The sequence below is a fragment of the Psychrobacillus sp. PGGUH221 genome, from assembly GCF_042055255.1.
GTDB lineage: Bacteria > Bacillota > Bacilli > Bacillales_A > Planococcaceae > Psychrobacillus.
The window spans coordinates 115,344-173,014 of the sequence record NZ_JAQMHQ010000007.1 but is presented as its reverse complement, the minus strand read 5'-3'; the positions used below and the strand labels follow the sequence as shown (position 1 = coordinate 173,014).

The following is a 57,671-nucleotide window of genomic DNA, read 5'->3' as shown; positions in this document are numbered from 1 at the left end:
TAGCAGTAATTTAGTTAAAATCATTTTTTTTACAAATTAATTACATAATTACGCACAATATTCCAGAACATTTTTCTCAACTTAGACTACCGTACTCGCAACATTTCTATTCATACGTACAATATATATAAAAGCTAATTAGAAAATAGCATCTCATGCCAAGTTAAAGCTTTTTTATAAGAAATGTTGTCATGTTTATAGGTCGGTTTGTCGCGTTCATAGCGAGTATTGTCTCGTTCAACCATTTATTGGATTTAGCGTGGTGGTGTGAGACTCCTGCGGGAATAGCGTTAGCCGAAGACCCCGCTGTTGTGCGGAAGGCAATCTAAGTTCGCCGCATCCTGCTCCTGCGCAAAGCTCGTCGCAAAAGAACTTTTGCGGCAACGATTGCATGACCAACATCGTGTTGGCCTAGGAGGCTAAGGCATCGCCCGCGGAAAGCGAAACGCCAGAGCGCTAAATCCTAGCGTAATCCCTTACTCGCAACAATGTTGCTCATTTGCGAACTATAATGACAATCCGTACAACAGTATTCCTGTTGCAACCGACACATTTAATGACTCAGCTTGTCCAAAAAGGGGCACAATAATGTTCTGATCCGTTTTTTGCAGTAGCTCTTCACTAATGCCACTTCCTTCATTTCCAACGATTAAGGCAAATGCATTACTTATTTCTACTTTGTTAAAAGGTGTTGAGTTTTCAAATGCTGTACCGAAAACGGGAATCTGACGTTTTTTTAATTGATCTACCCAATAATGCAAGTCTCCTTTTAAAATCGGTATATGAAAATGAGAGCCTTGTGCTGATCTTAGCGTCTTTGGATTATATGCATCCGCAGATCCTTTACCTAAAATTACTGCATCGATTCCAGCAGCATCGGCTGTACGGATCATTGTACCAATATTCCCAGGGTCTTGAACTGCATCAATTAACAAAAGGCGCTTCCAATTGGCATGCTCTTCCTCTATCACAGTTTGCTGCTTACAATGAGCAAATATACCTTGTGTATGTTCTGTTTCTGCAAGTTCTTTTTTAATAACATCATTAATTTCTACTATTTCTATATTGTCTACGTCCCAAGTCACAGGAATTTCGCTTGTGTCACTAATCATTATAGTTAATACTTTTTCTTTTTGTTTAATCGCTTCTTCTACTAAGTGATATCCCTCTATTAGAAACTCGCTTGTTTTTTCGCGCTCTTTTCGAACACTTAATAATTTTTTCCAATGTTTCACTAGCGAATTTTGCGTGGATTCAATTCGTTTCATCTATATGTAACCGCCTTTTTTATTTAATAGTAACAAATTCATGTATAGCAAGCGAGTGTTTGGGGAAGATAATTGCAAGGAGTGATGAAAAATGGATTTTCAAATTCGAGAAGCAATATCAGCTAATATGAAAGGGCAATCTCCAACTGACATTCGCGGGGTTGTTGAGGATGCAATTCAAAGAGGAGAAGAACATTTACTTCCTGGGCTTGGAGTGTTCTTTGAAAAATGGTGGAACATTGCGGATGATACAAAGAAAAACGCTGTACTAAATGAACTTTCAACTGCATTCAAATAAAAAGAACCCGTGAAGAAAATATGATTCTTCACGGGTTCTTTTTATACCTCCTCTTCTTCAACGGTATGTTTTCGAACATTTACATAAAAAATAAGATATTGCGTCATAGAAAGAACAATTATATTCAAAATGATCAATAGCTGAGATGCAGGTAAAAATAGATGGATAACTGCGGATAAAGGCAATGACCATGAAAAGAATGTGTATACTTTCTGAGTTGCTTTAGTTGTAATCATTTGCCATGCTTCATCATCTTCCATATATTCCGGTGGTTTTGTACCCCAAATAGTTATTTTGTTTCTTGGATGTTCTTTGTTATATTTAGATATTTTTGTACCGAATAGTAGAACCATCCCAATGTAAACAGGAAGCAACAAAAATAATATAAAACCTTCTAATGCACCTAACTCTACAGAGTAGGTGAACGAGCTATTAGCCTTAGCAAAATTTGATATTGCTCCAGTAATTACAATTGCAAATAATAGAAATAACAAAGCAAAGCCCATTTGCCAAAGTGGATATTGCACCCGAAAATCCTTCTTCATTTCCATTTCTCCCCTTCTAACCAAAATAATTCATCCACTTTACAGTCGAGAATATGTGCAAGCTTTAAAGAAAGTGTTATAGATGGGGAGAATTCCCCTTTTTCAATAAACCCAATTGTTTGTCTTGTTACTCCGGCTTTTTCACCCAATTCCCCTTGAGTGTAGCTAAATCTTGCCCTAAGCTCTTTCACACGATTTTTAAGCATTTAAATAACCCTTTCTTCAAAAAGTTAACTTTTATATACATAATGTAACGTATACTTAACATAATGTCAATTAAAATTAACAAAAAGTTAATTAAACCTCACTTTTAGCTATTGTATATATTTTCTTGAGTAAAATTGCGAAAATATTCACAAAGGTGAATTTGTCCTTCTATTAAGCTACTTTTAGACTAATATACAATATATTAAGTCCTTTTTTCTTCCAAAAAAGGTATTTTTATAACTTGCTATTTTCCTTTTTCTATTTGATAATTATACTATTAGAATTATCTGAAAAATTCTAATTTATATTTAATTCTAAGTGAAGAGGAGAAAAAAATGAGCACATCCATCGAAAGTATAGTACTTGCTTTAAAAGAATTTTTAGGAGACGACCAAGTTTCAACCAATCAAACAATTAGAGAACTTCATGGTAGAGACGAATCCTATCATGATATAAGCCTTCCAGATATTGTGGTATTTCCAAAAACAACTTTAGAAGTAAGTAATATCATGAAAGTTGCAAATAATTTAAAGGTACCTGTTGTCCCATTTGGTCGTGGTTCTAGTCTGGAAGGACACATCATTCCTTACGATAAGGGAATTACCATTGACTTTTCGTTGATGGATAAAATTATAGAAGTTCGTGAAAAGGATTTGCTTGTAAAAGTACAACCTGGTGTAACAAGAACTCAGTTGAATAAGGAGTTAAAAAAATACGGACTGTTCTTCTCTGTTGATCCGGGAGCAGATGCAACTTTAGGTGGAATGGCTGCAACAAATGCAAGTGGTACAACTACCGTAAAATATGGAGTTATGCGTGATCAAGTCCGCGATTTAGAAGTAGTACTTGCGGATGGAACTATTATACATACTGGTAACTTAGCTGCAAAATCATCTTCTGGATACCATTTGAACGGGCTTTTTGTTGGTTCGGAAGGGACACTGGGTTGTTTCACAGAACTGACTTTAAAAATATATGGTATTCCTGAATTCACAACAGCTGCTAGAGCAGTCTTCCCTACAGTCCAAAATGCTGTAGAGGCAGTTACATCTATTTTACAAGCTGGAATTCCAATCGCTCGAGTGGAATTAGTCGATGAAGAATCTATTCGTCAAGTAAACCATTTTAGCGATACAAATTATGCAGAAAGACCAACACTGTTTTTAGAATTCGACGGCAACGAAGCAGGATTAAAACAAGATGTTGAGTTTACAAAAGAAATAATGGAAGATCATGAATACGAAGAAATTCAATTTGAAACAGACAATACTGCTCGCACGAAACTATGGGATGCAAGACATAATCTGGCCTATGCTTATATACACGGAAACGTTGGGAAAAAGATGATGGTTACGGACGTTTGTGTTCCGATATCTGAACTAGCAGGTGCAGTAATTTTTGCAAGAAAAGAATTAGAAGCAATCGGACTTACTGGTGGAGTTGTAGGACATGTTGGAGATGGTAATTTCCATGCTCTATTAATGATTGACATGAATAATCCAGAAGAAGTTGCTAAAGCTGATGCATTTAATGAAAAAATCGTTCACTATGCGCTAGAAAGAGATGGTACTTGTACAGGAGAACATGGAGTTGGAGTAGGTAAACAAAAATATCAGGCTGCTGAACATGGAGAAGCACTTCATGTAATGGAGAAGATTAAACTAGCACTTGATCCAAATAATATTTTAAATCCTAATAAAATAGTAAAAATAGAAAGCTTAGGTGAATAAATTGAAAGTTTTAGAATCCATCAGTAACTTTGCAGGAAAATATTTTGCTTTTTTAGTAATAATAGTAGCGGTTATCGCATTCTTAATTCCGGATACTTTTTTACCGTTTGGAAAGTATATTACGATTTTGCTAGGAACAGTAATGTTTGGGATGGGGCTTACGTTGAAAGCTGTTGACTTTAAGTTAATTGCAACACACCCAAAACCAGTTTTATTAGGTGTGGCTGCACAATTTATTATAATGCCTTTTACAGCACTTGCTATTGCTTATCTATTACAGCTTCCTGGTGAACTTGCAGCAGGACTTGTCCTGCTTGGCTCTGTACCTGGAGGAACAGCTTCTAACGTTATGGTTTATTTAGCAAAAGGAAATGTTCCATTATCCATAACGATGACATCTTTTTCAACATTACTTGCACCTTTACTTACGCCAATATTATTGCTTTTATTAGCTGGTCAATGGATGCCAGTTGATCCTATGTCGATGTTTAAGTCAATTGTACAAGTAATTATTCTTCCAATCGCTCTTGGATTAATTGTTAAAAAACTACTACCTACATTTGTAGAAAAAAGTTTAAACGTCGTTCCTCTAATTTCTGTTTTAGCGATTATTACGATCGTTTCTGCGGTAGTAGCTGGAAACGTCGACAATATTGCTTCTGCTGGATTTTTGGTATTCTTAGGAGTATTTCTTCACAATGGGGCTGGTCTCCTTTTAGGTTATTATGCAGGGAAAATGACTGGTCTTTCCAAATTAGATTGTCGTGCTATCTCTATTGAAGTTGGGATGCAAAATTCAGGATTAGGTGTTGCATTAGCTACAGCTCACTTAGGCCCTCTTGCTGCTTTACCAAGTGCACTAGGTGCAGTTTGGCACAATATTTCAGGTCCTATCCTCGCGACATATTGGTCTAAACGTCCAGTTGAGAGAAGTGAATAAATAAGCTCTACTACAACGAAAACTACCGTGTCTGAAGTATAATTGACAAAATAATGACTGACTCATTTGCCGATAACACGACGATGGGTCAGTCTTTTTTAATGGGATTATATACATAAAAAACTGTAACAAAGTTTGTGGAAGTCACGACTAATTATAGAATGCAACCTTAATGAAAGGATGTGACCACTATACAAAAAATTTTCCTATTAATATTTATCCTAATAGCACTCGTTGCTTGCGGAACTGCAAAACAAGATAATGAACAGATATTTTTAAAAGATAACAAGGACATTATGGGCGATTTCATATTCCAACTTAAATCTGAAAAAGATACTTATACACAAAACGAACCCCTTCAAATTTACGCTGAACTGGAGTATGTTGGAGAGAGTGATGAAATTACGATTTATCACGCTAGTTCCCCTTTCATATTAGAGTTGAAAGAGTTAAATACTAATTTTGATTTTGGGTATGCGATGGATACACCACTTCTCAGCTCAACACTAAAAAAAAGGGAACCTTTTCGTATACCATATAGTTTTTCTGGTGGTTACAATGAATTCAGTCCAGATGATTACGTTCAATTTGTTAAGAAGCTAATGGATGGAGAATTTCCGATAGGAAGATATGTTATTAGTGGTAAAACAGATTTCTATATAGAAACAGATGAGGCAAAACAAACTTATAATATGGAACAATCAATTGAATTTGAAGTTGTGGAAAATTAAGATTTAACAGAACTAAAAAATCGTTAATCTCGCCTTGAAAAGTAATACCTGTTATCAATCAATATCGGATTGATGTGGATAGTACGGTTGCTTCATCCTTACCGCTTTTTTTAGAAGAGGGGGGTCGTGAGTTTACTGAGTAGGATTAGTTTACTTAATGTAAATAATAAAGAGTGATCCAGCGTCTCCTGAATCACTCTTCCTATGTAGTGATGAAGCCGTCCATCTTGACAGACAACATCACTGTATGGTGTTACAAATACAACCAATCTTATCAAACTGCTAGACAAACCCTGTCAAGTCAACTTGATTTCTATTAAATGTTTACTATGCCATTACAGAAGCAAGTACTGCTTTTTGAGCATGTAAACGGTTTTCGGCTTGTTGAAAAATATATGAGTTTGGACCATCTATGACAGATGTTGCAACTTCTTCTTCACGATGAGCAGGTAGGCAATGCAAAAACATATAGTCCGATTTAGCATTTGCTACTAATTCATCATTAATTTGAAAATCTTTAAAGTCCGCAAGTCTTTTTGCTGTTTCCTCTTCCTGCCCCATAGATGTCCAAACGTCTGTATAAACTACATCTGCATTCACAACTGCCTCTAATGGATCATTTGTCACAAAAAGTGACCCTCCATTTTCCAGTGCAATTGCTGTTGCTTCTTGAATTATTTCAGCATTCGCTTCATAACCCACCGGAGTTGCCACTGCAATATGCATTCCCATATAAGCTGCTGCAATTACCAAGGAATGAGCTACATTATTTCCATCACCTATATAAGCAAGCTTCAGACCTTCCATATTGTCTTTTACCTCATGTATCGTTAATATATCTGCAAGTGCTTGGCAAGGATGATACATATCAGTTAAAGCATTAATAACAGGTATACTTGCATGTTCTGCAAGTTCTTTCACCATTTCATGTGAATTCGCTCGAATCATAATCCCGTCTAAATATCCAGATAATACATGGCCAGTGTCATATACCGATTCACCTCGTCCGATCTGTAGATCACGTGCATTCATAAACATGCCATTTCCGCCTAATTGCTTCATCCCAACTTCAAAAGAGATTCTAGTACGAGTCGAATGTTTTTCAAAAATCATTCCTAAAGTTTTCCCTTCTAATAAGGGGGGACACTTTCCAGCCTTAGTCAATGCTTTCAATTCTACTGCTAGCTGTATTAGTTCTCTCACTTCCTCTTTTGAGTAATCCAAAAGTGTTAGCAGGTCTTTGCCTTTTAAACTATCAACCACTTTTAGATTAACCCATTCTAGTAATTTCATTTATAAAAACTCCTTTTTACGTATATTTATGTAACCTTTATTATAAATGTGAATAATTATAAAGTCAAATGAATTTTAATACAAATTTTATAATAATAAAAAAAGTCTAGAAAGGCTTTTTTCTGCCTTCTAGACTCTTTCATTACTCAAATGTTATTTGGTTTACAGTGTTTCGATCTAACTTTTTAATGACTTCTATTAGTAGATTTACTGTATTTTCATAGTCATCTCGATGTAAAATTCCAGCATGTGAATGTATATAACGAGTGGCAATTCCAATAGATAGAGAAGGAACTCCATTTAAAGAAATATGCATAGACCCAGCATCTGTACCGCCACCTGGAATCATCTCAAATTGATATGGAATATTATTTTCTTCTGCTGTATCAATTACTAGGTCACGTAGACCTTTATGTGAAACCATTGAAGCGTCAAATAATATAACTTGAGGCCCTGCTCCCATTTTGCTTGTTGATTCTTTAGCAGTAATTCCTGGTGTATCCCCTGCAATACCTACATCCACTGCAAAACCTATATCCGGTTTAACTTTTACTGTAGAAGTTTTTGCCCCACGCAGACCAATTTCCTCTTGAACGTTTCCAACTCCATATACAATATTCGGATGTTTTTCATTTTTTAATCCTTTTAATACATCAATTGCAATGGCACAACCAATGCGATTATCCCAAGCTTTAGCCAAAAGTAATTTATCGTTATTCATAACAGTGAACTCAAAATACGGAACAACCATATCCCCTGGTAATACTCCCCATTCCATTGCTTCTTCTTTGGAAGATGCACCTATATCGATAAACATATCTTTTACGTCAACCGCTTTTTTACGAGCATCAGGAGTTAATATATGCGGTGGCTTTGACCCGATAACACCAGTAATTGTGTCTCCTTTACGAGTAACAATTGTAACACGCTGTGCAAGCATGACTTGAGACCACCAGCCACCTACAGTTTGAAAACTTAAAAATCCTTTATCATCTATTTTAGAAATCATGAAACCGACTTCGTCTAAATGACCTGCAACCATAATTTTTGGTCCGTTTGCATCGCCGACTTTTTCGGCAATTAGACTTCCTAGATTATCATATTCAATTTTGTCAGCATGAGGAGCAATATACTTCTCCATTACCTTACGTGCTTCTCGCTCATTTCCGGGAATAGCTTTAGCATCTGTCAATTCCTTTAACATAGTTAATGTTTCATCCAGCTGTGCCATTATTTCGACCTCCTAAATATCTATCTAATATATTATATTCTAAAATATATGCATTTTCAAAATTTAACTAGTTAGTCTGCTCCAGCTCCTCCTCCTCCACCATCACTCCCTCCTTCACTTCCACCACTAGAAGCTCCTCCCCACGAAGTTCCATCTGATGAAGCTACTTTAGTCCACTTCCATGACTGAGTAACATAGTCAAGTGGATCCGTTGAAGTTAAAAGCAAAGCAGCAAGAGGAGATGATATCTCCTGCAAAGAAACTTTCTTTTCATTTTTTCTACCAAGTAGATAAGCCCTGACAACCCATTTTTCTTGTTCTTTATCACTTAAATTATCTGGTATACCTAGTTTAATGCTACTTTTAAAGGAACGTATCGCATCCTTTGCACGAACAGCATTCATAGATAATATATTTCTAGGAAGTACTATAAATAAAACTGTGAACATTAATAACAAATTCACTAGAATATCAACTAATTGATCATTAACAAGGGAAGTTGTTGAGAAATACATAATAATGATATATAAGCCAAAAAATAAATTTGAACGTTTTTTTAACCAAATTATAAGCAGAAATAGAAATGTTATGGCTAATATAAATCCAATTCCCCAGCTACTACGTAAATCTGCATAATAAGAAAAAGCTGTCATTGTAGCTAAAACTATTGTAGATATACTTAATATTATTAAGGGAAGCTTACTATTAAAAGTTCCAGCTTCCTCTAAATCACTTTCAACTAAACGATGCCATTTCATTTGCTTCTTCTTAAAGTCTTTTACTCTCCCATGAAAATAACTGGAAGTCTTGTTATTTCTAGCTGCACCTGCAGCATCGTGTAAATGAAATGCCCATTTACTAGAGCCACTTCTAGTTGTAAAAAGCCAATTAATCATCTGTTTCTCAAAATCAGAAGAAGCCAATGATCCTTTAACTAATCGAAAATCAAGTGTTTCCTTTGGCGCATGAGAATCCTCTTTAAAACGAAGTGCTGCTTTTGTTTGCCTAACTGTGGCAGCCCCTTTTTCTACCAATGAAAATAGTCCCGCCAAAAAAGCTTTAGGATGTGGCTTACCTACTCGATCTACAAAGTATAAATATAAAAGATCTGTATTCATAACATCCTCAGTTGATCCTTTTCGCCAGAAGTGCCTTTGTGGTAATAAAAAAAGAAGAATAACGATAATAAGTATACCAATTGTAGCTTTTGGAATAATTACATGTAGTTTGTCTATATAAGAAATACGTTTTTCCAATTCTTTCTGTATTCGCTTTTCATTGGCTATTGCTTGTTGTAAAGGAATAGCAGCCTTCGTTTTTTCCATATTATTCATCATAGAAGATGGGAAGAAAAAGCTTGTTTTAGTTTCGGTGTATGCTTCCGAAACAGAAGTGTTAAATCGGATTCCATACTGTGACTTTTCATTTTTCTTTGCATTCCTATCAAAAAGCACACCATCAAAATTAGTGGGATCTGTTGTACTAGGAAGGATGAAGTCAATTGTCACATTATTAATATTCTGATCATGAGCATCCACATCTTCAAAATAAGTTACTTTCGCTTCACTATAAGAATCATATGCTTTTATACTATTTTTTAATGTATATACATATAAAAATGAAACTTGTTGATTCTCTTTATTTACTTTAGTACGATAAACTCCATTCTCTTTTGATACATTTAATTGTTTGAGCGTAGCATCATCTATAAATCCAGGCTCTGGTTTTAATTGAGATAATTCATAAGCATAGAAGTTTATTACATTATTATCGTGTATTTTAGGGAAGGATCGGCTGAGATTATTAAACTCCCCGTCAAAATTATACGTAAATACTTCATTAACTAAGAGATCTCCATTTGGTTGAATCCATGATTTAATATGAACCGATTCGATTGAATAGGATTTAGCCTCTGCAATGACACTAAATGAAAACATCATAATGAATAAAATAATTGTGCTAATCATCTTTTTCATCGGCAACACCTCCTAAAAATACTAATAACTCTAGTAATTTTTACGGTTTGCTTTTGATTTGGTTTCATTAAAATTACTTAATATCCACTTTTCTGGCGTTCATAATTTGTTTCATTTTTTTGTATGTATGCTTTTAATACCTCTTCACTGCTAAAGCCAAGTTCTTCTGCCATTACTCCATACAGTACCCACATTTTTTCGTAATACATTCTTGTAGGATTTTTCAAAAACGATAACACCGCCTCATTTGTTAAGAGAAAAAGCTCAGTTAAATCGGCGTCTATTTTTTCGATAGGCCAGCTTTTTAAATCATTAAATCCTTTTTCAATTCCAAGGGAAAGTAAGAAATGGATGGAGTCCACATACTCTTCTAGTATTACGCTTTGTGCAGATGGACCTTTCTCACTCCAAAATTTAAAACATCTTGTTTCATTTGCTAGTTCTGCTAATTCTACAAGCAAAGCGAGCCCTTTTTTCGCAAAAACATCTTCTTTCACTTGTTTATTTGACTGAATATATTGATCTAAAGCTTGCTGCATTGTAAAAAGTTTATCTAAATTCATGTTTTCCTCCAAAAATTTTATATTATTTTGAAACCAAACTACCCCTTCTATCGTATAGCAGTTACTATGTATTTTACAAGGAGGACATTTCAAATGGTCCATATACTACGATTGCTTATAATTGCCCTTATTATATATGTTTTTTATAAAATTCTACGTTACTTGTTTGATCCTAAAAGAAAACTTGATGAGGCCTACGAGAAGGAACAATACTATTTTTATGATGATATTAAAAATGTTAGGAAAAACTTTTTTATTACTTATAAAGGTGCAATTTTTGAGGGAGAAAAATATTTAGGTACTACTGACCAAGCTTTTGAAGTCGTTTCTATATTTGTTTGGACAAAAGATTCATCCAAGTTGCAAGGATTTACTAAAGAAGATTTTCGGTTTTTACATAACGAAATCAAAATGAGTTATCCAGCTGCTAAAATTAATTGGAAAAGCCCGATAGAACAACTAATGAAAGAGGAATAAGAAAGCTAAAAGTGCAGACAACAGAAAAATTACATTGCATCCATTTGACGTGGCGCACCTACACTTCCTTCCTTACGCTGAGGGCACTGAAAAGGTCTATAGAATTTGACTTTACTAAATAATGTCGTCCGATAAATAAGAAAATCGTTGAAACGGCTCCCTTTCCGCGGGCGTTGCCTTAGCCTCCTCGCTGCGCTGTGGGGTCTTCGGCTAACGCTATTCCCGCAGGAGTGTCGCCTTTTTCAACGATTTTTTATAAATACTAATTGAAAAAATTTATGAGATAAAAACATAAAAACTTGCTCTATTAATGGCATGATGGTTTTCTAATTGAAAAGCGGATAATAGTTGATTGGAGTGGAAGGTGGCGACTCCAGCCGGAATAGCATGAGCTGAAGACCCTGGACTGAGCGTAGTGAGGGAAGCGGCTGAAGCCATGCCGGCGGAACGCGTCCGCCTGGAACGAAATTAACAGGTCCAAAATAATAAATCGAGTATGTGAACAACTTGTCGTTCACATACTGTTATGAAATCTCTTGGAGGACTTTTTTAGTGCCTTCGCTACGCTCCTGCAAGGTCTGGACTGTGAAATTTGTTTTCATCCAATATCAAACGATATTAGATGAAAGTGTACCTTTGTAGAGCAGGAGGCTTGCCGCTCACCCGAAGTAAGCATCGGAATACATTTAAGTTAAAATAGGACTGTCTTTTTGCAAGAGCCAAAAAATCAAGAATACATATAGTATTAATAACATTAAAAAGCCAACGCGAAAATTAATATGCTTTGTTTTATGTCTAAAAAATTGCATTCCAATGTATGCGCCAATTCCACCACCAAAGATAGCGAGCGTCCACAATGTATTCTCCGAAATTCTTTGTTTATGTTTTTTTGCTTGAGACTTGTCATATCCCATAACGAAAAATGCAAAAATGGACATTACTAAAATAAATATTAGGATAATCTCTGTCATTGGATACTCCTTGTACAAAAAAAGCTGATAGAATCTCTATCAGCCTTTTTATCTATAAATTATTTATTGATTGCTTTTTTTGCTGCATCTGCAAGTTGTGTAAATGCTGCTGCATCAGTTACAGCTAAGTCAGCTAACATTTTACGGTTTACTTCGATTTCAGCTAATTTTAATCCGTGCATTAAACGGCTATAAGAAAGTCCGTTCATACGTGCTGCCGCATTGATACGTGTAATCCATAGTTTACGGAAATCACGTTTTTTGTTACGACGGTCACGGTATGCATACATTAATGATTTCATAACCTGTTGGTTTGCTACTTTATATAATGTATGTTTTGAACCGTAATAACCTTTAGCTAATTTTAATACTCTTTTACGACGCTTGCGCGTCACTGTTCCGCCTTTTACGCGTGGCATAGTTCATTACCTCCTGCTATTCTTTCGAATGATTGAATTTCTCTTATTATTTCATGTAAGTAAGTAAAGTTTTGATACGTTTGTAATCGCCTGAAGAAGCTACTTTAGTTTTACGTAATTTACGTTTAGCTTTAGTAGATTTGTTAGCGAATAAGTGGCTTCCAAAAGCACGGTCATGTTTTAATTTACCTGTACCCGTTTTTTTGAAACGTTTCGCAGCTCCACGGTGAGTTTTCATTTTCGGCATGTCGAATTCCTCCTAAACAATTGTACTCTATTACTGTTTTTCGTTCTTTGGTGCAAGCACTAAGAACATGCTACGGCCATCCATTTTCGGTTTTGACTCGATTGTGGATACTTCCGTACAAGCTTCAGCAAAACGATCTAATACTCGTTGACCAATCTCTTTATGAGTAATGGCACGACCTTTAAAACGAATAGATGCTTTCACTTTATCTCCTTTTTCAAGGAACTTGATCGCATTTTTCAATTTCGTTTGGAAATCATGTTCATCTATTGTTGGGCTCAAACGAACCTCTTTCATTACGATGATTTTTTGATTTTTACGAACTTCACGATCTTTCTTTTGCTGCTCAAATTTGAATTTACCATAGTCCATGATACGAGCGACCGGCGGCTTGGCTTGAGGAGCCACAAGGACAAGATCCAAATTTACACGACCTGCAATTTCAAGTGCTTCGTTACGTGTTTTTAAACCTAATTGATCACCATTCTGATCAATTACTCGTAGTTCGCGAGCTCGAATGCCATCGTTCACATACATGTCTTTGCTAATAACAATCCACCTCCAGATAGTGTCGCGAATACATGGTTTGGGCATAAATTCCGTAGAACCGAATTACTTACGCCGTTTTCGATCAAATAAAAAAACGAGCAGACATAAGATGTATGTCTGCCCGCCGATATAAGAACATGTAGCAACCTACATATTACAGTCGATCGTGTGCTTACCAGTCAACGACTTGCTGTGTCGAACAGGTGAGAAGCGGGCAGCCTCTTCTTATACCACAAACTTGTATTCAATAACCTTATTAACTATACCATGGTGTACTAGGCATGTCAACATAAAATATTAGTGAGAAACTTCTTGTTGAATTCGAGCAAGGAATTCATCAAATGGAATACTTTCTGATTGTTGCTCTCCATACTTACGTACATTTACATTACCTGCTTCCAATTCTTTATCTCCAAGAACAAGCATGTACGGAATTTTTTGCATTTGTGCTTCACGAATTTTATAACCTAATTTTTCTTCTCGGTCATCCATTTCAACTCGGAATCCAGCAGCAACTAGTTTTTCCTCCACTTGTTTTGCATAATCGAAATGGACTTCATTGGATACTGGAATGATTTCAACTTGAACTGGTGCTAACCATGTTGGGAATGCACCTTTATATTCTTCAATCAAAAATGCAACGAAACGTTCCATTGTAGAAACGACACCACGATGAATAACGACTGGTCGATGTGGCTTACCATCTTCTCCAACGTATGATAAATCAAATCGTTCTGGCAATAAGAAGTCAAGTTGTACCGTTGATAATGTTTCTTCTTTACCAATAGCTGTTTTTACTTGCACATCAAGTTTAGGTCCGTAGAATGCAGCTTCGCCTTCTGCTTCGAAGTAATCTACGCCTAGCTCATCCATTGCCTCTTTTAACATACTTTGTGCTTTTTCCCACATTACATCATCATCAAAATATTTTTCTTTATCTTCTGGATCACGATAAGAAAGACGGAATGAGTAATCTGTTAAATCGAAATCCTTATAGACAGAGATGATTAACTCAACTACCTTTTGGAATTCTGCCTTGATTTGGTCAGGGCGAACAAATAAGTGAGCATCATTCAATGTCATCCCACGTACACGTTGTAAACCTGATACAGCACCAGACATTTCATAACGGTGCATAGTTCCAAGCTCAGCAATTCGTAATGGAAGATTTCTATAAGAGTGCATACCATTTTTAAATATCATCATATGGTGTGGACAATTCATTGGACGCAACACTAATGTCTCATTGTCCATTTCCATTGGTGGGAACATAGAATCTTGATAGTGCTCCCAATGTCCAGATGTTTCATAAAGATCTTTGGAACCCAATACAGGAGTATACACATGTTTATATCCAAGTTTAAGCTCTTTATCTACAATATAGCGCTCAATCACACGACGAATTGTAGCACCATTAGGCAACCATAGTGGTAAACCTTGTCCAACTTTTTGGGAAGTCATAAACAAATCTAATTCTTTCCCTATTTTACGATGGTCACGTTCTTTTGCTTCTTCTAGCATTTGTAGGTGATGAGCAAGCTCTTCTTTTTTGAAGAATGCAGTACCATAAATACGTTGAAGCATTTTATTGTCGCTATTTCCACGCCAGTAGGCTCCAGCAATGCTTAACAATTTAAATTCTTTTAATTTTCCTGTAGAAGGTACATGTACTCCTCTGCAAAGATCAAAAAAATCGCCTTGCTCATAAATGGATACTTGTTCATTTTCAGGAATCGCTTCTAAAAGTTCTAATTTATATTCATCATCAATTTCTTTGAATTTGTCGTATGCATCTTGACGAGATACATCATGTCGAACGATTTCAATATTTTCATTGATGATTTTTTTCATTTCTTTTTCGATTAGCACTAAATCTTCTGCAGTTATTGGTTCTGGCGAATCAATATCATAATAGAATCCATTTTCGATAACTGGACCTATTCCAAGTTTCACATCTTTAAACAAACGTTTCACTGCCTGAGCAAGTAAATGAGCTGTACTATGTCGTAAGATTTCTAGTGCTTCATCTGATTCAGGTGTAATAATCGCGATTTCTCCATCTTCTGTTATAGGAGTTTTTAAATCCACTAACTTTCCACTTAACTTTCCTGCAAGTGCTTTTTTACGTAAGCCTGGGCTAATGGATTGAGCGATTTCTTCTGTTGTTGTAGAAACTGGAAATTCTTTTACTGCTCCATCAGGAAATTTTAACTTAATAACTTCTGCCATTTTGAACACTCCTTTTATTTAGGTAAAAGCATATGCATTTATTACCGGAAAACAACAAAAAACCCCGTCCCTATAAAGGGACGAGGTACTATCGTGGTTCCACCCTTCTTCTGTCTATTAAATCTGTAAATAGACGAAGCTCTGCATCGGCTAACGGGCCGGTCACCGGTAATTGCTGTGTAAATTCACAACTACTGCTCGGAGGTGGTAAATCGATTGCCGATACTTAAGAAGCTTGCAGCCTTGGCTTCTCTCTCTATAAAGTCGTACAAACTGATTGTTGTCCTCTTCTACGCATTTCTTTATTCTTATGTGAATGATTATACGCCACTCAAAAATCATTTGCAAGTAGCTATTTTTCTTCTCGCCAATTCTTTCCCTGAAGTGGAATAGGATTCGTAAGCGCTCGGATTCTTTCCATAATTCGTCCAGCTTTGACGACCTCTTTTTCCCCTCGCTGCGTGAAGGATAAATGATGTTCCAATTCGTCATAATTAAAATTGGATGTCATAAAAGTTGGGAGCTGCTCGGACATTCGGTAATGTAGGATTGTCCCTAATATTTCATCCCTTGTCCAACTAGTCATTGTCTCTGCTCCAATATCATCTAGCATTAAAACAGGCGCACGTTTTACGAATTCAATTTTTTCTGCAAGAGAATTATCTTGAATCGCTTGCTTCATTTCACGGAAAAACTCTGGAACGTAAACAACTACCGAATGGATATGTCTGGCTGCCAATTCATTTGCAAGTGCTCCAAGTAAATAAGATTTACCTACACCGAATTGTCCATGAATATATAGTCCCTTTTTCGGTAATGTAGAAGTTTGCTCCCATTCATTTAAAAAGTCTTTAGCAGCTCGAACTGCTACTACTCTACTACCATCCTCTAAGTCAACACCTGCCAAGTTAGACTCCATTACCTCTTTCGGCATATGAATACTATTAATCATGGATGTTACTTTTTTTCGTTCATCCTCAATTACTCCTCGCTTGCATCGAACATATTCTAGATCAATCAGATTCCGATCCAATACAAGCCTTGGTTCATAGCCTTTCATGTAATTCGTACACAATTCAAGAGATTGGCATGCACCACAATCATGAGATTGTGACTTATATTCATATAACTTACTTAAGCTTCGGTCTACCATTTGCTTCGAAATATGAGCAGCATTTTCTTCAAGGAAAAGTTGAACGCCTGGATCCTCAAGCACCTCTTGTTTCATTTCATCGAGCCTCGAAGTAAATTCTGGTGTAATAACCCTTTTTAATGTTTCATTAATTCGTTCCATAATGTCACCTACCTTTTCGTTACGCCTAATTCAGCTAATAGCTTTTTTCGCTCTTCATCAATGTTTTGAATATTGTTTGTTGCATTTCCCGATTGCTTTGTTTCGCCATCTTTTTTATAAAACCAATCTGGTACCTTTTCTTCTCTGGTCGGTTTTTTCGAATAGGATTTTTGTTTAGAACCTTCATTCTTCCATTTTAAATATTGTTCATGTTCATTTCTAGCTAACTCCATTGCCTCTTTTGCCGTTTTGACATCTTTTCTCATCCAATGAGATGCTATTTTTTCCGCGTAGTTTTTAGTTAATTTCATATCTGTTCTAAGTAATACATATTGCAATAAAACATTTACTACTCCTACAGGCATATTGTAATGAGACACTAAATGGTTCGCTAATTGAACATCCGCAAGAATAGGTTCCTTCCCATTTGCAATATCTTTTAACACAGTAACTGGTGAAGTTGTTTCTAAATAATGAATAAGTTCTTCCTCTTTAGTTAATGGCTTACTATTTTCACTTACACTTTTTTTAGCCTTAGCTATATTTTGAATAACAGGTGCTTTCTTTGAAACGGTCAACTTATAATAGTCTGCACACGCTTTTTTCAATCTTGCATCTGATAAATGCAAATCGTCATCTAATGCTAGAATCACCACTTTTTGCATTTCAATTGGACCGAGATTATATAAAAAAGCTAACTTAGCTATTACCTGTTTTGCTTCAATAGTTAAGGCTGATTTCGGAACAAGTTGCTCTGATAAACCGTCTTGAAGCAAAGTAAAGTCAAACTCTTCAAAGTAAAAAGGCAATGCAGAATTCCTACTCTTTGATTCAAATGCATCATTATAAGGGACAGGTTGGACTGTTTTTGTAGACGGTTTAAATACATCCATAAAGGTACGTGAAACGTCTTTGAAGCCATCATTCCAATTAGGAGTTTGAATGAAGCGACTTCTTAGTCGCTTATATGCTTTTTCCCCTATTTTGTTTAATAGAAACATAGACAACAAAGGATCCTTTAGAAACGATTCTGCATCTAATGGAGCAGCAAGTTCATAATAAAAAATTCGTGTATCATTTTCAGTCTTTTGCCATGAGCGAAGTAATCCAATAGCTTCTAAAGCGATTCTTGCCTGAAATATTTTACCTATTGATACCCCAAGTAAGTTCATAAGCTGATAATGCTGCCATTGTTCCTCACTTTTAAGCTCTCCATCAGCCCACAAAGTAAGATACAGGCTTATTCCTTCTGCACCAATTAATGGTTGATACAATAACGTTAATAATTGACGATCATAATCAGAGAAAGAATATGGCAAGCGAATCATATACATGTCTGCTGGCTGTAGCTCCTTATATAACATCGACATTCCTACCTACTCTCTCTTGTTGTTTCCTATAATGACGGATTTTTCTTTAGAATTTCTTTGAGTTCATCTATAAAAACATTTAAATCTTTAAACTGACGATAAACCGAAGCAAATCGAACATAAGCAACTTCGTCAACCTCTGAGAGTTTGTCCATTACTTTTTCTCCAACTTCTTCTGATTTTACTTCAGAATTTCCTGTTCTTCTTAATTCTTTTTCAATCGAAAACACAATTTCTTCTAACTGATCTAATGCTACTGGTCTTTTTTCACAAGCACGAATTAATCCACGCAATACTTTTTCGCGACTAAACTCTTCACGCGAACCATCTTTTTTCACTACAATTAGTGGAGTTTCTTCTACTTTTTCAAATGTAGTAAAACGGAATCCACAGTCTTCACATTCTCTTCTTCGTCTAATGGCTTTATTGTCATCTACAGGACGAGAATCGACAACTTTCGTGCCATTAAACTGACAAGCTGGACATCTCATATTGATCTCTCCTAATTAGTTACGAAAATTTATGTATCTATTATAACAATATTCTTCCCTAAAATCGAAAAAGCAGAGGAATCTCTTCCTCTGCTAACTCATTTAGCCTAAAGTCTATTATGCTTGAACTGTCAAACGTGGCTTAGGTACATTTACTGGACCCATTCCACGGGGCATTTCAATCGTTTCGCGTATTCCAGCATTAAGAGCATCTGCAATATAGTTAGCTGCAATCGATGGATCTAAATCACCACATGTATACACATCAATGCTCGCATAACCATGCTCTGGAAAGCTGTGAATAGTTAGATGTGATTCGGAAATAATAACGACTCCACTTACACCTTGTGGCGCAAATTTGTGAAATGCAACTTCTCTGATTTCCGCACCAGACTTAAGTGCTGCATCAACAAATGTTTGCTCAATAAATGGCATATCGTTAAGTTTGTCGAAATCGCACTCCCATAGTTCTGCAATAATGTGACGTCCCATTGTTTCCAATGTCCGTTTCCCCCTTTGATAAAATTTAGTTTTAAAAATTTTCAAAGTTGACTACCACGGGGGAAAGTTAGTCCTAAGAGGTCCTAACCCTTTAAGTAGTCGGTGCACGTGAAGTACACGATTCTCATTATAGGATGTTTTATTCAAATAAGCAAGAAAAAAAAATCCTCTTTCAAAAAACTTTGAAAGAGGTAAGAGATTAAAGAGATGAAGCAACTTTTTTTGTTAAATCAACAACACGCGCCGAATAGCCCCACTCGTTATCATACCAAGCAAGTACTTTTACTTTACGATTTCCAATTACCATTGTTGTTAAACCATCAATAGTTGTTGAATTTGTTGTTGTATTAAAATCAATTGAAACTAAAGGTTCCATTGTTACTCCTAGAATACCTTTCATTGATCCTTCAGATGCTTTTACAAATGCAGCATTTACTTCCTCTGCAGTAACATCTTTCTGTAAATCTACTACTAAATCTACTAAAGAAACGTTTGGCGTTGGTACACGCAAAGCCATTCCATGCATTTTACCTTCTAATTCTGGAAGCACTATAGTAAGCGCTTTTGCTGCTCCAGTAGAAGTAGGAATGATGGATTGTGCACAAGCACGTGCACGACGTAAATCTTTATGAGGATTATCTAAATTGTTTTGATCATTTGTATAAGAATGTACAGTAGTCATTAAACCATTTTCGATTCCAAATGTATCATTTAATACTTTCGCTACTGGTGCCAAACAATTTGTTGTACAACTAGCATTCGAAATAATATTATGTTTAGCTACATCTAATTTGTCATCATTTACACCGATAACAATCGTCACATCTTCATTTTTGGCAGGTGCTGTAATAATAACTTTTTTTGCTCCAGCTTCTAAGTGAGCGGCTGCTTTTTCCCCGTCATTAAATTTTCCAGTTGATTCAATCACGATATCAACATTTAATTTACCCCAAGGTAAGTTAGCTGGATCACGATCATTTACGATTTGAACTCGCTTACCATTAACTATTAGTGCATCTTTATCAATACTTATTTCTCCCTCAAAAGTTCCATGAGTAGAATCATATTTAATTAAATGCGCTAAAGTTTCTAATGGGTATCTCACATTAATTGCGACAACATTAATGTCTTCTTGTACAATTGCTTGGCGGAACACCATTCTACCAATACGTCCAAATCCGTTTATTGCGATTGAAGCTGTCATAAAAAAATCCTCCTGTAACTATGTGATACTTTTTATTTTATAACCATGAATTAGTATAACACATTTTCACAATTGTGTAGCCTTGCAAAAGAAACCCGCAATATTTTTTATTTTCCGACTACTAGTCTTTCCAAATTGACAATATTTTGAGTAATTGCTCTTTAGTATATTCGATTGTTCCATTGTTATAGATGACAGCATCTGCACCTTGCTCTTTAATCGATAGTGGTAACTGTGATTGAATTCTTGCTTTAGCTTCTTCTAAAGAGTAATTATTACGAGCCATTAGTCTATTCAACTGCGTTTCTTCTGTTACAGTTACAACTAAAATTTTATCTACATAGGACTGCAGCTTACTTTCAAACAATAAGGGAATATCCATGACAATTGTGTCAAAACCTGCTTCCAGTAAAACATTTTTTTGTCGAAGCATTTCTTCACGGATAGCCGGATGCATAATATCATTTAATTGCTTTCTTTTTTGTGGTGATGAAAAAATGATAGTACCTAATTTTTCTCGATTCAGCGTTCCATCTTCTGATAAAACTTCTTCTCCAAATGCTACTTTGATCGTTTCTAGCGTCTTCGTTCCCTTTTCAACTACAACCCTAGCAACTAAGTCAGCATCAACAATAGGATAACCTAATTCTTTCAACATGTTGGAAACAGTACTTTTTCCACTAGCAATACTACCAGTCAGCCCAATAATCATTTGCTTCCTCCCTTATTTCTGACATTTTCCACAATAAGTAGAAGTTCTTCCGCCAATCGTTTTCTGTAGAGTTTTTGCATGACAAATTGGACAAGTCTTTTTCGCATACATTTGCAACCGATTCTGCATTTTACCTGACTCTCCATTAATCTGACGATAGTCAGAAATGCTGCTGCCCCCATTTTCAATGCTATCTAAAAGAACGATGACGATTTCATTAAATAATTGTATCTTACGCTCTTTACTAATTCTTTTTACTTTACGCCCAGGATGAATTCGCATACGAAATAATGCTTCTGTAGCGTATATATTTCCACACCCAGAAACAACATGACCATCCATAATAAATTCTTTTATCGGTTTATTTTCATACTTTGGCAATATGCTCATTTCTAAGTAATGATCTAAAGCGTTTTGATCAAAAGGCTCAGGTGCCATTAATAATAAAGGAGGATAATCTTCAACGCTATTTAAAAATCGAAGTTCTCCAAAGCGACGAATATCTGCATATACAAGCATTTCACCCTCACTAAAATGCAAGATGACATGTATATGCCGTTTGAATTTATCCTCCAAAATTTCATGTAAGCCCTTTACATAAAACCAAGCCCCAGACATACCAAGATGAGAAACGAGTAAATATGGAGTCCCATCTTTTTGTAGATGAAAATAAATATATTTTGAACGTCTATCAATTCGCTCTATCTTCATATGAGGCAGAGCTTCTCGAAAGGATTCTACATCTAACCCTTTCAAAATAGCTTCTTTTCCATTTGCTTTAGAATCAATAATAGTTTTTGAAATTTCTACCGATTCAATTGTTTTGCCAGTAACAATTGGCTTAAGTGAACGTACAAGTCCTTCTACTTCTGGTAATTCTGGCATTTCAAAACTCCTTACTTCGTATCGTACCAAGATGAGCCATAAGCATATTCTACTTTTAATGGAACAATCAACTTGATAGCTCCCTCCATTACTTCAGGTACAATTTTTTCAAGTATAGCAATTTCTTCTTTAGGTGCTTCAAAAATAAGTTCATCGTGTACTTGCAATAACATTTTCGTTTGCAGATTTTCATCCTTTAGGCGTTTAGCCATATCAATCATTGCTTTTTTAATAATATCTGCCGCACTTCCTTGGATCGGTGTATTCATAGCAGTTCTCTCTGCAAAACTGCGAAGGTTGAAATTAGAACTTGTGATATCCGGTAAGTATCTTCTTCGTTTTAGAATTGTCGTTACATAACCAGTTTGTTTTGCTTCGCGTACAATATCATCCATATAATCTTTTACCCCTGGGAAGCTGTTTAAGTATTGGTCTATAAAAGTAGCAGCTTCTTTTCGAGTAATATTTAAGCTTTGTGATAAACCATAATCGCTGATGCCATATACAATTCCAAAATTAACCGCTTTAGCAGCACGACGCATATCTGATGTGACTTCATCTATTCCTACATGGAAAACATCCATCGCAGTTTTTGTGTGGATATCCAGATCATGATTAAATGCATCCACTAATTTTTCATCTTCACACATATGAGCAAGTACTCGAAGTTCTATTTGGGAATAATCTGCTGCGAACATAATCCAATCTGGTTGGGAAGGAACAAATGCTTTTCTAATCTTTCTTCCTTCTTCTAATCGTATAGGGATATTCTGTAGATTTGGATTTATCGAGCTTAAACGTCCTGTAGAAGTTAATGCTTGTTGGTATCGTGTATGAATTTTCTGATCTTCCCCGTGTATCTCTTTTGTCAATCCCTCAATATAGGTAGACTGAAGCTTCCCTAATTGACGGTAGTTTAGAATATGGGAGATAATCTCGTGTTCACCTTCTAGCTTTTCAAGTACATCAGCTGCAGTTGAATATCCTGTTTTAGTTTTCTTTAAAGGTGTTAACCCTATTTTTTCAAATAAGATAACGCCTAATTGTTTCGGGGAATTAATATTAAACTCTTGTCCAGCTAAAGTATAAATTTCTTTTTCGATAGCTCGCAGTTTTTGATTCAAATCAATTCCCATTTCTTTTAAAACATGAACATCAACTTTTACACCATCCGATTCCATGGTTCCTAATATCGATGCTAACGGCAATTCAATATCTTTATACAAAGCATATTGCTCATTTTCTTCTAACTTCTTTTCTAATATAGGCTTTAGCTTCCATACAGCCTGAGCCTTTCTAATTGCATGTTCTGCAAGCTTGTCCAATGGAGGAGTAGCTTTCTTTGCTCCTTTTCCATATACATTTTCATCTGTGAGCACATCATAATTGCCAAATTCTTTAGCCATTGTTGATACATCATCAGAAGAAATAGAGGGATTAACAATATACGCGGCAAGAACTAAATCAAAATCTGCTCCAAGTAAACTTACATTATGTTTGCGGCTAACAGCTTGTGTCGCTTTTGAATCTACTAAATATTTTATCCTCGATTCATCCTCCAACCATTTACAAAAAACAGCCGATTCAAACGCGACAGATCCAGTAACAAAATACGATTGTTCTCCATCATAAAGAGCAATGCCTAGCAACTCACTTGTATGGTATTGCTCATTAAACATTTCTAGATGAATGGCCATTTTATCTTTTAGAATAGAAGCATTTATTTCATCTAAAATCTCAAAAGTCACTTCCGAAGCCGTTTGTTCTTCCGTAACATGCTCTGATTTTTCTAATAGTGTTTTAAATGATAACTCCTTCCATATAGAAGTAACCTCATCCATATTCGCACCGCTGTATGTTAAATCATCTACCGATACTTCGATAGGGGCGTTTGTTTCAATAGTAGCAAGAACTTTGCTCATTTTTGCTTGTTCTTCGTTTGCCATTAGTTTTTCTTTCAGCTTCGCACCGCTTACAGTATCTAATGCTTGATATAAATTTTCAACAGAACCATGCTCTTTTAATAATTTAATTGCGGTCTTTTCACCTACACCAGGTACACCAGGTATATTATCCGATGCATCCCCCATCAGACCTTTCATATCGATGATTTGCAGAGGAGTTAAACCATATTTATCTTCAACATGCGCCGGTGTATATTTTTCAATATCCGTAATACCCTTTCGAGTAATATAGACCGTTGTATTTTCTGTAGCAAGTTGAGTTAAATCTTTATCTCCTGAAACAACAATTACTTGTTGTCCCTTCTCTTCCGCTTGCTTACAAAGAGTACCAATGATATCATCTGCTTCGTACATTTCAAGCTCATATCTTTTAATTCCATATGCATCAATTAGCTTACGAACATATGGGAATTGCTCGGAAAGTTCTGGTGGAGTTTTTTGTCTTCCACCTTTATATTCTCCAAAAGTGGAGTGTCTGAAAGTTGTTTTCCCAGCGTCAAATGCAACGAGCATATGAGTCGGATTTTCTTCTTCCATAATTTTTTGTAGCATTAATGTAAAACCATAAACTGCATTTGTATGAATTCCATGTTCATTCGATAATAAAGGTAGTGCAAAAAACGCTCGGTATGCGAGACTATTTCCATCTAATAAAAGAACTTTTTCGGATGACATTAAGTTCACTCCTTCAAATATGTAATAAGTGAGCAGCCTGAAGCTGCCAGCGAATCAAAATCACCTTGGCTTATTCGATTCTAGAATTATGCTTTGAGCTTGCTTAAACTACTGACATCCGCAAGATACTTTAGGCAAAGAGGATGTTTGTCGCTAGGCTCTGACGTAGGACATGGCGGTATTTGCCAGGGTACTCCGATATTCAGCAGGTGTTTTGCTCAAATAAGATAAATAAAACCGTCATTCCCTATATCTTACCACGTGAGTAAGGGGAATGACGATTCATACTACTCTAAATATCCAGAGAGAATTTTAGCATAAGGAGAATCAGATGGAATGATAATCATCGTATCTTCTCCAATTGTTTTTTTGTAGGATTCTAATGTTCTATAAAGCGAATAGAACTCAGGATCTTTTGAGAATGATTGGTTGTATATTTTCGCTGCTTCTGCTTCACCTTCAGCTTGAATAATTGCCGCTTCTTTTTTTGCAGTTGCTAGCATCACTCTTACTTCACGATCTGTTTCCGCTTCAATACGTCGTTTATCAGCGTCCCCAGTTGATAAAAACTTTTGTGCGATACTTTGTCTCTCCGAAATCATTTCATTATATACGGATTGCTCATTTTCTTGTGGTAGATCAGTACGTTTAATACGGACATCGACTACTTCAATACCATATTTATCTTTTTTAAGTAATTCATTCACCTGTGTAGTAATTCGGTCATTTAAGCTGCCTCGAGATGAATTTTCATCATTGATGATTTCACTATACTCTAATTGTCCAAGCTCTGAACGTACTACGGAGTATATAAACTCTTCCATACGAGAACCTGCATTTACTAAGCTACCTGCGCTTGTTATCATTTCTTTTGCATTGACTACTCGCCATACAGCGTAATTATCTATTATGATTCTGCGCTTATCTTTTGTGTTGATCTCTGCCTCTGAAAGTTTATAGTTCATTTGATATCTAGGGATAGTTGTTACACTTTGGATAAATGGTATTTTCATATGCAATCCTGGCGTATCTTTTACGTCTTTTATTTCACCAAATTGACGAATTACTTTATATTCGCCTTCCTTCACAACATAAATATTTGCAAGAGCAATGACAAAAACGACAAACATGATGAAAATAGCGATAAAAGATTTCATATGCTTTTTAAAATCTATCGGTGTCTTTTCTTTCTTTGGCGCTTTTTCTTTCTTTGGTTTATTTTCCATCGCTTTAAATTTTGCTTCTAAATTTGCAAATGGATTATTATTGTCTGCCATTATTGTCCGCTCCCTTCTTCTGTTTTTGTTTCCGTATCAGTTGCTGGTGGAGGGGTTGTTTGTTTAGTTGACTCTAACGATTGAAGTGGTAAGTACTTCATCGTACCGCCTTCATCGTTCATAATATAAATTTTTGCATTTGGTAGAACCGCTTCTAATGTCTCCATTACAAGTCGTTGCTTCGTAATCTCTTTGTTGTTTTGGTATTCTGCATATAACTTATCGAATAATGCCACATCTCCGAGTGCTTGCTCGATACGAGCAGTTTTATAACCATTTGCATTGGAGATAATTGCATCCTTTTCCCCGACAGCTTCACTCATTTGTTGGTTTTCATATTTTTCCGCTTGGTTCACCTTTGTGTTTTTTGTTTCTTCGGCATCTGTTACAGCAGTAAACGCTGAACGAACTTCGGCATTTGGAAGCTCCACATCTTGTAGCTTCACTGTTAATACGGTGATACCTATATCATACTTATCGATTAATGAACCAAGTAATTCTATCGTATCCGCCTCAATTTGTGCTTTTCCTGAAGTTAAAGCATCATCAATTTTAGAGTTACCAATAACGGAACGAATGGAGGCCGAAGTTGCGTCATGTAAAAGATCTTGTGGACTTTCTGAGTTGAATAAATAAGCTTTTGGATCTGTGATTTTCCATTGAACGACTAAATCAGTTAGCACGATATTGTCATCCCCTGTAATCATTTTAGTATCTTTATCAAAAGATGTTACCTCTCCATCCGGTGTCTGCTTATAACCAAATTGAAGACTAAAAGTTTCTTTTGATAACTTTTCAACTTTTTGAATAGGCCAAGGCATCTTAAATTTTAGACCTGATTCTGTAATAGGGTCGCTTGCTTCACCAAATGTTATAACGATTGCTTGTTCCGATTCATCTACGGTATACCAAGACGTAAAGATAGCAGATAATAAAATGATTCCAATGAATGAAACTAGGATAATAGAAATTAATCTCTTTGTGCTCATATCTTTTCCCCTTTCTATGTATAACTCATTTACGGAACAACAGTGTAATAGGTTTCAAAAATAAATAAACAAAAGGGTAGTTCTCCCTATACGTTACGTCCCTACACAATTCTCAAAATATGCGAGTGGCATGAATAAGGTCACAACCCTCGCATTCTAAATTATTTAGTAGCTATGTTAATACTTATTTAGACAGTAAAAAAGCTAGCACTAGGCTAGCTTTTTTAGGTAAATCATTTGGAAAAGGGGTCTATTTAAATGTAGCAGACGATTGTAAATACATTGTGAATATACTGTAAATTTTCATTCACCAATTATTATTTTTATACTTTTTATAATAATTAAATTGTCGAGCAATTAGAAATAGTTTTCGTGTTAAATGGGTATCTTTCTTATAAAATAATGGATTCCCCCATTTCCCTTCTCTTAAAAGTTGCTCTACTTCTTGTTTAATTTCTTTATTCTCTACAAATTTTCTCAGAACTATTTTAGGTACAACTGTAAATAAATAATGCTCATTTAATAATGTTAGAGGCTTTTCCTTTTTATAGATGACGTCATCAACAAAATAGCGAGCCATATTATGTCCCAGAGCTGTAGTATAATAGCTGGAACGGCCTTGTCTAATATTCACTTCAAATACCTTAAACTTACCATCTCGCTCATCATATTTTAGATCAAAGTTTGCAAACCCAACATAACCAACAGCTTCTAAGAAGTATTGCAATTTATTCATTATTTCCTCGTTATATCTTGTAATAAGAGCTGTATAGTTACCAATTGCAGTAACTGTATGTTCTTGTAAAACAACCTGTGCAAATGTACTTAATTGAGCTTTCCCATTCGAACTAATATAAATAACGGAATCCCACATATAAGTATCATCTCCAGGAATATAATCCTGAATAATAAGATCCTCTTCATATCCACTAGCATTAACTTGGTTAATTACAGTGTTAAGCTCTTCTCTATTTTCAACTCTATATACCTTTTGTTGTCCCTCGAATTTGTTCTTGTAATATTGAACTCCATTACTTGGTTTGATAATTAAAGGGAATAATACTTCTTCTGTGAAAGCTTCCTTTTTCAAACATGAATAATAATATGTTTTTGGAGTATCAATACCATGTTCTTCACAAAGCTTATAAAAGTTGGACTTAACAAGTAGATTATTCATCAGTTCTTCTGACATGTAGTTAAAGACATACATCTTTTTCAATGCATCTGCATGTTCAATAATCAATCGCACATAGAAATCGTTCGTTCCAATGAGAAGCAATTGTTTTCCAAGTGTATTATACTTTTCAGCAACTTGAGTTAAAACTGTGACAAACGCTGATTTGTCCCAAAGATTAGAGTGAATTTCAGTATGTTCAATAATATTACTCCACTTTGTAAATGACATTTCTTCCTTACCAACTAAAATTGGCTTTATATTGTATTCTTCATGAAAGGAAATCGCCATGTTATATGCATTTATGTCTGTGCCGATAATAATTGGAATAAAGGGTTGATTGTTCATAAAAACCTCCGTTAACTTTTAGCAATAGGAATATATACAGTAAATGTTGTACCTTTTCCTACTTCACTTTCTACTTTTATTAATCCATGGTGTGCTTCCACGAGATGTTTAACTATTGCTAGCCCTAGACCTGTCCCCCCCGAATTTCTACTTCGAGCTCGATCCACACGGTAAAAACGTTCAAAGATTCTATTTATCTCTGACTTGCTTATACCTATGCCTTCATCTTGTATTTGAAAGATCCCATACTGTTCATTTTTGAATATATTTACACGAACCGTAGTATTCTCTGGAGAATACGTTATCCCATTGGCAAGTAAATTCATCATTATTTGTATGAGACGATTCATATCCCCTAAAACATGGACAGAATTATCTACTGTCGTTTCTAGTTTCATATCTTTTTCTTCTACTAAGTGTGCGGTCATTTCAAGACCACGCTCTAAAATATCTGTTAGCCTGACTTTCTTTAAGGATATTTCATACCCAACTTGCTCTACTTTAGATAAATCCAGTAAATCGTTAATTAACATTTGTAATCGATTACTTTCTTTATGGATAATTTCTAGAAAAGAAAGTAATGTTTCTTCGTTTTTGTAAGCTCCAAACAATAGAGTTTCTGAGAATCCTTTTATAGATGTAACAGGTGTCTTTAATTCATGTGAAACATTGGCAACAAAATCTTTGCGGATTTGTTCCAATTTAATAAGCTCAGTAATATCGTGCATAACAACGACTATTCCAAGCCATCTACCGTGTTCTCCTATAACTGGTGCACCATATGCATCCATGTAATAAGTATGAAGATCACGCTTGATTTGAATTTGTTCACGACTCGAAGACTCTGTCAGAAAAAGCTTATCTATAAACTCTTCTATTTTTTCAGGCAAGCCAATTTTACGAAAAAGCTTTCCATCTACATTATCTAAGGAAATTTGTAATTGTTGTAGAAATGAGCGATTAACTATCGTAATTAATCCATTTCGATCAATCATAATTAATGCACTGCCCATATTTTCTATTAACGTTTTTAAACGCTCTTTTTCTGTTTCCCGCATAACAGAAATATCATGTAAATTACGTGCGAGAATATTGAGAGAATTACTTAATTTCGACATACCTGAAAAGTCATCTTCGAATGCTCTAATCCGATAGTTTCCTCGGGCAAGTTCCATAGCTGTCTCTGTCAAATGTTCAATCGGTTGAGCATATTTTCTAAATATACTAGCTCCAAGAAATAATGCAATAAGAAACGCTGCTAGTAAAGTAAAGAACAAAAATAACCAAAGCGATTGCTCCTCAACTAAGTTCTCCCCTTTGAGCTCAGAAGAAATTAACTGATTAATTTTCACTTGTTCATCTTTTGAAAGTTCTGTCGTTTCTAAAAAAGTTGAAACAGACTCTATTTTTGAGTCCACTATCTTATTTGCAGAATGGTCCACGAAAATAGGAAAAAGCTGACCAAGAACGATGCCTAGTCCAGCTAAGATTACCCCAATTAATATAGAATAAGTTCTCAAAATTCGTGATTGATAGGTTTTCATTTAGTCTTTGGCTCCTCAAATTTATACCCAAGACCTCTTATTGTTTTAATATAAATCGGCTTTCTACTATTTTCTTCAATTTTGTCTCTTAAGTGACTAATATGAACATCTACAATTCGAGTATCCCCAGCAAAATCATAATTCCATACTGCACTTAAAAGTTGATCTCGAGTTAAGACTCTATTTTTGTTTTCAATTAAATATACAAGTAGCTCAAATTCTTTCGGTGTGAATTCAATTGGTTCATTGCTTAATAAAACCTCAAATCGCTCAGGAAATACTTGTAGAGGACCAAAAACATATGATTCCTCAGTATGTTTAGGTTCTGTATTAGCTGCATCGCTAGCCATACCTGAGCGTCGAATCATCGCTTTTACTCGTGCGGTAACTTCTCTTGGACTAAAAGGTTTTGTCATATAGTCGTCAGCACCTAATTCTAAACCAAGAACTTTATCAAATTCTTCATCTTTTGCTGTTAGCATGATTATAGGTGTTTGTATTTTACTGATGCGAAGCTCTTTACAGATTTCCATACCATCCTTATATGGTAGCATCCAGTCTAACACAATAACATCAGGATGTTCATTCAATGCAAGATTTAAGCCCTCTAAGCCATCCATCGCTGTAATTACTTCAAAACCAGCTTCTTCTAAATTATATTTTAATAATGTTACGATTGAACTTTCATCATCAACGACTAATACTCTTTTCATTTTTTCGCCTCCAAGTTGATTTGAAACCCCCATTCCAAATCAATTGACCAAGAGTTGTGGAGAAACATGGAAAATCCCTTCCACTACTATTTGTTCTTCCTCATTTTGAGCAATTACTTGAATTACTATTTCGTTTGTATTCATATGTACTTCTTTAACCTCGAAAGTAAAATCAATAACAGAATAATGATAGGTTGGTATAGGAAATGCTAATGATTGTCTTTTTAAATAAGAACCTGGTCCAGGTAAGTATTTGGAAATTGCAGAAGTAATTACTCCTGTGAGCATAATTGGCGGAACAATTGGTTTCTCATAGACCGATTGAGATGCAAAATCATGCTGTATATATAATGGATTACTATCATTTGTTAACCCTAAATATAAAAGCAAATCCTTATCGTCCATCTTCTCAGTTATAGTTAATTTCTCACCAATAGTGATCTCTTCTATTCTTCTACCTATTTTGCGCGTTTTCCCTAATAACAATACGTCTCCCCCAATCCGTATACTACCTCTATCTTAACAATAAGTATAAGATAAGCGCAAGCGCCTCTATGTATTAGAAATAAAGGACCTAATAACTAGGATATCCTATACTAAAATAATAAGAAAACCGTCGTGATTTTTAAAAATAAGACCAGTTACAATCGTTTCTGGAGCGCTTTGGACAGGACTGTCGCAATTACATTACCGAATAATTTTAGGAGAGGAGGGTCGTGACTACTGTCACGACCCTCCTCTCCTTTTTTGGTAATTTGGGGGCTGTCGTCTGTCCGTCGCCCTCCTGCAACTTTTAGGAACTGGATTATGATTGTTTGGAAAATGAGAGAATAGACACTGTCCTATTCATTTTGTTAGCTCCCGAAGATTCAATTTCGGTCGCTATATTTCATTCTATTAGATTTGTGCTTACTATTTTTCTTAAATCAGCAAATAACATGACATCCGTTGTTGTAATAATACTTTACTATAGGGTTATTAAATTTGCCTAAGTTAGATTAATGCCTGAGATTCCTTAAGTTATTTCCTATCGATCACGAAAATCAATTATCAGTCCATCTCTTCAGGAAAATTTCGAAACTGATGAGAAGCAAAGGGCTATATGCAAGTCCTTTATTATTGCATAAAAAAATCGAGTAGGTTTCCCCACTCGATTTCTTTGTTACAAAATTAAGCTAATATGTTCATTACTGCTTTAACTGATTCAGCTGATTTGTTTAATAAAGCTTTCTCATCTTCAGTTAATTCAAGTTCAATAATTTTTTCAATACCACTAGCACCTAATACCGTTGGAACTCCAAGATAAATTCCGTCTATACCATACTCGCCTTCTAAATACGCGATAGATGGTAAAACACGTTTTTGATCTTTCAGAATCGCTTCGGCCATTTCGACTAATGATGCAGCTGGAGCATAGTAAGCAGAACCATTACCAAGAAGGTTAACGATTTCAGCCCCTCCTTTACGAGTACGATCCACGATTTCTTCTAAACGAGCAGCATCGATTAGTGTTTCTAATGGAATACCACCTGCATAAGAATATCTAACTAAAGGAACCATATCATCGCCATGTCCACCTAGTACGAAACCAGTTACATCTTTAACAGAAAGATTTAATTCTTCTGCTACAAATGTACGGAAACGAGCCGTATCCAGCACGCCAGATTGCCCGATTACACGTTCTTTTGGAAGACCTGATTCTTTATATACAGTATATGTCATAGCATCTACTGGGTTTGTTAATACAATGATCGTTGTATTAGGTGAATATTTAACAATCTCACCTGTTACAGCTTTCATTACTTTTTGGTTTGTTTGAACTAAATCATCACGGCTCATACCGGGTTTACGTGCAATACCAGCTGTAATAATTACTAAGTCAGAGTCTTTTGTATCCTCATAGTTTGAAGTACCAACAATTTTAGCATCAAAACCTTGAACAGGAGCCGCTTCAGCCATGTCTAAAGCTTTCCCTTTTGTTGGATTTTCAGCTTGAGGAATGTCAACTAAAACAATATCTCCAAGTTCTTTCTGTGCAAGCAAGAATGCAGTTGTAGCACCTGTAAAGCCGCCACCAATAACTGAGATCTTATTACGTTTTAATGTCATTGAAAACTCTCCTTTTAATCATATGTAAAGGGAAGGAAAATCCTCCCCCGGTAAACCCAATTTCGTAAAATCTTACATATTTTGAATTAGTTCATCCGCGAATTCAGAACATTTTACTTCTGTTGCTCCATCCATAAGACGAGCAAAGTCATAAGTAACTACTTTAGAAGCAATAGTTTTTTCCATTGAATCCATGATTAGTTTAGCAGCTTCATTCCAACCTAAATGTTCAAGCATTAACACACCAGAAAGGATAACCGATGATGGGTTAACTTTATCTAAACCAGCATATTTAGGAGCAGTTCCGTGAGTTGCTTCAAAAATAGCATGTCCAGACACGTAGTTAATATTAGCACCAGGAGCAATACCAATACCACCAACCTGAGCAGCAAGTGCATCGGAAATATAATCTCCATTTAAATTCATTGTAGCAACTACATCGAACTCTTTTGGACGAGTTAAAATCTGTTGTAAGAAGATATCAGCAATTGAATCCTTCACTAGGATTTTACCAGATGCAAGTGCATCAGATTGTGCTTTATCAGCAGCTTCTGTTCCTTGCTCTTCTTTAATTTTGTCATATTGATTCCAAGTAAATACTTTATCGCCAAATTCTTGTTCAGCAACTTCATATCCCCAGTTTTTAAATGCGCCTTCTGTGAACTTCATAATGTTCCCTTTGTGCACAAGTGTTAAAGAAGTACGACCTTCTTTAATAATATAGTTTAAAGCAGCGCGAACTAAACGTTTAGTTCCTTCTTCTGAAATAGGTTTGATGCCGATACCAGAAGTCTCAGGGAAACGAATATTTTTAACACCAAATTCTGTTTGTAAGAATTCAATTAGTTTTTTTGCGTTATCAGTTCCTTTTGCATACTCGATCCCAGCATAGATATCTTCTGTGTTTTCACGGAAGATTACCATATCTGTATCTTCTGGACGTTTAACTGGTGAAGGTACTCCAGTGAAATAACGAACAGGACGAAGACAAGTATATAGATCAAGTTCTTGACGTAGAGCAACGTTTAAAGAACGAATACCACCACCGATTGGTGTAGTAAGTGGTCCTTTGATCGCGATTAAATATTCATTGATAACATCTAAAGTTTCTTGAGGTAACCATTCACCCGTTTGATCGAATGCTTTTTGACCAGCAAGAACCTCTTTCCACTCAATTTTTTTCTCGCCATTGTATGCTTTTTCTACAGATGCTTCTAAAACTCTTGATGCTGCAGCCCAAATATCTGGACCTGTTCCATCACCTTCAATAAAAGGGATTATTGCTGTGTTTGGTACGTTAAGTACACCGTTTTCTACTGTGATTTTGCCAGTTGTCATTTTATATTTCCTCCTACTATCATAATCATAGGGCTATAAACACAAATGTGTTCAGCCCTAATTTTATCATGAAACGCTATTATTTTTCATTATCTTTCATCGATTGGTACATATTTTTGCATTCCAGGTCCTACATATTCAGCACGTGGGCGAATTAGACGGTTATCTGAATATTGCTCTAAAATATGAGCAGTCCACCCAGAAACACGAGAAACAGCAAAAATTGGAGTAAATAAATCGTGATCGATGTTAAGAGAATGATATACAGATGCTGAATAGAAATCTACGTTAGGTGGTAAATTCTTTTGACCAGTAACGATTTCTTCGATTTTTACAGACATGTCATACCATTTTGACTCTCCACGAAGAGCAGTTAATTTTTGAGACATTTCACGTAAATGTTTCGCACGTGGATCACCTTTTCTATATACTCGGTGACCAAATCCCATGATTTTTTCTTTGTTTTCTAGTTTTGTATTAATAACTTTTTCTACATTATCAACAGAACCGATTTCTGTTAACATTTTCATAACTTGTTCGTTTGCTCCACCATGTAGTGGTCCTTTAAGAGCTCCGATAGCTGCTACTACACCTGAATATATATCTGAAAGTGTCGCAACACATACACGTGCTGTAAAGGTAGAAGCATTTAGTTCATGATCTGCATGAAGTACTAATGCTTTATTGAATGCTTCCACTTCAATCTCTTCAGGAAGTTCGCCATTAAGCATGTACAAGAAGTTTGCAGCATAACCTAAGTCTGTTTTTGGAGCAACTGGTTCTAGTCCTTTACGTACTCGAGAGAATGCTGTAACTAATGTTGGAAGTTTAGCTTGAAGTTGGATAGCTTTTAAGTAGTTCGCCTCTTCGGACATATCCTCAGCAGCATCATCATATAATGCTAACATAGATACAGCAGTTCTTAGAGCCGACATTGGGTGAACTTTTGATATTGGATAAGATTTGAAATGGTTAAGTACTTCTTGAGGAACTGCCATGTTATTAGCAAGTAGTTGTTTTAATTCTTCCAATTCATTTGCTTTAGGTAGACGTTTATTCCAAAGTAAGAATACTACCTCTTCAAAGCTCGCATTTACAGCTAAATCATCAATATCATAGCCTACGTAAGTTAGTGTGTCATCAATAATTGAACTGATAGCAGACTGCGTAGCTACAACCCCTTCTAATCCACGAGTTGTTGTCATTTTAATCTCTCCCTCTTTTTCAGATTAAATTATTAATCACCTAAAAAAGATGATAGGAATTTATCTGAATATAATATGTATCTTATCAATGCTTACTAATTCATTATAATCAAGTTTGGCTAATTTGTGAATGAAAACGCTTAAATTTATCAAAAAAATAATTACTAATCTACTAAATATTTGAAAAGATTGGATGAAAATGATTGGTTTTCAAATAAATAAGGAAGATTTTTTTGGGAAATGGATGCCGATTGGAATAATTATACTTATTTCGATTATCGCTTATCCATTAACTCTAGCAATTATATTAGGATATTTTTTATTTCCAATGACTAATCTCTTTTATAAGAAGTTTAAACTTCCAATTATCTTTAGTGTATTTCTAACAGAAGTATTTATTTTATCTGGCTGTATATTGTTAATTTTATATTTGGTACAAACACTCATTGATCTTATTCCGCTAATTCACGATTATATTGTGAAGTTACCAGTAGTAGAAATTCAAAAACATCCTATCTTTTTAATGTTTGAAGGGAAATTTCAAACATTATTAAATAAATTTATGAATGAGCTTTTAATCTACCTCACTCACTTGCCTTCTTATTTTTTTGAGTTGTTTCTCTTTATCATTGCACTCTTTTTTTCATTATATGAATCTGGGAAAGACCGTCATTGGTTTCTAGTTTATTTTCCAAAAAAGGCTAGAGGACTTTGTGAAAGGATATTAGTGAAGGTTTCAGTTGTGATGAATAATTTTATTTCTGTAGGATTAAAGCTATATATTTTAACTTTCTTCCTTTTATCAATTGGATTTGTTGTATTAGGCTTTCAACAACCATTTAAATATGCATTTCTTATTTCCTTGGTTGATAGTCTTCCTTTTTTAGGCATTGGCATAATTTTAATTCCTCTTAGTATTTACTTTTTCTTATTGGAACAACATACGTTTGGGCTCATTATTTTGCTTTTATATTTATTTGTCCAGTTAACACGGCATATCGTAGAGTCCATGTTATGGTCTTCCTCTATGCAAATAAAGGCTGTCCACGTATTCTTTCTTAGCGCGGCAGCCATTTTAATATTTGGGTTTATCGGAATTTTATTTAGTCCTTTTATTTATTTGCTTGCAACCAGATGGAGCGGTCTCACGAGGACTTCATAACAATTACTTGACCGTTTTTCATTTTTTTCCGAATCCACTTATAAATTATTGGTTTGAATAACTTTCTTGTTGGACCAATCAAAAGTAAAAATCCAAGAACGTCAGAAATAAAACCTGGTAGGATAACTAAAATTGAACCAACAAATACACACAGGCCATTTATAGCCGCATCTCCAGGTGCTTGACGGTTTTTAATGCTATCGGAAACTTCCCGGTACGCTTTCATACCTTGTTTTTTTGCTAAAAAAGCACCAGCAATTCCTGTTGCAAGTATAAGCAGAATTGTAAAACCTACACCAATTGATTTACCAGACAAAAGTAATATATATAATTCTATTGCTGGAATGATGATAAGCAATCCAATGATCCATTTCATATATTCACCTTCTATATAGAATGATTGCCCCACCAATTATGGTGAGGCAATTTTTAATATTATCTGTAGACAATTTAAATGATACTTGCTTTTCCGTGATAAATAACTCCACTTTCTGCATCTATCGTAAGCTCTTGTCCATTTTTAATTAATTTTGTTGCATTATTAACTCCAACAATAACAGGAATTCCTAGACTTAACCCAACTACAGCAGCATGGCTTGTTAAGCCACCTTCTTCTGTAATAAGTCCCTTACAGTTCTCTATCGCAGGAATCATTTCACGATCAGAACCAATTGTTACAATAATGCTATTAGAGGTATCTTGACCTAATAACTCTCTTGAATTGTTCACGACAACCGCTTTTCCATAAGCAGTTTGTTTGCCAATCCCTTGTCCTTTAGCAACCATATCTCCAATAACATGAACTTTCATCAAGTTAGTTGTTCCTGCTTCTCCAACCGGTACACCAGCAGTAATTACTACTAAATCACCATGCGTTACATAATGATGAAGAATACTTTCTTCCACTGCCACCTCTAAAACCTCATCAGTTGAATATGCCTTCTTACCAACTATCGGATAAACACCCCAAACGAGTGTTAACTTTCTAGAAGGCTGAGTAGACGATGTTACTGCAATAATAGGCACACCTGGTCTAAATTTTGAAATCATTTTAGCTGTGTGTCCACTCTCAGTCGGTGCAATTACCGCTTTTACTTTTAAGTTAATAGCAGTATGTGCCACTGCTTGACCAATTGCATCCGTTAAATTTACTTCTCGTCCTTTACTTAGTTTAGTAACAATCGAACGATAGTCAATTGCATTTTCAGTTCTTTTAGCTATTTTATCCATTGTTTGAACTGATTCTACCGGGTATAGGCCAGCTGCGGTTTCACCAGAAAGCATAATCGCATCTGTGCCGTCTAATATAGCGTTTGCAACATCACTTGCTTCTGCTCTAGTAGGTCTTGGATTACGTTGCATAGAGTCTAACATTTGGGTAGCAGTAATGACTGGCTTTCCAGCATTATTACATTTTTGAATAAGACTCTTTTGAACTAAAGGAACCTCTTCGGCAGGAATTTCTACACCAAGATCGCCCCTAGCTACCATTAAGCCATCTGAAACTTGAATAATTTCATCTATATTGTCTACCCCTTCTTGATTTTCAATCTTAGGGATAATTTGAATATGTGAACCATTATTATTTTCCAGTAGCTCTCTTATTTCTAGTACATCTTTTGCTCGACGAACAAATGAGGCTGCGATAAAATCGACACCTTGTTCAATTCCAAATAAAATGTCTTTTGCATCTTTTTCTGTAATTCCAGGTAATTGCACAGATACTCCAGGAACATTAACGCCTTTGTTATTTTTTAGTGTTCCAGCATTTTGTACAAATGTAGTGATAATACCTTCATTCACATCTATTTTAGTAACTACTAATTCAATCAATCCATCATCAAGTAAAATAATCGAGCCCACTTGAACGTCCTCGATCAATTTTTCATATGTAATCGAAAAACGTTCTTTACTACCTAATACTTCGTTCATCGATATTTCAATTGTTTGACCTGATACTAACTCAATAGCATCATTCTCCATTTTATGTGTTCGAATTTCAGGTCCTTTTGTATCAAGTAAGATTCCTACAATTTTACCTGCTTTGTTTGATACTTCTCTTATCTTTTGGATTCTAGCTGCGTGCTCTTCATGGCTGCCATGTGAAAAATTTAATCGAGCGACATTCATGCCTGCTCCAATTAATTGTTTTAACATTTCTTCTGATTCACTAGCCGGTCCAATCGTACATACTATTTTAGTTTTTCTCATATACAAGTCCTTTCTTTCAAGAAAATAATAATTAGATGGATAATTCCTTCGATAATTGATACATTACTGAATCAAAAACTTCACTCTTTTCAAAAGCTTCATTCATATCATAGTCTACCACTTGATGATTCTGTATGCCAACTGCACGACCTCCATGGCCAGCTAGTAATACTTCAACCGCTTTAGCTCCAAACATACTTGCCAATACACGGTCACGACCAGTTGGAGAACCACCACGTTGAATATGACCTAAAACGGAGACACGTGTTTCAATATTTGCTTTTTCCATCAATTTAGCTGCAAATTCAGATCCACTCATTACACCTTCAGCAACTATAATAATACTGTGCTTTTTACCACGAGCAGATCCACTTTTTAATCTTTCTACAACTTCATCTATATTATAGTCTACCTCTGGAATTATAATTGTTTCAGCTCCGCCAGCAAGACCTGCCCATAAAGCTAAATCTCCTGCGTCTCTCCCCATTACCTCGACGATGAATGTTCGATCATGTGAAGTTGCTGTATCCCTTATTTTATCAATACATTCGATAACTGTATTTAAAGCTGTATCAAAACCAAGTGTATAATCCGTCCCTGGAATATCATTATCAATGGTCCCCGGAATCCCTACACAAGGAAAGCCATTTTTCGTTAGAGTCATGGAACCTCTATAAGAACCATCTCCCCCAATAACGACTAACCCCTCAATTCCATTTGCTTTTAATTGCTCCATAGCTTTTTGTTGTCCCTCTTCTGTTCTAAATTCAGGGCAACGCGCAGAATAAAGTTTGGTTCCACCTCGTTGAATAATATCTCCAACCGAACCTAAATCTAAAAGTTCCATATTTCCATCGATTAATCCCTGATAACCATGAAAAATACCTACTACTTCTAAACCTTCATATATTGCTTTTCTCACTACTGCACGAATTGCTGCATTCATGCCTGGAGCATCTCCCCCACTTGTCAATACACCGATACGCTTCACAATGATCCCTCCACTAGGTATTTACTACTCTAAGCTTAACATAAAAAATGCGTCTGAAAAGACGCATTTCACTCACTAAAAACTCCGATATTTTTAAATTTATTATATCTATCCTCAATTAGCTCTTCAGAGGATAATTTCGTTAATTGTTGCAGGGATGTAATCAGAGCTTCCTTCAAATAAGTAGCCTGTTTTTCTGGATCTCGATGAGCACCACCATGCACCTCTTTAATAACTTGATCTATAATCTTCATTTCCTTTAAATCGGGTGCTGTGATTTTCATTGCTTCAGCTGCTTGTTGAGCTAGAGCTGCGTCTTTCCAAAGAATAGATGCTGCTCCTTCCGGTGAGATAACAGAATAAGTAGAGTTCTCCAGCATATGGATATGATTTGCAACCCCTAGTGCTAGTGCACCACCACTTCCACCTTCTCCAATTACTACACTGATAACAGGCACTTTAAGTCCAGCCATTTCTACTAAATTTCTAGCAATAGCTTCACTTTGTCCTCTCTCTTCTGCAGCTTTACCAGGGTAAGCCCCTTTAGTATCTATAAAACAAATAATCGGACGGTTGAATTTTTCTGCTTGCTTCATTAAACGAAGTGCTTTCCGATAGCCTTCTGGATGTGGCATACCAAAATTCCGTTTAATATTTTCTTTTGTATCAAGTCCTCTTTGATGACCGATAATTGTTAAAGGTTTACCATCTAGTTGGCAAATACCAGCGATGATTGCAGCATCATCTCCAAATAAACGATCCCCATGAAGCTCTATAAAATCAGAAAATATTAGTTTAATATAATCTTTTGTCGTAGGGCGATTAGGATGTCGAGCAACTTGAACACGGTCCCAAGGCTGCATATTTTCATAAATATCATGTTCTAGTTTTTCTAATCTCTCTTCTAATTTCTCTATTTCTTCTGTCATATCTATTTCTGTGTTCAGGGTATACTCTTTTAGTTCATCAATTTTTAATTTTAGTTGAACAATAGGCTCTTCAAATGGTAATGCTTTTACCATGATGTAACCTCCTTTTGTACATGCATTTTCACAAGTGAAGCTACAGTTGAACGCATATCTTTTCTGTGAATTACTGCATCTAGTTGGCCATGATCCAATAAAAATTCAGCTGTCTGAAAATTCTCAGGTAATTTTTCACGTACTGTTTGTTCAATTACCCGACGACCCGCAAATCCAATTAATGCTTTTGGTTCTGCTAGGTTAATATCACCAACAGAAGCGAAACTAGCTGAAACTCCACCTGTTGTTGGATGAGTCAATATCGAAATATATAAAAGTCCATGATCGCTATGTCTTCTAAGAGCAACGGATGTTTTCGCCATTTGCATTAAGGATAAAACACCTTCTTGCATTCTAGCTCCACCGCTAGCTGTGAAAATAATAAAAGGTACTTTTAGCATTGTAGCTTTTTCTATTGCTCTCGTTATTTTTTCTCCAACAACTGAACCCATAGAACCCATTCTAAAGTGTGAATCCATGATAGCTACGACTACTTTTTGTCCTTCAATTTCTCCAACGCCTGTTAACACAGCTTCATTTATGCCTGTTTTTTTAGCGTCAGATTTAATTTTTTCGGTATAGCCTGGAAAGTTAAGCGGATTATCCGTTTGCAAATGATCATCTAAACTTTCAAATGAATTATCATCTAAAAAAATTTCAACTCGTTCAAAAGCTGTCATTTTCATATGGTGATCACAAGAAGGGCAAACTTTTAAGTTTTTCATTAAGTCCTTTGTAAAAACATTCTTTCTACACTCAGGACATTTCATCATAATCCCTTCCGGAACTTCTTTATTAGCTTGATCAGGTATTGTTGCATATTTCTTTTTATGATTTTTTCTAAAAATATCTCGTATCATTTATTCTCTCCCCTATTCCTAAGAAAAGCTCAAGGTATCGATGACTATAAACTAATTTGATCGGTTGGGATGATAGCTAGCCATTGGATGTATAAATTTATAGTACTAACTTCATCGCCATTTTTTAAGCTATTTAACAGCTGGATCCAAATGTCTTTTTCCTTTAAAGACATCTGATTCTTATAAGGCTCTCCAGCAAATTGTTTTAATAAAAACCATATTTTTAAAGTAAGCCGATTATCGGAAATAATAATTATTTCTCGAATGATATCCTCACGTAAAACCTCTTCATTATTTAATCTAATTAGGAATGAGTCCCATATAGAATGTTTAGACAAGCTATCTGAAACACATATTGTACGAACTGCTTCTTTTTCTAAAGTTTCTCTTGTCTTGTGTACGTCTTCTTTAGATTTAGATTGTTGTAAAATAAATGTAGACAGTAGTTCTACTAATTGATGTTTACGAAAATCAGAAAGAAAAGTTCCTTCTCCTCTTCTTGTTTCAATTAACCCAAGTAATTCTAAACTTCTAAGTGCTTCCCTTACAGTTGACCTGCCTACTTGCAATCGTTCCGCCAATTCTCTCTCGGATGGCAATTTTCCGCCAACTGCTACATTCTCCTCGTTAATAAGATCTCTTAATTGTTTTACTATCTCTAAAAACATTTTGCTGGAATTATTTTTTGGAATCATACATCCTCACACTTCCATTAATTTCAAAGTGGTCTGACCACTCATAACTAATAGCATACAAAATTATTAATAAAACGTAAAGAAAAAACTGTACAAAATTGTACAGTTCTAATTCCAAAGTGATTTTCCTATTATTTGTGTATTCCCATTTCTACGTTCTGATTTTCCTTCAACGACAATAATTGACATTTCTTTCAATAAAGCATTATATTTCGCATATTCTTCAGGAAAAAGAGTTACCGAAATACTTCCAGTATCATCTTGTAATGTAACAAATGCCATTGATTCACCCTTTTTTGTTCTTATCCTTTTTATTTCTTCGATGAGACCAATTATTTTTACTTTCCATTCTTTTAGTGCTTGTTGAACGTTCCATATACTAGCTATTTGATCAGGATGATTTCTTTTAATGGAAACTGTAGGATGCTCAGAAAAATATTGACCTAACACATCTTTCTCAAATTGAAGCTTCATCATTAAGGGTAATGGTTCCGTTTGTATATATTTAGATTTTCCAAAATGAGAAGCATCTCCGTTAAACAAATCACTCTCTTCCGTAGGGCTTACAAGCTCCGCATATTTTACAGCAGCATCTAACGTGGCGAGCAACGTGGACCGTTCTTCATCAAATTCATCTAAAGCACCAGCCTTAATAAGTGGCTCCACATTTTTTCTAGTAAAATGGACTGCAGTAAGATCGGCGGCAAAATCGAAAATATCATCCCAGTTAGAAGTTCTGTTCACTCTTTGCTGTTTTAATTTCTTTATAAATGCCTGAGACACCCCTTTAATAGCATTTAAGCCAAAACGAACACCACCACTTTCAACAGAAAAGGATAGTTGGCTTTTATAAATGGAAGGAGGTAACACGCTAATATTTTTTTGTTTCATTTCCATTAAAAGTTGATTTATTTTTTCCTGATTTCCAACTGCAGTACTTAATAATGCACAGTAAAATGGAACAGGGAAATGAGTTTTTAAATAAGCCATTTGGTACGAAATAACACTATAGGCTACTGCATGACTCTTTGGAAATCCATAATCTGCAAAACGAACGATTAAGTCGTATACAGTCGAGGCAGCCTCTTGTGTATGACCAAGTTGTATAGCCTTTTGAACGAAATGAGCTCGTTCTTTTTGTAAGATTTCACGATTTTTTTTACTAACTGCTCGTCGTAACAAATCCGCTTCTCCGAATGTAAAACCAGCCATTTGTGAGGCAATTTGCATGATTTGCTCTTGATAGACGATGATGCCATAAGTTTCTCTTAAAATTGGTTCAAGCACCGGATGTTCATATGTTACAGCCTGCTGTCCTAATTTTCTTTTTGCGTACAATGGAATACTGTCCATAGGACCTGGTCTAAATAAAGCATTAACCGCTACAATCTCCTCAAATTTTGAGGGTTTTATTTGCCTTAAGGCATTTCTCATCCCTGCAGATTCAAGTTGGAAGACACCTGTTGTGTCCCCATTTTGAAGCATTTGAAAGGTAGGTTGATCATTCAAAGGAATTGCCGCTAATGTGACTTTGGTTGTCGTTTTTTTATTGATTAAAAATAGAATTCTCTCTATAATGGTCAAGTTCCTCAACCCAAGAAAATCCATTTTCAGTAAGCCTACCTGCTCCACTTCTTTCATAGGCCACTGCGTTAAATATATATCATCATGGCCACTCTGAATCGGTACTACGTCTACAAGTGGACTTGGTGAAAGTACTACACCAGCTGCATGGGTGGAAGCATTTCTCGGTAATCCTTCTAATCCAAGAGCGACTTGGAACCATTTTTTTCGGATTTCTTCTGTTTGTATAAACTCTCTTAACTTTTGTGATTGCTCATAAGCCTCTTTTAAAGTAATGCCAGGCTTGGATGGAATAAAGGATGAGATAGCTTCTAATGTAGAAGATTCAAACCCAAATACCCTTGCCACTTCACGCGCCACAGCTTTAGCTGAAAGAGTACCGAAAGTGATTATTTGGGACACATGTTGTTTGCCATACTTTTCAACGACGTATTGTATAACTTCCATTCTTTTAGAATCGGCAAAATCAATATCAATATCTGGCAAAGTAATACGTTCCGGATTTAAAAACCGTTCAAACAAAAGACCGTATTCAAGTGGATCTACATCTGTAATACTAAGAGAATAAGCTACAAGGGAACTGGCAGAAGATCCTCGTCCTGGTCCTGTTAATATTCCAGCCTGTTTTGCAAACTTCATAAAATCCTGCACGATTAGAAAATAATCATCATACTTCATTTGACTTATAACGTTAAGTTCATACTGTAGACGCTCCACATATTCGGTCGTTACGTTTTGTACTCGTTTTGTTAAACCCTCTTCGCAAAGTTGTCGTAAGTGGTCTTTTGCCAATACGTTTGGAGGTAGAGGGAATTTCGGCATATGGTGGGTAGGTTGTTCGAACGATAAGTGGCAGCTTTCTAGCATTTTTTTTGTATTGTCAAGCCAATTTGGAACATCTGAAAACCAATTCAGCCACTCCTCGTTTGAAAGTATGTGATAAGAATTAGTGGAAGGTTTTAAACGATTCATGTCAGACATTTTGAGGGATTGATCCATTGCATTTAAAACTTCGAATGCAAAAGAATCCTCTTTTTCTACATAGCGACTCATATGATAAGTAGTTATAGGAATAGCAAGTTCATCTGCAATTGATATTATTTCATGTTCATTTTCCTTGATTACTCCATTTGGTCTCTCTATACCTACAAACAGAAAAGAAGGAAGAAATACTTTAGCTAATTCAGCTAATACTTCTTTCGAATATTGCTGTTCACTGTAATAGACTGCAATTATTCCTTCTTTATAAGCTATTAGCCATTTTAGTGGTAGTTCAGAAAGTTCTCTTGTTTCTAGGCTACTTGTAATCTTCAAAAGATTTTCATAACCTCTGTTGTTTTTTGCGTATAAAATGATAGAACATATTTGAGTTTCTAATTGGACCTTGATCGTTAGTCCTATCACCGGGTGAATTTGTTGTTTATTTAATTCATGCCAAAAAGGCAACATGCCATACAATTTACTATTTGTAATAGCGGCTGCCTTCGCATTATTCTTTTTCAACTTTTGAATTAGTTGGTCCAGTTGTATTGTACTTTTCAGCATATCCGCTGATGTTACAATTTGTGGATATACTGTTTCCATATAAGACACCTCTGTTTACAACATTTTTAAATCCTTAATGACAACATCTGCTTCGTCCCATGACTTTACGGAAGCTCCTGAAGCTAGTGGATGCCCTCCACCACCATATTTTTTGGCTATTTCGTTAATAATCGGACCTTTTGAGCGAAGGCGAACACGAATTTCTTTTTCATCCTCGATAAAGAATACCCAACATCTCATTCCTTTTACGTCCGCTAAAGCACTTACTAATAAAGAAGCTTCCGATTCTGCAACATTGTATTTTTGTAAAATTTCTCTTGTTAATTTAACAAAGCCTACACCATTTTCATCCATGCTAAAGTTTTCATATACATAGCCTTTTAAATGAAGTAAGTTGCGTTCAACCTCATACATACCATTGAAAAGTTCAGTACGATCAAAGCCATGAGAAAGCAATTGTCCTGCATATTTCATTGTTTGGAGCGTTGTACTTTGGAACATAAATCTTCCTGTGTCTCCAACAATTCCTGCAAATAATAATCTTGCAATACTTGCATCCAACTTCCAGCTTCTATATTCCTTCGCTTCTTCAAATAGTTCACAAATCATTTCACTAACCGAGCTCGCACTTGTGTTAACCCAGAGTAAATCTCCATAAGCATCATCATTTGGGTGATGATCTATTTTTATCAAATAACTACCTAGCTTATAGCGATCATCATCTATTCTTTCTGTATTTGCAGTGTCTGTAACAATAATAAGAGCATCTTGAAAGTCTTCATCTAAAACTTTATCTGGTCGAGCTAAAAAGTCTAAAGTATTTTCATGAATTCCAGTAGCAAATACTTTTTTATTTGGATAGTTTAATGAAATGAGTTCTTTTAATCCTATTTGAGATCCATATGCATCCGGATCGGGACGTACATGTCGATGTATTATTATTTTGTCATAGCGTTCGATTGTGTCTATGATTTGTCTTTTCATTTCAAGTTCCCTCACTTCATCAGATTTACTATTCGCATTTTCACAAATTTCCCTATACAATAATGAAAGCTTAACTATTATTGGGGGTCCATTATGATACTTAATTTTATCTTTATACTAGCCATCGTTGTTTCATTTGTTTGGTATTTTTATTTTAAAACGAAACAATTTCGCACCACTTTACCTATTCGAAAAAAATGGTTTGCCGCGAAAGCATCTATTTGTTTGGGAGCATTTATACTTTTTTTTGGATTAAATTTTCTTATCGTGTTCCCATCAACTCTTACATATGTAATCTCCGCAATTTTTATCCTTCTGGGAGGATATTTTATGTATCATAATTATAAAGTATCCAAGCATTATGGACAATTCGTTCAAGAGGAATTAGATTTAAATAAATAACATATTCAATTGGAAATGATGCAGCTATAAAGCTGCATCATTTTTTCATCGTTCGAGCATTTGATAAGTAACCATTGCTTTTCCGACTAACTGTTTCTCATTAAATACTTCTATGTCCATTTTTGCTACTTTACGGCTCATTTCTAATACTTTAGCATGGATTCGTAAAATACTTTCTATCTGGATAGGCTTCGTATAGTAAATCGTCATATTTTCTACAACGCTTTCTCCTCGTTTTCGAATTTTCAAGGTTTGGGCCCCTGTTTCTGTCAATAATATAGAGAATGCGCCATATGACATAGCACCATAATGGTTCGTCATCTGCGGAGTTACTATAAACTCAAAAATGTATTCTTCAGCAGAAATTAGTTTAATTTGCTGCTTTACAATATCGTCTATTGTTTCTCCGTTTTGAGGCTGTCGTGAAGCCGCTTGTAATGCTTTCAGTACATCCTGTCTACTAATGACACCTTTTAAGGAATTGTTATCACCTACTACAGGTAACAAATCTATTCCTTCCCAAATCATGCGATGACTTGCTGAAGCGACACTAGTTTTAAGAGTGATGGATATTGGATTTCTCGTCATTACTTTGTCGATTAGCTCTAGATTATCTTTACCAATTACATCTCTCGCCGTAACAATCCCGACAAGCTTGTTCGATTTATCAACTACTGGGAATCCTCCATGTGTCGTCAATTGGTTTAATTCATGGTAACGATTTATTAAATCATTTGTACGAAGAAAAGATGTATCTTTTAAAGGAACATAAATATCTTCAATTAGAAGTACATCTTTTTTAATCAGTTGATCATCAATTGCCCGATTGATCATTGTAGCAACCGTAAAAGTATCATAGCTTGTTGATATTACTGGCAACTCCAAATCGTCCGCTAGTTTTTTTGTTCTATCAGAAACGTCAAATCCACCGGTTACAAGTACTGCTGCTCCAGCTCGCAATCCTGATTCATGTACTTGAAGACGATTTCCCACAATTAACAAGTTACTCGGTTCTACATAACGCATCATGTCTTCTAATTGCATAGCCCCTATAACAAACTTATTTAGTGTTTTGTAAAGACCAGATTTCCCACCCAATACTTGTCCATCTACTATATTTACTACTTCAGCATAAGTTAATCTTTCAAAATGCTCTTTTTTCTTTAGTTCAATTCGAATCGTTCCAACTCGTTCAATTGTACTGACTAGCCTTCTATTTTCTGCTTCTTTTATCGCACGGTATGCTGTCCCTTCACTTACCGTTAAATCTTTCGCTATTTGTCTAACAGATATTTTATCCCCAACAGGAAGTTTTTCTATATACGCTAAAATTTGCTCATGTTTTGTTGTCATGTAGTCACATCCAAACGATTGTTATACGCTTATTGTACCACATTATATATATTATCTAGCTATGTTACAGTCTAACCATTTCACCTGCTTGAAGTATTTGTACTTCTGCTGTTGACACTAATTCCTTAAAATGATTTGGGTCTTGTTTTATAGGTGGGAAAGTATTGTAATGTATCGGGACAACTATCTTTGGCCTTAATAGTTCAGTAGCATAGGCAGCGTCTTTAGGACCCATAGTAAAATTATCACCTATTGGTAAAAATGCTACGTCAATATTATTTCTCTGCCCAATTAGTTGCATATCTCCGAACAAGGCTGTATCACCTGCATGGTAGATGGTCTTACCTTCTGTGGTAAATAATATTCCAGCTGGCATACCAGTGTAAATTGTTCCATCTTCATTTGAAGTAAAAGAAGAACTATGGAATGCTTGTGTAAACTTTACTTGTCCAAAATCAAATTCATATGCCCCTCCTAAACCCATTTCATGTGTATTTAAACCCTTTGTACCTAGATATTCAGCAAGCTCAAAAGGCGCTACAACAAGTGCATTAGACTGCTTTGCAATTTCAATAGTGTCTCCTACATGATCATTATGTCCATGTGTCAATAAAATTACATCTGGCTTTTCCTCAGAGGCCGTTAAATCAGTTAAACCATTTCCGGTGATAAAAGGATCGATTAAAATCGTGTGCGTATTTGTTTTAATTTTTACTACAGAATGTCCATGATAACTAATTTGCATAAGTAATCCGCTCCTTTTGGTTAATTTTCTCTCTGTATTTCATTCAACGTAGATGCCAGAAATCCTTTATTCTGATATCCTTAACTTATAAATATTAAAAGAGGTGCCATGATGAAACAAGTAGAAAGAATTCAAAGTTTTTTAAAGTCTAATAATATTGACGCTGCATTCATAACGACTCCAGATAATGTTTTTTATTTTACTGGATTTAGAAGCAATCCGCATGAACGTTTGCTTGGTGTTTTAATTTTTAAGGATGCTGCACCATTTATCATTTGTCCGCAAATGGAAGTTCCAGATGCTTCGGCAACTGGTTGGACTGGTGATATTGTTGGTCACCAAGATACGGAAAATGCTTGGGATATCGTAGTTCAAACCATTCAAAACAAAGTTGGCGTTATCAACTCATTGGCAATTGAGAAAGCACATTTAACTGTCGAACGCCAAGAAGCTATACTAGAGAGAATACCTGCGATTCAAATTTCAAGAATCGATGAGGCGATCAATAAATTACGTGTTATTAAAACAGAAGATGAATTGGTAAATATGAGAAAAGCTGCTGAGCTTGCTGATTTTGCAATTGAAGTAGGTTGCAAAGAAATTGCTGAAGGAAAAACAGAGCTAGAAATTTTAAATGCAATAGAAAATGCGGTAAAAGAAAAAGGCGGATATCAAATGTCCTTTGATACGATGGTATTAAGCGGACCTAAAACGGCTTCTCCACATGGTAATCCTGGTGATCGTAAAATACAAAAAGGTGACTTTATACTATTTGATTTAGGCGTTGTTTATAATGGCTACTGCTCAGATATTACTAGAACTGTAGCATTTGGTGAACCAACAGAGGAAAAACGTGAAGTTTATGAGACTGTACGACGTGCAGAAGAGGCTGCAGTAAATGCAGTCAAACCTGGAGTAACTGCTATGGAGCTTGATAAAATTGCTCGTGACGTAATTACAGATGCTGGATACGGAGAGTATTTCACGCATCGTTTAGGACACGGTCTTGGAATTTCAGTACATGAATTTCCATCGATCACTGGTGTAAATGAGATGGAACTAGAAACTGGCATGGTATTCACTATTGAGCCAGGAATATACCATCCGGATATAACAGGTGTACGTATTGAAGATGATGTGGTCGTTACAGATAATGGTGTTGAGGTACTTACAAAGTTTCCTAAGGAACTGATAGTTCTTAAATAGTTCAATTAAAAGCATCCTCCACTGGTGCTTTCAAAGACTGTAGACAAACTCGAAAAAACGAGTGGTCTACAGTCTTTTAATCTTATAAAAGATATAATATATTGTTTTACCGAGGCTTCCCGTCTAGTAGGATCAATAGTACGGAAGATAAAATGATGAAAAGATGCTATATGGTAAGAAAATTTTTATGTGGACAAAAAAAATTTTATACGGACAGAAATTCATCTATCCGGACACTAAGTTTATCTATCCGGTCAGAAATAACTTTATACGCTCAGAAATAAAGAATGCCCCGTTGATTTCCGTTATAGGCGGACGCTTTCCGCCGGCATGGCTTCAGCCGCTTCCTTCGCTCCGCTCAGTCCAGGGTCTTCAGCTCATGCTCTTCCGGCTGGAGTCGCCGCCTTCCACTCCAATCAACTATTGTATGCTTAAAATTAAGCCTTTCTTCCATCTATATAACATCATTTTCCTGAATAATTAAAGTAAATACAGGTAGGTGCTCTCCATGATTTCAACCCAAGAAACCCTCAATTCAAGTCCATATATGGCGATTTACTTATGTGCCTTATTTTTATTCCAAAAACAATTACGTCATTTAAAACATAACTTTTTCAGTGCCCTCACTACGCTCCTGCAGAGTCTCGTCTGTCTCTCTGTTTCCACAGAAATCGAAAGGACGCTTCTCCAAACTAATAAAGTGCTACCTTCTTATTTTCTATATATTCAGGAAGAAAAGTCTCGATGTAATAGAAAATGATGGCCAAAAATCAAAACAATGAATGAGACTAATTAGACATCTGTTTTTTTCCTCAAATCAGAAGCATCCTAACGGATTCTTTTTATTTTCCTATATAGAATCCTAGAAATGCTAAGCCTATGCCTCCCAAATAAGTAGCAGCAAAATAGATGAGCCATTTTCGAGGATATTTTTGAAGTGTTAGTAATTCTTTATTAAAGGTTGAAAAGGTTGTAAAAGCACCTAGAAATCCTACTCCTAGAAGTAGAACAAGATATTTATCAAGACCTAAATGAATACTGTATCCCAATAAGAAAGATCCGCTTAAATTAACGAGAAGTGTGCCTAGAGGTAAGCTTCCTTCCCGATTGTTCAGCTTTTGGGATAAGTAAAATCGAAGGATGGATCCTAAAAACCCCCCAATAGCTACAGCGCCAAGATGTAAAATACTCATTTACTCCCCTCACTCTTCCAACCTAATTTACTCATCAGAATGCCACCAATCATACTGATCAATACGTATACTATAGACAATAGATATTCACCTCTATGAACTAATTCTACTGTTTCCAAACTAAATGTGGAGAAAGTTGTAAAAGCGCCTAAAAACCCCGTAGTTATAGCAGTTTGTAAATTTGACGATAAGTTACTTTTAGGTAACAGGCTTGTTGTTAAATAAGCTAGAAAATAACAACCAACTAAATTAACCGCTAATGTGGCAAACGGGAAAATAGAGTCTGTAAACAATATAAGCCCGATTAGATACCTTAATAATGCCCCTAATGCTCCAGCTACTCCTACAAGTAAATATGCCATTTTTCAACACTCCATCTTAATAAATAAAAAACAGAACACCCAAAGTTTTAATATCTTTGGGTGTTCACAGCTAAATATTTTAGTTTAAAAGCGTTGTAACATCCACATAAGGAAGACCTTGTGCTTCCGCAACCGCTTTAAAAGTAACATGACCTGCTAAAGTATTGATACCTTTTTGTAATGCAAGATTATCCAAGCAAGCTTGTTGATATCCTTTGTTAGCAATTTGCAAAGCATAAGGAACAGTTGCATTCGTTAGGGCCATTGTAGAAGTTCTAGGAACTGCTCCTGGCATATTAGCAACTGCATAATGAACAACACCATGCTTTTCATAAGTTGGGTTATCATGCGTTGTGATACGATCAGAAGTTTCAAAAATTCCACCTTGGTCAATTGCAATATCAATTACAACAGAGCCAGGAGACATCGATTTAATCATCTCTTCTGAAACAAGTTTTGGAGCTTTTGCACCAGGAATTAAAACTGCTCCTACTACTAAATCTGCTTCTTTAACTGCTTGTCCGATATTATAAGGATTTGAGATTAATGTTTGAACATTACTACCAAATAAATCTTCTAACTGACGAAGACGATCAGGATTTAAATCGATGATTGTAACTTGTGCACCCATACCTACAGCTATGTGAGCTGCATTAGTTCCAGCAATTCCTCCACCAACAACTGCAACTTTCGCACGTGGTACTCCTGGAACACCACCAAGCAAAATTCCTTTACCGCCATTAATTTTCTCTAAATATTGTGCACCAATTTGTGTTGCCATACGACCAGCAACTTCACTCATTGGAGTTAATAATGGTAATGAATTATTTGGAAGTTGAACCGTTTCGTAAGCAATAGCAGTTACTTTCTTTTCTAATAGGACCTTTGTCAAATCTTCTTCAGGTGCTAAATGTAGATAAGTAAAAAGGATGGATTCTTCTTTAATCAGATGAAACTCATCATGAGTAGGTTCCTTCACTTTCATAACCATTTCTTGATTCCATGCTTCTTGTGCAGTATTTACAATTGTTGCTCCTGCTGCAATATAATCCTCATCTGTAAAACTTGAACCTAATCCCGCTCCAGTTTCAATCATAACTTCATGATTGTGATGTTTTAAAGTAACAACACCTGCAGGCGTCATAGCGACACGATTTTCGTTATTTTTAGTTTCTTTTGGTACACCAATACGCATTTCCATATCCCCTTATGTACATATTTTAAGTAATAAAAATGAAAACGTTTTAAAACACTTCCATTTTAACATTTATATAGGAAAATTACTTCAATAAAATAATAATTATACGGATAAGTTCACAAGTTGTTCTTAAAAACTTACTCTAAGTAGAAGGAATACAAAAAGAAATCTCGAAATATATATATATAACAAGAATAGGAGGTTTTAATTATGACATTAAAATACAAACAAATTCTAGTTGCAGTAGATGGTTCTAAAGAGGCGGAGCTTGCTTTTAAAAAATCTGTATCCATTGCAGCAAGAAACAATGCCACTTTAAACTTGATTAACATTATTGATACAAGATCATTTGCTGCAATCGAGGCTTATGACCGCTCCATCGCTGAACGAGCTCAAGTTTTTGCGGAAGAATTATTAGATGGATATAAAAAAGAAGCTCTTGCAGGTGGCGTTGCAAATGTGAACATAATTGTTGAGTATGGCTCACCAAAAACAATGATTTCAAAAGACATCGCAAACAAAGTAGAAGCAGATTTAATCATCTGTGGAGCAACTGGTTTAAACACAGTAGAACGCTTCCTTATCGGTAGTGTATCTGAATACATCGTTCGCTCCTCAAAATGTGATGTTCTAGTAGTTCGTACAGAAGAAACAGAAAGTTAAATAAAAAAAGGTAGCCCTAGGGCTACCTTTTTTATAATTCCGCCAATCTTATTGTGTCCCTCGCAATCATTATCTCTTCATTCGTCGGAATAATACAATTACTTTTACTGGTGAACAGACCGTTGATATGGCAACGTTTCGAAAATTCTTCTTTTTTTATACTAGATTCATCCAATAATCTTCATTAATTTGTGCGATACTTCAGAAATTCATCATCTTCCAATATTCTTCTTCCTATTACGAATAATAAATAGAGTTAATGTTTTTATAGTTTCTTCTATTTATACGTTAGTCTGAAATGGTGTATTAATTCTACACTTGATTATTACTTATATAATTATAAAGAAAACTTATCACATATAAAAAACCCTATATATTTTTACTGATGATGTTTTTGATGTTCATAACAATAAGTACTACCCTTAAACCGTTCTTTCTTTGATAAACAATATGCCTTGACCTTTTCAGAAACTGCCTTCCCACACGTTTTACAAGTAGAAAGGTCACCCTCATTCATAACAATCTCTTTACTATCCTTATTTTTCAACTTTTCAACATGTTTATCTCTTATTTCAGAAGCAGTTATGTTTGCATTCTTTAATTTATTATATAAGTCCTGTAATTCTTCATTTGAAAATAGTGGTTCCTTATTTTGAAGCTTAAGTATATTAATCTTTCTCCTAATAAACTCAGATAATTCTGTGTCATATACAATCAAATCATTCGATTGTATCTTTCTTAGTTCTTCATTTACTTTAAATGTACATCTTTTAGTAAAAGATACCATTGATACAAATTGTTTCTCATCAACAGTCTCGAGAACTGCTTTAATCGCTTGTATATGACCATAATTTTGATTAAAAGGATTCATGAGTGAAAATTTACCATTAACACTCCACTGACCTCTGCTCCTATCACCATAAATAGTACCAGAATAATTTTTTGTCTCTATTACAAATATCGCATAAGTCGTAAAGATTACATGATCAATTTGTGAATAGCCAGACTTAGCATGAAGGTTGGAAATCAAAACATCACTAAGGTATTTATTATTCTTAGGTAGTTGTTCAAGTTGTATATTTACCTTATATTCACCGAGCTCACCAATTCTTGTAGAAGTCACATTTAATTTCTTCTTTTTCAAATCAATATTTTTAGTAACTGAAACTTCTTCTTGTGATTCTCTTTTAAATAACTTTTTAAAAATTCTTGATAACAACATACACTCCTACTTCCTTTTATAATTTGACACTTAGAACGATACAATAGTTAATAATATTTATTTTAATTTTTCTGCTAATGGCTTTTTATGTGCCTTAATATTTTTGGTTATTCCTCAACTTCTAGCATATTTCTTTCTATTTCCAATGTATTATCACTAACATCAAAAGAATTTAATATATTAATAGTTTCTCCTATTTCTGTTCGCCCAACTTCATTTATCAATGTAAGCTCCCGAAAATACTCTGTTTAGTAATTTCGATATTATAGCTTTTTTAAAAATAATATTTTCATAATTCTTTAATAGTTTTTAATAAAAAAACTATTCTTTTATTTTTAGTACATAAAAAACCTTTCATCCGAAAGGTTTTAATTGTTTTATTACTAATCATCTGTACATATATATATTTTTTATTTTTCGCATGCAATTAAGTCATTATCACGGTCGCTTTTCTTATTTGCATCATAAAGTTCTTTTGAAACAAAAGGTTTGTAATTCGTTTTACCACCTTTGTTTTTAACTGATGAAGAACGAGCGACACTACCCTTATAAACCTTATTTAACTCCGTGCAGTTTTTATAAGTAATCGTTTTTGCCTCTGCTGATTTAGTTGGACCGAAAGAAAAACCTATTACTAATCCTACCGATAATAAAATAGTGAACATCTTTTTCATACTAAAATCAACCTCCTACATAATTAAAACTCTTGAGTTCTTAAAACACTAATAATATATTGTGTTTTTTCGGTAAATTGCCACTCGATAAATCTTCTAGCGTCGTCATATGCTTCCGAACACCGAAACATCGTTCAAAATCATTGAATAGTTTTATGTAACTTTCAATTGTTCTAGATGCACAACCTTGTAACGTTTTAATGCGAATAATTAGTTCTCTACCCTCAACCCATGTTAAACCTTACCTGTTGATGATGTTCTTCTTTTCTTCATAAGACAACCCCCTAGAGTGTAATCAGAACCCTGAGAAAGTTGTACATATCAAATTTCGGTAATGATTGCACGAGTGAGAATAATCATAACCAGATTGGATTTTACAAAAAGTAAAATCGCTCAAACCCTTTATAATTCCGCTAATCTCATCGTATCTCTCGCAATCATTATTTCTTCGTTTGTTGGAATAACAATTACTTTTACTGGTGAATGTGGGTAATTTATAAACGTTTCTTTCCCAAGTATTTTGTTTAAATCAGGATCCATATAAACACCCATAAATTGTAGTCCACTTAAAACTTTTTCTCGAATGACCGAGCTATTTTCTCCTATACCTGCGGTAAATATAATTGCGTCTACTCCATTCATTCTTGCAGCATAAGAGCCAATATATTTGTGAATACGATTTGCAAAAACATCTAGAGCTAACTGTGCACGATCATTTCCTTTGGAAGCCTCGTTAACGATATCACGAAGATCACTGGAAAATCCAGATACTCCTAGCATACCAGATTTTTTGTTTAATATATCTAGTACTTCTTCTGCGCTTTTACCCGTCTTTTCCATTAAATAAGGGATGAGTGCTGGGTCGAGATTCCCCGATCTTGTACCCATCGTTACTCCGGCAAGAGGTGTGAATCCCATTGAGGTATCGATTGATTTTCCACGATTGATAGCAGCGATACTTGCTCCATTACCTAAATGGCAGGAAATAAATCGAGTAGTCTCAATAGGTCGATTTAACATCTCTGCTGCACGATAAGCAACAAACTTATGAGAGGTACCATGGAAACCGTATTTACGGATGCCATACTTCTTATAATAGTCATAAGGAATGGAATATAAGTATGAGCTCTCTGGCATTGTTTGATGAAAGGCAGTATCAAAAACTGCTACAGCAGGAACATGCGGTAATTCTTTCGCAACCTCACGTATACCTGTAATATTTGCTGGATTATGTAATGGTGCCAGCTCAGATAGCTCATCTAATTTATCCATAACCTTTTCATCGATCAGTATAGAATCACTGTAAACTTCCCCACCATGAACAACACGATGTCCAACTCCGTGGATATCCTCTAAAGAGTGAATGACATCTTTTTCTAACAGCTGACGAATGATTAATTTAACAGCTTGTGTATGGTTTTCAACATGTTCAATTAATTGAGTACGTCCACTTTCTGTCGTCATCGTAAAAATTGGCTCGCTCAAACCAATTCGCTCGATTAACCCTTTTGCAATTACTTCTTCTTCTGGCATTTTGAGCAATTGGAACTTTAAAGAAGAACTTCCTGCATTAATTGCTAAAATATTTGCCATAAAAAAACGCCCCTTTATAAACTAGTACGTTAATTGTACCTTTCATAGAAGGAGCGAGCAACAATCATTATTTAGCGTTTTCTTCTTGCCATATGTCAATTTTTTTAAAAAAGAGTTCCATTGCTTCTTTGTTCGACATATTTGGTACTCTTGCAAGTAAAACTTCTCTTGGAGCTTTTAAAGTCTCATTTTTCTTTTGTATGATTAATAAGCTTTTTTCTTGTCCTTTTGATTTGAAAATAGTTGACGGTAATTGGATAACAGCTTGAATCCAACCATTATCTTTCAAGAATTTATGCAGTTTTGGAGCTTGTTTCGATTCAAAAATTGTCTCAGGTACTAAAAAGTATAACAAGCCACCTGGCTTCACATGTTTCATCGACTGCTCGATAAACAAGTGATGTGCATAAGACATCTCTTCTTCACTATGTAGGAAGTAGTCTTTTGCTGATTCTGAATCAGGATAATATCCAACAGGCAGATCACTTACTACAATATCAACTGGATCGATTAGTAAAGGCTGTAGAGCATCTTGTCTA

At 35.3% G+C, this 57,671-nt stretch carries 55 protein-coding genes (1 of these 55 only partly in view); 9 read left to right on the top strand and 46 right to left on the bottom strand.

Features of this window, described 5'->3' with window-relative positions; translation table 11 throughout:
* Positions 1-506: 506 nt before the first annotated feature.
* Complete coding sequence (locus PGC35_RS13340; protein ID WP_375219500.1) at positions 507-1,268, bottom strand: TrmH family RNA methyltransferase; 762 nt, start codon at positions 1,266-1,268, stop codon at positions 507-509.
* 91 nt (positions 1,269-1,359) lie between these two features.
* Here PGC35_RS13340 and sspI point away from each other — a divergent pair, with 91 nt between their 5' ends.
* Positions 1,360-1,566 carry a small acid-soluble spore protein SspI gene (sspI, locus tag PGC35_RS13335; RefSeq protein WP_053588674.1) on the top strand — a complete coding sequence of 69 codons (207 nt, stop codon included), beginning with the start codon at positions 1,360-1,362 and terminating at the stop codon, positions 1,564-1,566.
* A gap of 41 nt (positions 1,567-1,607) precedes the next feature.
* On the opposite strand, the gene PGC35_RS13330 is transcribed toward sspI, so the two are convergent.
* Positions 1,608-2,111, bottom strand: coding sequence for a hypothetical protein (locus tag PGC35_RS13330; protein ID WP_375219499.1), 504 nt, complete (start codon positions 2,109-2,111; stop codon positions 1,608-1,610).
* Positions 2,108-2,317: a helix-turn-helix transcriptional regulator gene (locus PGC35_RS13325; RefSeq protein WP_375219498.1), complete on the bottom strand. Its 210-nt coding sequence runs from the start codon at positions 2,315-2,317 to the stop codon at positions 2,108-2,110. The genes PGC35_RS13330 and PGC35_RS13325 overlap by 4 nt, the downstream gene beginning before the upstream one ends.
* 336 nt (positions 2,318-2,653) lie before the next feature.
* Here PGC35_RS13325 and PGC35_RS13320 point away from each other — a divergent pair, with 336 nt between their 5' ends.
* From PGC35_RS13320 to PGC35_RS13310, 3 genes are all read left to right on the top strand, one after another.
* Positions 2,654-4,048 carry an FAD-binding oxidoreductase gene (locus PGC35_RS13320; protein WP_375219497.1) on the top strand — a complete coding sequence of 465 codons (1,395 nt, stop codon included), beginning with the start codon at positions 2,654-2,656 and terminating at the stop codon, positions 4,046-4,048.
* Position 4,049: 1 nt separating this feature from the next.
* Positions 4,050-4,988: a bile acid:sodium symporter family protein gene (locus PGC35_RS13315; RefSeq protein WP_375219496.1), complete on the top strand. Its 939-nt coding sequence runs from the start codon at positions 4,050-4,052 to the stop codon at positions 4,986-4,988.
* A 182-nt stretch (positions 4,989-5,170) separates the two neighbouring features.
* Entirely contained in the window at positions 5,171-5,719 is a 549-nt protein-coding gene (locus PGC35_RS13310) for a hypothetical protein (protein WP_375219495.1), read from the top strand.
* 327 nt (positions 5,720-6,046) lie between these two features.
* Here the strand turns inward: PGC35_RS13310 and argF are convergent, their stop codons facing one another.
* From argF to PGC35_RS13290, 4 genes are all read right to left on the bottom strand, one after another.
* Complete coding sequence (argF, locus tag PGC35_RS13305; protein WP_375219494.1) at positions 6,047-7,012, bottom strand: ornithine carbamoyltransferase; 966 nt, start codon at positions 7,010-7,012, stop codon at positions 6,047-6,049.
* Between the two features lie 142 nt (positions 7,013-7,154).
* Entirely contained in the window at positions 7,155-8,243 is a 1,089-nt protein-coding gene (locus tag PGC35_RS13300; RefSeq protein ID WP_375219493.1) for a M42 family metallopeptidase, read from the bottom strand.
* Positions 8,244-8,314: 71 nt separating this feature from the next.
* On the bottom strand, positions 8,315-10,219 hold the full coding sequence (locus PGC35_RS13295; RefSeq protein ID WP_375219492.1) for a DUF2207 domain-containing protein: 1,905 nt from the start codon (positions 10,217-10,219) through the stop codon (positions 8,315-8,317).
* Positions 10,220-10,296: 77 nt separating this feature from the next.
* Positions 10,297-10,782, bottom strand: a complete 486-nt coding sequence (locus tag PGC35_RS13290) for a dUTP diphosphatase (protein ID WP_375219491.1) — start codon at positions 10,780-10,782, stop codon at positions 10,297-10,299.
* Positions 10,783-10,875: 93 nt separating this feature from the next.
* Between PGC35_RS13290 and PGC35_RS13285 the strand changes: the two genes are divergently transcribed.
* Positions 10,876-11,259 carry a hypothetical protein gene (locus PGC35_RS13285; protein WP_053588664.1) on the top strand — a complete coding sequence of 128 codons (384 nt, stop codon included), beginning with the start codon at positions 10,876-10,878 and terminating at the stop codon, positions 11,257-11,259.
* A gap of 686 nt (positions 11,260-11,945) precedes the next feature.
* On the opposite strand, the gene PGC35_RS13280 is transcribed toward PGC35_RS13285, so the two are convergent.
* The 22 genes from PGC35_RS13280 to citZ all read right to left on the bottom strand — a co-directional run bounded on the left by PGC35_RS13280 (position 11,946) and on the right by citZ (position 35,467).
* Positions 11,946-12,230 (bottom strand): DUF1294 domain-containing protein, encoded by a 285-nt coding sequence (locus PGC35_RS13280; protein WP_375219490.1) that lies wholly within the window; start codon positions 12,228-12,230, stop codon positions 11,946-11,948.
* A 59-nt stretch (positions 12,231-12,289) separates the two neighbouring features.
* Positions 12,290-12,649 (bottom strand): 50S ribosomal protein L20, encoded by a 360-nt coding sequence (gene rplT, locus PGC35_RS13275; RefSeq protein WP_053588662.1) that lies wholly within the window; start codon positions 12,647-12,649, stop codon positions 12,290-12,292.
* Between the two features lie 46 nt (positions 12,650-12,695).
* Positions 12,696-12,896 (bottom strand): 50S ribosomal protein L35, encoded by a 201-nt coding sequence (rpmI, locus tag PGC35_RS13270; RefSeq protein WP_053588661.1) that lies wholly within the window; start codon positions 12,894-12,896, stop codon positions 12,696-12,698.
* 30 nt (positions 12,897-12,926) lie between these two features.
* The gene (gene infC, locus PGC35_RS13265) at positions 12,927-13,490 is read right to left on the bottom strand and encodes a translation initiation factor IF-3 (protein ID WP_082355151.1); all 564 of its coding nucleotides are present in this window, start codon (positions 13,488-13,490) and stop codon (positions 12,927-12,929) included.
* Positions 13,491-13,742: 252 nt separating this feature from the next.
* On the bottom strand, positions 13,743-15,674 hold the full coding sequence (thrS, locus tag PGC35_RS13260) for a threonine--tRNA ligase (RefSeq protein ID WP_375219489.1): 1,932 nt from the start codon (positions 15,672-15,674) through the stop codon (positions 13,743-13,745).
* 352 nt (positions 15,675-16,026) lie between these two features.
* Positions 16,027-16,968, bottom strand: coding sequence for a primosomal protein DnaI (gene dnaI / locus PGC35_RS13255; RefSeq protein ID WP_375219488.1), 942 nt, complete (start codon positions 16,966-16,968; stop codon positions 16,027-16,029).
* A gap of 8 nt (positions 16,969-16,976) precedes the next feature.
* Positions 16,977-18,338 carry a replication initiation and membrane attachment family protein gene (locus PGC35_RS13250; protein WP_375219487.1) on the bottom strand — a complete coding sequence of 454 codons (1,362 nt, stop codon included), beginning with the start codon at positions 18,336-18,338 and terminating at the stop codon, positions 16,977-16,979.
* A gap of 26 nt (positions 18,339-18,364) precedes the next feature.
* A complete protein-coding gene (nrdR, locus tag PGC35_RS13245; RefSeq protein ID WP_336496868.1) occupies positions 18,365-18,829 on the bottom strand; it encodes a transcriptional regulator NrdR in 465 nt (154 codons plus the stop codon).
* A 117-nt stretch (positions 18,830-18,946) separates the two neighbouring features.
* The gene (gene speD, locus PGC35_RS13240) at positions 18,947-19,330 is read right to left on the bottom strand and encodes an adenosylmethionine decarboxylase (protein ID WP_053588655.1); all 384 of its coding nucleotides are present in this window, start codon (positions 19,328-19,330) and stop codon (positions 18,947-18,949) included.
* 199 nt (positions 19,331-19,529) lie between these two features.
* A complete protein-coding gene (locus PGC35_RS13235; RefSeq protein ID WP_375219486.1) occupies positions 19,530-20,534 on the bottom strand; it encodes a glyceraldehyde-3-phosphate dehydrogenase in 1,005 nt (334 codons plus the stop codon).
* A gap of 121 nt (positions 20,535-20,655) precedes the next feature.
* Complete coding sequence (coaE, locus tag PGC35_RS13230) at positions 20,656-21,246, bottom strand: dephospho-CoA kinase (RefSeq protein WP_375219485.1); 591 nt, start codon at positions 21,244-21,246, stop codon at positions 20,656-20,658.
* 12 nt (positions 21,247-21,258) lie between these two features.
* Positions 21,259-22,131, bottom strand: coding sequence for a bifunctional DNA-formamidopyrimidine glycosylase/DNA-(apurinic or apyrimidinic site) lyase (gene mutM / locus PGC35_RS13225; protein WP_375219484.1), 873 nt, complete (start codon positions 22,129-22,131; stop codon positions 21,259-21,261).
* A gap of 11 nt (positions 22,132-22,142) precedes the next feature.
* A complete protein-coding gene (gene polA, locus PGC35_RS13220; RefSeq protein WP_275788282.1) occupies positions 22,143-24,770 on the bottom strand; it encodes a DNA polymerase I in 2,628 nt (875 codons plus the stop codon).
* Positions 24,771-25,057: 287 nt separating this feature from the next.
* Positions 25,058-26,047 (bottom strand): protease modulator HflC, encoded by a 990-nt coding sequence (gene hflC / locus PGC35_RS13215; protein ID WP_053588650.1) that lies wholly within the window; start codon positions 26,045-26,047, stop codon positions 25,058-25,060.
* On the bottom strand, positions 26,047-27,036 hold the full coding sequence (gene hflK, locus PGC35_RS13210) for an FtsH protease activity modulator HflK (protein ID WP_053588649.1): 990 nt from the start codon (positions 27,034-27,036) through the stop codon (positions 26,047-26,049). The genes hflC and hflK overlap by 1 nt, the downstream gene beginning before the upstream one ends.
* A gap of 307 nt (positions 27,037-27,343) precedes the next feature.
* Positions 27,344-28,558, bottom strand: coding sequence for a carboxylate--amine ligase (locus PGC35_RS13205; RefSeq protein WP_375219483.1), 1,215 nt, complete (start codon positions 28,556-28,558; stop codon positions 27,344-27,346).
* 11 nt (positions 28,559-28,569) lie between these two features.
* Positions 28,570-30,102 carry a two-component system histidine kinase PnpS gene (gene pnpS / locus PGC35_RS13200; RefSeq protein ID WP_375219482.1) on the bottom strand — a complete coding sequence of 511 codons (1,533 nt, stop codon included), beginning with the start codon at positions 30,100-30,102 and terminating at the stop codon, positions 28,570-28,572.
* Complete coding sequence (locus tag PGC35_RS13195; protein WP_056833021.1) at positions 30,099-30,815, bottom strand: response regulator transcription factor; 717 nt, start codon at positions 30,813-30,815, stop codon at positions 30,099-30,101. The genes pnpS and PGC35_RS13195 overlap by 4 nt, the downstream gene beginning before the upstream one ends.
* A 39-nt stretch (positions 30,816-30,854) precedes the next feature.
* Positions 30,855-31,301, bottom strand: coding sequence for a hotdog family protein (locus PGC35_RS13190; protein WP_375219481.1), 447 nt, complete (start codon positions 31,299-31,301; stop codon positions 30,855-30,857).
* Positions 31,302-31,985: 684 nt separating this feature from the next.
* Complete coding sequence (gene mdh / locus PGC35_RS13185; RefSeq protein ID WP_375219480.1) at positions 31,986-32,924, bottom strand: malate dehydrogenase; 939 nt, start codon at positions 32,922-32,924, stop codon at positions 31,986-31,988.
* Between the two features lie 72 nt (positions 32,925-32,996).
* Positions 32,997-34,262, bottom strand: coding sequence for an NADP-dependent isocitrate dehydrogenase (icd, locus tag PGC35_RS13180; RefSeq protein ID WP_375219479.1), 1,266 nt, complete (start codon positions 34,260-34,262; stop codon positions 32,997-32,999).
* Between the two features lie 89 nt (positions 34,263-34,351).
* Positions 34,352-35,467 carry a citrate synthase gene (gene citZ, locus PGC35_RS13175; protein ID WP_053588642.1) on the bottom strand — a complete coding sequence of 372 codons (1,116 nt, stop codon included), beginning with the start codon at positions 35,465-35,467 and terminating at the stop codon, positions 34,352-34,354.
* Between the two features lie 199 nt (positions 35,468-35,666).
* Between citZ and PGC35_RS13170 the strand changes: the two genes are divergently transcribed.
* Entirely contained in the window at positions 35,667-36,629 is a 963-nt protein-coding gene (locus PGC35_RS13170) for an AI-2E family transporter (RefSeq protein WP_375219478.1), read from the top strand.
* Here the strand turns inward: PGC35_RS13170 and PGC35_RS13165 are convergent.
* The 8 genes from PGC35_RS13165 to PGC35_RS13130 form a co-directional block, all read right to left on the bottom strand.
* The gene (locus tag PGC35_RS13165) at positions 36,613-37,005 is read right to left on the bottom strand and encodes an FxsA family protein (protein ID WP_056833020.1); all 393 of its coding nucleotides are present in this window, start codon (positions 37,003-37,005) and stop codon (positions 36,613-36,615) included. The two genes, PGC35_RS13170 and PGC35_RS13165, sit on opposite strands and share 17 nt — an antisense overlap.
* A 74-nt stretch (positions 37,006-37,079) precedes the next feature.
* A complete protein-coding gene (gene pyk / locus PGC35_RS13160) occupies positions 37,080-38,840 on the bottom strand; it encodes a pyruvate kinase (RefSeq protein ID WP_375219477.1) in 1,761 nt (586 codons plus the stop codon).
* A gap of 31 nt (positions 38,841-38,871) precedes the next feature.
* On the bottom strand, positions 38,872-39,831 hold the full coding sequence (gene pfkA, locus PGC35_RS13155; protein WP_053588638.1) for a 6-phosphofructokinase: 960 nt from the start codon (positions 39,829-39,831) through the stop codon (positions 38,872-38,874).
* A 68-nt stretch (positions 39,832-39,899) separates the two neighbouring features.
* Positions 39,900-40,853, bottom strand: coding sequence for an acetyl-CoA carboxylase carboxyl transferase subunit alpha (gene accA, locus PGC35_RS13150; protein WP_375219476.1), 954 nt, complete (start codon positions 40,851-40,853; stop codon positions 39,900-39,902).
* Complete coding sequence (gene accD / locus PGC35_RS13145) at positions 40,847-41,713, bottom strand: acetyl-CoA carboxylase, carboxyltransferase subunit beta (RefSeq protein ID WP_053588636.1); 867 nt, start codon at positions 41,711-41,713, stop codon at positions 40,847-40,849. The genes accA and accD overlap by 7 nt, the downstream gene beginning before the upstream one ends.
* 44 nt (positions 41,714-41,757) lie before the next feature.
* On the bottom strand, positions 41,758-42,408 hold the full coding sequence (locus PGC35_RS13140; protein WP_375219475.1) for a FadR/GntR family transcriptional regulator: 651 nt from the start codon (positions 42,406-42,408) through the stop codon (positions 41,758-41,760).
* 108 nt (positions 42,409-42,516) lie between these two features.
* The gene (gene dnaE, locus PGC35_RS13135; RefSeq protein WP_375219474.1) at positions 42,517-45,576 is read right to left on the bottom strand and encodes a DNA polymerase III subunit alpha; all 3,060 of its coding nucleotides are present in this window, start codon (positions 45,574-45,576) and stop codon (positions 42,517-42,519) included.
* Between the two features lie 15 nt (positions 45,577-45,591).
* Positions 45,592-46,521 (bottom strand): DHH family phosphoesterase, encoded by a 930-nt coding sequence (locus PGC35_RS13130; protein ID WP_053588633.1) that lies wholly within the window; start codon positions 46,519-46,521, stop codon positions 45,592-45,594.
* A 93-nt stretch (positions 46,522-46,614) separates the two neighbouring features.
* Here PGC35_RS13130 and PGC35_RS13125 point away from each other — a divergent pair, with 93 nt between their 5' ends.
* Positions 46,615-46,923, top strand: coding sequence for a YtpI family protein (locus PGC35_RS13125; protein WP_053588632.1), 309 nt, complete (start codon positions 46,615-46,617; stop codon positions 46,921-46,923).
* Positions 46,924-46,968: 45 nt separating this feature from the next.
* On the opposite strand, the gene PGC35_RS13120 is transcribed toward PGC35_RS13125, so the two are convergent.
* Positions 46,969-48,276, bottom strand: coding sequence for a DRTGG domain-containing protein (locus PGC35_RS13120; RefSeq protein WP_375219473.1), 1,308 nt, complete (start codon positions 48,274-48,276; stop codon positions 46,969-46,971).
* 64 nt (positions 48,277-48,340) lie between these two features.
* Positions 48,341-49,021, bottom strand: a complete 681-nt coding sequence (locus PGC35_RS13115; protein ID WP_375219472.1) for a metal-dependent hydrolase — start codon at positions 49,019-49,021, stop codon at positions 48,341-48,343.
* A gap of 111 nt (positions 49,022-49,132) precedes the next feature.
* Between PGC35_RS13115 and PGC35_RS13110 the strand changes: the two genes are divergently transcribed.
* Positions 49,133-50,227, top strand: a complete 1,095-nt coding sequence (locus tag PGC35_RS13110; RefSeq protein WP_375219471.1) for a M24 family metallopeptidase — start codon at positions 49,133-49,135, stop codon at positions 50,225-50,227.
* A gap of 842 nt (positions 50,228-51,069) precedes the next feature.
* Here the strand turns inward: PGC35_RS13110 and PGC35_RS13105 are convergent.
* From PGC35_RS13105 to ald, 3 genes are all read right to left on the bottom strand, one after another.
* A complete protein-coding gene (locus PGC35_RS13105) occupies positions 51,070-51,420 on the bottom strand; it encodes a fluoride efflux transporter FluC (RefSeq protein WP_375219470.1) in 351 nt (116 codons plus the stop codon).
* Positions 51,417-51,782, bottom strand: coding sequence for a fluoride efflux transporter CrcB (gene crcB / locus PGC35_RS13100; protein WP_375219469.1), 366 nt, complete (start codon positions 51,780-51,782; stop codon positions 51,417-51,419). The genes PGC35_RS13105 and crcB overlap by 4 nt, the downstream gene beginning before the upstream one ends.
* A 79-nt stretch (positions 51,783-51,861) precedes the next feature.
* Positions 51,862-52,977, bottom strand: coding sequence for an alanine dehydrogenase (ald, locus tag PGC35_RS13095; protein WP_375219468.1), 1,116 nt, complete (start codon positions 52,975-52,977; stop codon positions 51,862-51,864).
* Positions 52,978-53,190: 213 nt separating this feature from the next.
* On the opposite strand from ald, the gene PGC35_RS13090 reads away from it, so the two are divergent.
* Positions 53,191-53,643 carry a universal stress protein gene (locus tag PGC35_RS13090; protein WP_053588625.1) on the top strand — a complete coding sequence of 151 codons (453 nt, stop codon included), beginning with the start codon at positions 53,191-53,193 and terminating at the stop codon, positions 53,641-53,643.
* 379 nt (positions 53,644-54,022) lie between these two features.
* Here the strand turns inward: PGC35_RS13090 and PGC35_RS13085 are convergent, their stop codons facing one another.
* The 4 genes from PGC35_RS13085 to PGC35_RS13070 form a co-directional block, all read right to left on the bottom strand.
* The gene (locus PGC35_RS13085; protein ID WP_375219467.1) at positions 54,023-54,865 is read right to left on the bottom strand and encodes a nuclease-related domain-containing protein; all 843 of its coding nucleotides are present in this window, start codon (positions 54,863-54,865) and stop codon (positions 54,023-54,025) included.
* 410 nt (positions 54,866-55,275) lie between these two features.
* Positions 55,276-55,539 (bottom strand): excalibur calcium-binding domain-containing protein, encoded by a 264-nt coding sequence (locus tag PGC35_RS13080; RefSeq protein ID WP_375219466.1) that lies wholly within the window; start codon positions 55,537-55,539, stop codon positions 55,276-55,278.
* Positions 55,540-55,941: 402 nt separating this feature from the next.
* A complete protein-coding gene (locus tag PGC35_RS13075; RefSeq protein WP_275788985.1) occupies positions 55,942-57,132 on the bottom strand; it encodes an acetate kinase in 1,191 nt (396 codons plus the stop codon).
* Between the two features lie 67 nt (positions 57,133-57,199).
* A protein-coding gene (locus PGC35_RS13070) for a class I SAM-dependent methyltransferase (RefSeq protein ID WP_375219465.1) crosses the window boundary here: on the bottom strand, positions 57,200-57,671 show its 3' portion. 458 nt of this gene lie beyond the right edge of the window; only the last 472 of its 930 coding nucleotides appear in the window; its start codon lies off the right edge, out of view — the gene reads right to left on this strand; its stop codon occupies positions 57,200-57,202.

Bases quoted from the DNA above. Each gene is read 5' to 3' on its own strand.
- PGC35_RS13340 (WP_375219500.1), bottom strand. From the start codon at position 1,268: ATGAAACGAATTGAATCCACGCAAAATTCGCTAGTGAAACATTGGAAA.
- sspI (WP_053588674.1), top strand. From the start codon at position 1,360: ATGGATTTTCAAATTCGAGAAGCAATATCAGCTAATATGAAAGGGCAA.
- PGC35_RS13330 (WP_375219499.1), bottom strand. From the start codon at position 2,111: ATGAAGAAGGATTTTCGGGTGCAATATCCACTTTGGCAAATGGGCTTT.
- PGC35_RS13325 (WP_375219498.1), bottom strand. From the start codon at position 2,317: ATGCTTAAAAATCGTGTGAAAGAGCTTAGGGCAAGATTTAGCTACACT.
- PGC35_RS13320 (WP_375219497.1), top strand. From the start codon at position 2,654: ATGAGCACATCCATCGAAAGTATAGTACTTGCTTTAAAAGAATTTTTA.
- argF (WP_375219494.1), bottom strand. From the start codon at position 7,012: ATGAAATTACTAGAATGGGTTAATCTAAAAGTGGTTGATAGTTTAAAA.
- PGC35_RS13300 (WP_375219493.1), bottom strand. From the start codon at position 8,243: ATGGCACAGCTGGATGAAACATTAACTATGTTAAAGGAATTGACAGAT.
- PGC35_RS13295 (WP_375219492.1), bottom strand. From the start codon at position 10,219: ATGAAAAAGATGATTAGCACAATTATTTTATTCATTATGATGTTTTCA.
- PGC35_RS13290 (WP_375219491.1), bottom strand. From the start codon at position 10,782: ATGAATTTAGATAAACTTTTTACAATGCAGCAAGCTTTAGATCAATAT.
- PGC35_RS13285 (WP_053588664.1), top strand. From the start codon at position 10,876: ATGGTCCATATACTACGATTGCTTATAATTGCCCTTATTATATATGTT.
- PGC35_RS13280 (WP_375219490.1), bottom strand. From the start codon at position 12,230: ATGACAGAGATTATCCTAATATTTATTTTAGTAATGTCCATTTTTGCA.
- rplT (WP_053588662.1), bottom strand. From the start codon at position 12,649: ATGCCACGCGTAAAAGGCGGAACAGTGACGCGCAAGCGTCGTAAAAGA.
- rpmI (WP_053588661.1), bottom strand. From the start codon at position 12,896: ATGCCGAAAATGAAAACTCACCGTGGAGCTGCGAAACGTTTCAAAAAA.
- infC (WP_082355151.1), bottom strand. From the start codon at position 13,490: ATGCCCAAACCATGTATTCGCGACACTATCTGGAGGTGGATTGTTATT.
- thrS (WP_375219489.1), bottom strand. From the start codon at position 15,674: ATGGCAGAAGTTATTAAGTTAAAATTTCCTGATGGAGCAGTAAAAGAA.
- dnaI (WP_375219488.1), bottom strand. From the start codon at position 16,968: ATGGAACGAATTAATGAAACATTAAAAAGGGTTATTACACCAGAATTT.
- PGC35_RS13250 (WP_375219487.1), bottom strand. From the start codon at position 18,338: ATGTCGATGTTATATAAGGAGCTACAGCCAGCAGACATGTATATGATT.
- nrdR (WP_336496868.1), bottom strand. From the start codon at position 18,829: ATGAGATGTCCAGCTTGTCAGTTTAATGGCACGAAAGTTGTCGATTCT.
- PGC35_RS13235 (WP_375219486.1), bottom strand. From the start codon at position 20,534: ATGACAGCTTCAATCGCAATAAACGGATTTGGACGTATTGGTAGAATG.
- coaE (WP_375219485.1), bottom strand. From the start codon at position 21,246: ATGATTATTGGGCTGACTGGTAGTATTGCTAGTGGAAAAAGTACTGTT.
- mutM (WP_375219484.1), bottom strand. From the start codon at position 22,131: ATGCCAGAATTACCAGAAGTAGAAGGACTTGTACGTTCACTTAAGCCA.
- polA (WP_275788282.1), bottom strand. From the start codon at position 24,770: ATGTCATCCGAAAAAGTTCTTTTATTAGATGGAAATAGTCTCGCATAC.
- hflC (WP_053588650.1), bottom strand. From the start codon at position 26,047: ATGGCAGACAATAATAATCCATTTGCAAATTTAGAAGCAAAATTTAAA.
- hflK (WP_053588649.1), bottom strand. From the start codon at position 27,036: ATGAGCACAAAGAGATTAATTTCTATTATCCTAGTTTCATTCATTGGA.
- PGC35_RS13205 (WP_375219483.1), bottom strand. From the start codon at position 28,558: ATGAACAATCAACCCTTTATTCCAATTATTATCGGCACAGACATAAAT.
- pnpS (WP_375219482.1), bottom strand. From the start codon at position 30,102: ATGAAAACCTATCAATCACGAATTTTGAGAACTTATTCTATATTAATT.
- PGC35_RS13195 (WP_056833021.1), bottom strand. From the start codon at position 30,815: ATGAAAAGAGTATTAGTCGTTGATGATGAAAGTTCAATCGTAACATTA.
- mdh (WP_375219480.1), bottom strand. From the start codon at position 32,924: ATGACATTAAAACGTAATAAGATCTCAGTTATTGGTGGCGGCTTTACA.
- icd (WP_375219479.1), bottom strand. From the start codon at position 34,262: ATGACAACTGGCAAAATCACAGTAGAAAACGGTGTACTTAACGTACCA.
- citZ (WP_053588642.1), bottom strand. From the start codon at position 35,467: ATGACAACAACTCGTGGATTAGAAGGGGTTGTAGCTACGCAGTCTGCT.
- PGC35_RS13170 (WP_375219478.1), top strand. From the start codon at position 35,667: ATGATTGGTTTTCAAATAAATAAGGAAGATTTTTTTGGGAAATGGATG.
- PGC35_RS13165 (WP_056833020.1), bottom strand. From the start codon at position 37,005: ATGAAATGGATCATTGGATTGCTTATCATCATTCCAGCAATAGAATTA.
- pyk (WP_375219477.1), bottom strand. From the start codon at position 38,840: ATGAGAAAAACTAAAATAGTATGTACGATTGGACCGGCTAGTGAATCA.
- accA (WP_375219476.1), bottom strand. From the start codon at position 40,853: ATGGTAAAAGCATTACCATTTGAAGAGCCTATTGTTCAACTAAAATTA.
- accD (WP_053588636.1), bottom strand. From the start codon at position 41,713: ATGATACGAGATATTTTTAGAAAAAATCATAAAAAGAAATATGCAACA.
- PGC35_RS13140 (WP_375219475.1), bottom strand. From the start codon at position 42,408: ATGATTCCAAAAAATAATTCCAGCAAAATGTTTTTAGAGATAGTAAAA.
- dnaE (WP_375219474.1), bottom strand. From the start codon at position 45,576: ATGGAAACAGTATATCCACAAATTGTAACATCAGCGGATATGCTGAAA.
- PGC35_RS13130 (WP_053588633.1), bottom strand. From the start codon at position 46,521: ATGAAAAGACAAATCATAGACACAATCGAACGCTATGACAAAATAATA.
- PGC35_RS13125 (WP_053588632.1), top strand. From the start codon at position 46,615: ATGATACTTAATTTTATCTTTATACTAGCCATCGTTGTTTCATTTGTT.
- PGC35_RS13120 (WP_375219473.1), bottom strand. From the start codon at position 48,276: ATGACAACAAAACATGAGCAAATTTTAGCGTATATAGAAAAACTTCCT.
- PGC35_RS13115 (WP_375219472.1), bottom strand. From the start codon at position 49,021: ATGCAAATTAGTTATCATGGACATTCTGTAGTAAAAATTAAAACAAAT.
- PGC35_RS13110 (WP_375219471.1), top strand. From the start codon at position 49,133: ATGAAACAAGTAGAAAGAATTCAAAGTTTTTTAAAGTCTAATAATATT.
- PGC35_RS13105 (WP_375219470.1), bottom strand. From the start codon at position 51,420: ATGAGTATTTTACATCTTGGCGCTGTAGCTATTGGGGGGTTTTTAGGA.
- crcB (WP_375219469.1), bottom strand. From the start codon at position 51,782: ATGGCATATTTACTTGTAGGAGTAGCTGGAGCATTAGGGGCATTATTA.
- ald (WP_375219468.1), bottom strand. From the start codon at position 52,977: ATGCGTATTGGTGTACCAAAAGAAACTAAAAATAACGAAAATCGTGTC.
- PGC35_RS13090 (WP_053588625.1), top strand. From the start codon at position 53,191: ATGACATTAAAATACAAACAAATTCTAGTTGCAGTAGATGGTTCTAAA.
- PGC35_RS13085 (WP_375219467.1), bottom strand. From the start codon at position 54,865: ATGTTGTTATCAAGAATTTTTAAAAAGTTATTTAAAAGAGAATCACAA.
- PGC35_RS13080 (WP_375219466.1), bottom strand. From the start codon at position 55,539: ATGAAAAAGATGTTCACTATTTTATTATCGGTAGGATTAGTAATAGGT.
- PGC35_RS13075 (WP_275788985.1), bottom strand. From the start codon at position 57,132: ATGGCAAATATTTTAGCAATTAATGCAGGAAGTTCTTCTTTAAAGTTC.